Origin of the sequence: Paenarthrobacter sp. NPDC057981, assembly GCF_042886835.1 — a bacterium.
Lineage (GTDB): Bacteria > Actinomycetota > Actinomycetes > Actinomycetales > Micrococcaceae > Arthrobacter.
The window spans coordinates 112,678-170,348 of sequence record NZ_JBHVQI010000006.1 but is presented as its reverse complement, the minus strand read 5'-3'; the positions used below and the strand labels follow the sequence as shown (position 1 = coordinate 170,348).

Annotated in this window: 47 protein-coding genes, 3 tRNA genes and 1 riboswitch (2 of these 51 only partly in view); of the genes, 25 read left to right on the top strand and 25 right to left on the bottom strand. The window is 63.3% G+C overall.

The features are described 5' to 3' along the window. The 5 genes in view from ACFVSI_RS08890 to ACFVSI_RS08870 are tightly spaced (at most 48 nt apart) and all read right to left on the bottom strand, a layout consistent with a single transcriptional unit that may run on beyond the window. Positions 1-622: the 5' end (the start) of a carboxyl transferase domain-containing protein gene (locus tag ACFVSI_RS08890; RefSeq protein ID WP_387822078.1), read on the bottom strand. 875 nt of this gene lie to the left of the window's left edge; the window shows 622 of its 1,497 coding nt (coding positions 1-622); its start codon is at positions 620-622; its stop codon lies off the left edge, out of view. Then, complete coding sequence (locus ACFVSI_RS08885) at positions 619-1,845, bottom strand: CaiB/BaiF CoA transferase family protein (RefSeq protein WP_387822075.1); 1,227 nt, start codon at positions 1,843-1,845, stop codon at positions 619-621. Before ACFVSI_RS08885 ends, ACFVSI_RS08890 begins: the two co-directional genes overlap by 4 nt. Before the next feature lie 17 nt (positions 1,846-1,862). Further along, entirely contained in the window at positions 1,863-3,089 is a 1,227-nt protein-coding gene (locus ACFVSI_RS08880) for an amidohydrolase (protein ID WP_387822073.1), read from the bottom strand. A gap of 48 nt (positions 3,090-3,137) precedes the next feature. Beyond that, positions 3,138-3,866 carry a hypothetical protein gene (locus ACFVSI_RS08875; protein ID WP_387822071.1) on the bottom strand — a complete coding sequence of 243 codons (729 nt, stop codon included), beginning with the start codon at positions 3,864-3,866 and terminating at the stop codon, positions 3,138-3,140. 33 nt (positions 3,867-3,899) lie between these two features. Then, positions 3,900-4,676: a DUF5058 family protein gene (locus ACFVSI_RS08870; protein ID WP_387822069.1), complete on the bottom strand. Its 777-nt coding sequence runs from the start codon at positions 4,674-4,676 to the stop codon at positions 3,900-3,902. Between the two features lie 274 nt (positions 4,677-4,950). On the opposite strand from ACFVSI_RS08870, the gene ACFVSI_RS08865 reads away from it, so the two are divergent. Continuing rightward, on the top strand, positions 4,951-6,408 hold the full coding sequence (locus ACFVSI_RS08865; RefSeq protein WP_387822067.1) for an amidase: 1,458 nt from the start codon (positions 4,951-4,953) through the stop codon (positions 6,406-6,408). On the opposite strand, the gene ACFVSI_RS08860 is transcribed toward ACFVSI_RS08865, so the two are convergent. Together ACFVSI_RS08860 and ACFVSI_RS08855 are read right to left on the bottom strand one after the other, a co-directional pair. Beyond that, positions 6,392-7,345, bottom strand: a complete 954-nt coding sequence (locus tag ACFVSI_RS08860) for an Lrp/AsnC family transcriptional regulator (RefSeq protein WP_387822064.1) — start codon at positions 7,343-7,345, stop codon at positions 6,392-6,394. The genes ACFVSI_RS08865 and ACFVSI_RS08860 overlap by 17 nt on opposite strands. A 78-nt stretch (positions 7,346-7,423) precedes the next feature. Then, a complete protein-coding gene (locus ACFVSI_RS08855; protein WP_387822062.1) occupies positions 7,424-9,085 on the bottom strand; it encodes an alkaline phosphatase D family protein in 1,662 nt (553 codons plus the stop codon). A gap of 399 nt (positions 9,086-9,484) precedes the next feature. Between ACFVSI_RS08855 and ACFVSI_RS08850 the strand changes: the two genes are divergently transcribed. The 3 genes from ACFVSI_RS08850 to ACFVSI_RS08840 are packed head-to-tail and all read left to right on the top strand — an operon-like array spanning position 9,485 to position 12,424. Next, on the top strand, positions 9,485-10,633 hold the full coding sequence (locus ACFVSI_RS08850; RefSeq protein WP_387822060.1) for a glutathione-independent formaldehyde dehydrogenase: 1,149 nt from the start codon (positions 9,485-9,487) through the stop codon (positions 10,631-10,633). A 48-nt stretch (positions 10,634-10,681) separates the two neighbouring features. After that, positions 10,682-11,830, top strand: coding sequence for a zinc-dependent alcohol dehydrogenase (locus ACFVSI_RS08845; protein ID WP_387822057.1), 1,149 nt, complete (start codon positions 10,682-10,684; stop codon positions 11,828-11,830). 12 nt (positions 11,831-11,842) lie between these two features. Then, the gene (locus tag ACFVSI_RS08840) at positions 11,843-12,424 is read left to right on the top strand and encodes a hypothetical protein (RefSeq protein ID WP_387822054.1); all 582 of its coding nucleotides are present in this window, start codon (positions 11,843-11,845) and stop codon (positions 12,422-12,424) included. 78 nt (positions 12,425-12,502) lie between these two features. Here ACFVSI_RS08840 and ACFVSI_RS08835 read toward each other — a convergent pair whose 3' ends face one another. Both ACFVSI_RS08835 and ACFVSI_RS08830 read right to left on the bottom strand, forming a co-directional pair. After that, complete coding sequence (locus ACFVSI_RS08835) at positions 12,503-13,144, bottom strand: DUF1345 domain-containing protein (protein WP_387822052.1); 642 nt, start codon at positions 13,142-13,144, stop codon at positions 12,503-12,505. A 20-nt stretch (positions 13,145-13,164) separates the two neighbouring features. After that, positions 13,165-14,208, bottom strand: coding sequence for a LacI family DNA-binding transcriptional regulator (locus tag ACFVSI_RS08830; RefSeq protein ID WP_387822050.1), 1,044 nt, complete (start codon positions 14,206-14,208; stop codon positions 13,165-13,167). A gap of 319 nt (positions 14,209-14,527) precedes the next feature. Here ACFVSI_RS08830 and ACFVSI_RS08825 point away from each other — a divergent pair, with 319 nt between their 5' ends. From ACFVSI_RS08825 to ACFVSI_RS08795, 7 genes are all read left to right on the top strand, one after another. Beyond that, a complete protein-coding gene (locus ACFVSI_RS08825; protein ID WP_387822048.1) occupies positions 14,528-15,688 on the top strand; it encodes a substrate-binding domain-containing protein in 1,161 nt (386 codons plus the stop codon). Between the two features lie 55 nt (positions 15,689-15,743). After that, complete coding sequence (locus ACFVSI_RS08820; RefSeq protein WP_387822045.1) at positions 15,744-17,252, top strand: sugar ABC transporter ATP-binding protein; 1,509 nt, start codon at positions 15,744-15,746, stop codon at positions 17,250-17,252. 3 nt (positions 17,253-17,255) lie between these two features. After that, on the top strand, positions 17,256-18,242 hold the full coding sequence (locus tag ACFVSI_RS08815) for an ABC transporter permease (protein WP_387822043.1): 987 nt from the start codon (positions 17,256-17,258) through the stop codon (positions 18,240-18,242). A gap of 6 nt (positions 18,243-18,248) precedes the next feature. After that, complete coding sequence (locus ACFVSI_RS08810) at positions 18,249-19,403, top strand: Gfo/Idh/MocA family protein (protein WP_387822040.1); 1,155 nt, start codon at positions 18,249-18,251, stop codon at positions 19,401-19,403. Continuing rightward, the gene (locus ACFVSI_RS08805) at positions 19,400-20,215 is read left to right on the top strand and encodes a sugar phosphate isomerase/epimerase family protein (protein WP_387822037.1); all 816 of its coding nucleotides are present in this window, start codon (positions 19,400-19,402) and stop codon (positions 20,213-20,215) included. Before ACFVSI_RS08810 ends, ACFVSI_RS08805 begins: the two co-directional genes overlap by 4 nt. Before the next feature lie 30 nt (positions 20,216-20,245). Continuing rightward, positions 20,246-21,418, top strand: coding sequence for a Gfo/Idh/MocA family protein (locus tag ACFVSI_RS08800; protein WP_387822035.1), 1,173 nt, complete (start codon positions 20,246-20,248; stop codon positions 21,416-21,418). Between the two features lie 67 nt (positions 21,419-21,485). Further along, entirely contained in the window at positions 21,486-21,809 is a 324-nt protein-coding gene (locus ACFVSI_RS08795; RefSeq protein WP_387822032.1) for a putative quinol monooxygenase, read from the top strand. Between the two features lie 92 nt (positions 21,810-21,901). On the opposite strand, the gene ACFVSI_RS08790 is transcribed toward ACFVSI_RS08795, so the two are convergent. The 7 genes from ACFVSI_RS08790 to ACFVSI_RS08760 form a co-directional block, all read right to left on the bottom strand. Further along, complete coding sequence (locus ACFVSI_RS08790) at positions 21,902-22,741, bottom strand: aldo/keto reductase (RefSeq protein ID WP_144661598.1); 840 nt, start codon at positions 22,739-22,741, stop codon at positions 21,902-21,904. A 123-nt stretch (positions 22,742-22,864) separates the two neighbouring features. Further along, the gene (locus ACFVSI_RS08785) at positions 22,865-23,305 is read right to left on the bottom strand and encodes a hypothetical protein (protein WP_144661597.1); all 441 of its coding nucleotides are present in this window, start codon (positions 23,303-23,305) and stop codon (positions 22,865-22,867) included. A gap of 8 nt (positions 23,306-23,313) precedes the next feature. Beyond that, entirely contained in the window at positions 23,314-23,967 is a 654-nt protein-coding gene (locus tag ACFVSI_RS08780) for a bacterial proteasome activator family protein (protein WP_387822028.1), read from the bottom strand. 79 nt (positions 23,968-24,046) lie between these two features. Further along, positions 24,047-24,238, bottom strand: coding sequence for a YbdD/YjiX family protein (locus ACFVSI_RS08775; protein ID WP_144661595.1), 192 nt, complete (start codon positions 24,236-24,238; stop codon positions 24,047-24,049). Continuing rightward, positions 24,238-26,508 (bottom strand): carbon starvation CstA family protein, encoded by a 2,271-nt coding sequence (locus tag ACFVSI_RS08770; protein WP_387822025.1) that lies wholly within the window; start codon positions 26,506-26,508, stop codon positions 24,238-24,240. The genes ACFVSI_RS08775 and ACFVSI_RS08770 overlap by 1 nt, the downstream gene beginning before the upstream one ends. 142 nt (positions 26,509-26,650) lie before the next feature. Continuing rightward, positions 26,651-27,208, bottom strand: a complete 558-nt coding sequence (locus ACFVSI_RS08765) for a PadR family transcriptional regulator (protein ID WP_262277329.1) — start codon at positions 27,206-27,208, stop codon at positions 26,651-26,653. Between the two features lie 27 nt (positions 27,209-27,235). Next, complete coding sequence (locus tag ACFVSI_RS08760) at positions 27,236-28,219, bottom strand: NAD(P)H-quinone oxidoreductase (protein ID WP_387822023.1); 984 nt, start codon at positions 28,217-28,219, stop codon at positions 27,236-27,238. A gap of 102 nt (positions 28,220-28,321) precedes the next feature. Between ACFVSI_RS08760 and ACFVSI_RS08755 the strand changes: the two genes are divergently transcribed. The 4 genes from ACFVSI_RS08755 to ACFVSI_RS08740 all read left to right on the top strand — a co-directional run bounded on the left by ACFVSI_RS08755 (position 28,322) and on the right by ACFVSI_RS08740 (position 34,715). Continuing rightward, positions 28,322-28,412, top strand: a tRNA-Ser gene (locus ACFVSI_RS08755). A gap of 136 nt (positions 28,413-28,548) precedes the next feature. Beyond that, positions 28,549-29,334 carry a VOC family protein gene (locus ACFVSI_RS08750; protein ID WP_387822021.1) on the top strand — a complete coding sequence of 262 codons (786 nt, stop codon included), beginning with the start codon at positions 28,549-28,551 and terminating at the stop codon, positions 29,332-29,334. A 174-nt stretch (positions 29,335-29,508) separates the two neighbouring features. Further along, on the top strand, positions 29,509-30,000 hold the full coding sequence (locus ACFVSI_RS08745) for a septum formation family protein (RefSeq protein WP_387822019.1): 492 nt from the start codon (positions 29,509-29,511) through the stop codon (positions 29,998-30,000). 182 nt (positions 30,001-30,182) lie between these two features. Beyond that, a complete protein-coding gene (locus ACFVSI_RS08740; protein WP_387822016.1) occupies positions 30,183-34,715 on the top strand; it encodes an ExeM/NucH family extracellular endonuclease in 4,533 nt (1,510 codons plus the stop codon). A gap of 69 nt (positions 34,716-34,784) precedes the next feature. On the opposite strand, the gene cycA is transcribed toward ACFVSI_RS08740, so the two are convergent. Both cycA and ACFVSI_RS08730 read right to left on the bottom strand, forming a co-directional pair. Beyond that, entirely contained in the window at positions 34,785-36,245 is a 1,461-nt protein-coding gene (gene cycA / locus ACFVSI_RS08735; RefSeq protein WP_387822014.1) for a D-serine/D-alanine/glycine transporter, read from the bottom strand. 145 nt (positions 36,246-36,390) lie between these two features. Further along, positions 36,391-36,489: riboswitch (glycine riboswitch) on the bottom strand. Between the two features lie 73 nt (positions 36,490-36,562). Next, the gene (locus tag ACFVSI_RS08730; protein ID WP_387822012.1) at positions 36,563-38,500 is read right to left on the bottom strand and encodes an FAD/NAD(P)-binding protein; all 1,938 of its coding nucleotides are present in this window, start codon (positions 38,498-38,500) and stop codon (positions 36,563-36,565) included. A gap of 59 nt (positions 38,501-38,559) precedes the next feature. On the opposite strand from ACFVSI_RS08730, the gene ACFVSI_RS08725 reads away from it, so the two are divergent. Together ACFVSI_RS08725 and ACFVSI_RS08720 are read left to right on the top strand one after the other, a co-directional pair. Further along, complete coding sequence (locus ACFVSI_RS08725) at positions 38,560-40,770, top strand: prolyl oligopeptidase family protein (RefSeq protein WP_387822010.1); 2,211 nt, start codon at positions 38,560-38,562, stop codon at positions 40,768-40,770. Positions 40,771-40,860: 90 nt separating this feature from the next. After that, positions 40,861-40,949, top strand: a tRNA-Ser gene (locus tag ACFVSI_RS08720). A 103-nt stretch (positions 40,950-41,052) separates the two neighbouring features. Here ACFVSI_RS08720 and ACFVSI_RS08715 read toward each other — a convergent pair. Together ACFVSI_RS08715 and ACFVSI_RS08710 are read right to left on the bottom strand one after the other, a co-directional pair. Further along, positions 41,053-42,489: an MFS transporter gene (locus ACFVSI_RS08715; RefSeq protein ID WP_387822008.1), complete on the bottom strand. Its 1,437-nt coding sequence runs from the start codon at positions 42,487-42,489 to the stop codon at positions 41,053-41,055. Positions 42,490-42,633: 144 nt separating this feature from the next. Next, the gene (locus ACFVSI_RS08710) at positions 42,634-44,799 is read right to left on the bottom strand and encodes a RecQ family ATP-dependent DNA helicase (protein WP_387822005.1); all 2,166 of its coding nucleotides are present in this window, start codon (positions 44,797-44,799) and stop codon (positions 42,634-42,636) included. Between the two features lie 139 nt (positions 44,800-44,938). Here ACFVSI_RS08710 and ACFVSI_RS08705 point away from each other — a divergent pair, with 139 nt between their 5' ends. Genes ACFVSI_RS08705 through ACFVSI_RS08690 form a run of 4 tightly spaced genes read left to right on the top strand, consistent with a single transcriptional unit; the run spans position 44,939 to position 48,227 of the window. Beyond that, positions 44,939-46,357 (top strand): phosphomannomutase/phosphoglucomutase, encoded by a 1,419-nt coding sequence (locus ACFVSI_RS08705; RefSeq protein WP_387822002.1) that lies wholly within the window; start codon positions 44,939-44,941, stop codon positions 46,355-46,357. Between the two features lie 10 nt (positions 46,358-46,367). Beyond that, positions 46,368-47,282, top strand: coding sequence for a hypothetical protein (locus ACFVSI_RS08700; RefSeq protein ID WP_387822000.1), 915 nt, complete (start codon positions 46,368-46,370; stop codon positions 47,280-47,282). An 8-nt stretch (positions 47,283-47,290) separates the two neighbouring features. Further along, positions 47,291-47,737 (top strand): hypothetical protein, encoded by a 447-nt coding sequence (locus tag ACFVSI_RS08695; RefSeq protein WP_387821997.1) that lies wholly within the window; start codon positions 47,291-47,293, stop codon positions 47,735-47,737. A gap of 22 nt (positions 47,738-47,759) precedes the next feature. Continuing rightward, complete coding sequence (locus ACFVSI_RS08690) at positions 47,760-48,227, top strand: RrF2 family transcriptional regulator (protein WP_387821995.1); 468 nt, start codon at positions 47,760-47,762, stop codon at positions 48,225-48,227. Between the two features lie 90 nt (positions 48,228-48,317). Here the strand turns inward: ACFVSI_RS08690 and ACFVSI_RS08685 are convergent, their stop codons facing one another. After that, on the bottom strand, positions 48,318-50,144 hold the full coding sequence (locus tag ACFVSI_RS08685) for a phosphoenolpyruvate carboxykinase (GTP) (protein ID WP_387821992.1): 1,827 nt from the start codon (positions 50,142-50,144) through the stop codon (positions 48,318-48,320). Positions 50,145-50,428: 284 nt separating this feature from the next. Here ACFVSI_RS08685 and ACFVSI_RS08680 point away from each other — a divergent pair. Beyond that, positions 50,429-50,502, top strand: a tRNA-Arg gene (locus ACFVSI_RS08680). 128 nt (positions 50,503-50,630) lie between these two features. Here the strand turns inward: ACFVSI_RS08680 and ACFVSI_RS08675 are convergent. The 3 genes from ACFVSI_RS08675 to ACFVSI_RS08665 are packed head-to-tail and all read right to left on the bottom strand — an operon-like array spanning position 50,631 to position 53,597. After that, complete coding sequence (locus tag ACFVSI_RS08675) at positions 50,631-51,587, bottom strand: fumarylacetoacetate hydrolase family protein (protein WP_387821989.1); 957 nt, start codon at positions 51,585-51,587, stop codon at positions 50,631-50,633. After that, complete coding sequence (locus ACFVSI_RS08670) at positions 51,584-52,369, bottom strand: cyclase family protein (protein WP_387821986.1); 786 nt, start codon at positions 52,367-52,369, stop codon at positions 51,584-51,586. The genes ACFVSI_RS08675 and ACFVSI_RS08670 overlap by 4 nt, the downstream gene beginning before the upstream one ends. Continuing rightward, positions 52,362-53,597: an MFS transporter gene (locus ACFVSI_RS08665; RefSeq protein WP_387821983.1), complete on the bottom strand. Its 1,236-nt coding sequence runs from the start codon at positions 53,595-53,597 to the stop codon at positions 52,362-52,364. Before ACFVSI_RS08665 ends, ACFVSI_RS08670 begins: the two co-directional genes overlap by 8 nt. A gap of 143 nt (positions 53,598-53,740) precedes the next feature. Between ACFVSI_RS08665 and ACFVSI_RS08660 the strand changes: the two genes are divergently transcribed. After that, positions 53,741-54,373: a TetR/AcrR family transcriptional regulator gene (locus ACFVSI_RS08660; protein ID WP_387821981.1), complete on the top strand. Its 633-nt coding sequence runs from the start codon at positions 53,741-53,743 to the stop codon at positions 54,371-54,373. Positions 54,374-54,506: 133 nt separating this feature from the next. Here the strand turns inward: ACFVSI_RS08660 and ACFVSI_RS08655 are convergent, their stop codons facing one another. Further along, complete coding sequence (locus ACFVSI_RS08655) at positions 54,507-55,235, bottom strand: FadR/GntR family transcriptional regulator (RefSeq protein ID WP_274261623.1); 729 nt, start codon at positions 55,233-55,235, stop codon at positions 54,507-54,509. Positions 55,236-55,532: 297 nt separating this feature from the next. On the opposite strand from ACFVSI_RS08655, the gene ACFVSI_RS08650 reads away from it, so the two are divergent. Beyond that, positions 55,533-57,155: an ABC transporter substrate-binding protein gene (locus ACFVSI_RS08650; protein ID WP_387821978.1), complete on the top strand. Its 1,623-nt coding sequence runs from the start codon at positions 55,533-55,535 to the stop codon at positions 57,153-57,155. Between the two features lie 97 nt (positions 57,156-57,252). Next, on the top strand, positions 57,253-57,671 hold the 5' end (the start) of the coding sequence (locus tag ACFVSI_RS08645) for an ABC transporter permease (RefSeq protein ID WP_387821975.1). Its footprint extends 538 nt past the window's final position; the window shows 419 of its 957 coding nt (coding positions 1-419); it begins with the start codon at positions 57,253-57,255; its stop codon lies off the right edge, out of view.

The window sequence follows — 57,671 nt, the reverse complement described above, 5'->3', positions numbered from 1 at the left end:
GGTCGAAGAGGTTCTCGGCAGTCTGGACTCCGGCCGGAAACTCGTCGCCGTGGAGGGCGGAATAGACCCGGGGTCCCAGGAACCCGAGCAGGGCGCCCGGTTCGGCAACGGTCACGTGTCCCAGCGAACCCCAGGAGGCCATGACTCCCCCGGTGGTCGGGTGCCGCAGGTATACAAGGTAGGGAAGGCCCGCCGCACGGTGAGCCTGGACCGCAGCAACAATTTCCACCATGGCCAGGAACGCGCTGGTACCTTCCTGCATGCGCGTTCCACCTGAGGCTGGCATGGCGATGAGTGGCAAGCCCTGTTTGGTGGCGCGTTCGACGGCGGACACCAGACGATGTGCCGCATCCCGCCCGATCGAACCGGCCAGGAATGCGAAGTCGGAAACCACGACGGCGACCCGATGGTTCCGTATCCGGCCCTCCCCGGTGAGGACCGACTCGTCGCTGCCGGACTTTTCGGCGGCGGCAACCAGCTCGGCGGCGTACCCTTCAGGGATCGACGGGAAGCCGGCCGCCCCGCGAACGGGAGCATCCCACGAAACGAAAGTCCCGGCGTCGAGCATTGTCTCCAGCAGTTCGCGCGCGCCGAGGCGCCGCCGGGTAGCGGTGGTAGTCATCCGGTAGCCTCCCCTGTTTCGAGCCAGCCCCGGATCTCCTCGTCGTGCTGGTTAAGCACCGGAGGCGCAGAATGGGCCCGCCGGGTGGCCTCCGCCCCCGAAACGTTGTCGAAGAAGCGCAGCGGCGGTCCGGGCAGCGTGACAGCTCCGAGCACCGGATGGTCAACGTCGATCAGCAGGCCTTGGGAAGCGAGTTGAGGCCACTCGTAGACCTCTTTCAAGGAGCGCACCTTCCCGGCGGGAATTCCGGCGGCGGCAAGTTTCGCCAGCAACGGTTCGGGATCGTAGTCGGCAAACGCCGCTTCAACGACGTCGATCACATGTGCGCGGTTCCGCACCCGGTCAGCGTTGGTGGCAAGGCCGTCGGCTGCGGGATCGAGGCCAAAGGCGGAGGTGAACGCAGCCCACAGCTTCTCGCTGCCGACGCTGATCTGGACGCTCCCGCCCCGGCAACGGAAGAGCCCATACGGCGCGATGGAGGGGTGGTGGTTGCCCTGGGCTTCGGGCGACTCCCCCGCGACCGTCACCTTGGTCCCTTGGAAAGCATGGACCCCCACGAGCGAGGCCAAGAGGGAGGTCCGGACTACTTGCCCTTGGCCGGTCCGTTCGCGTTCCAACAGTGCCGCGACCACCCCGTAGGCCCCGTACATGCCGGACAGGAGGTCGGCGATGGGAACACCGACGCGCTGCGGGTCGTCCGGGCCGGAACCCGTGAGCGACATGAGCCCGGCCTCGCCCTGGAGAATCTGGTCGTAGCCGCTGCGATGGGATTCCGGGCCGTCATGGCCGAAGCCGGTGATGGACAGGATCACCAGGCGCGGGTTGATGGCATGCATGGCGTCGGTACTGAAACCAAGCCGTTCAAGAACGCCAGGCCGGAAGTTCTCCACCACCACATCGGCACGTTCCAGGAGTTGGCGCAGTACCGTCCGGCCGTCGTCGCTCTTGAGGTCCAGCGCCAGGGACTCCTTGTTGCGGTTGCAGGAGAGGAAGTAGGTGGCTTGTGGTTCGTCCTCCGGGCCGACGAAAGGCGGACCCCACCCGCGGGTGTCATCCCCCGTGCCAGGATTTTCGATCTTGATGACCCTCGCCCCGAGATCACCCATCATCATGGCAGCGTGGGGTCCTGCGAGCGCGCGGCTGAGGTCCACCACGAGCCTGCCGGAAAGCGGGCCTCCGGTGTCCTGAAGCGCGGGTGCCGGTTCGGTCAATGCTGAAGTCATGGGAGGCTCCTTGCAGCTCAGTTGCCCAGGCGGGACAGGAGGACGGCGACGGCGGCAGAGACTCCTCCGGCCAGGGAACCTTCCAACTCGGGGGCGAAGAAGGGCGAATGATTGACAGGGACTGGTCCCGGACCGTCAAACACAGCACCTGGCGTGCCGCCGAACATCCAGAACACGGACGGGACGCCGATGGCCGTACCCAAGTGTCCAAAGTCTTCGCTGCCCATCATCGGCGGGGTAACCTCGACAGACTCAGACCCCAACGCACCACGCAGCGCCTCCAGAACCGAAGGAACGGCGTCGGGGTCGTTGTAGCACTGCGGGAAGCGGTACAGCTCCTCGACCTTCGGGCTCGGTGCTCCGGAGGCAGCCGCCTCAGCCTCGATGATCCGTCGGACCGCGGCCAGGACCTGGCCGCGGACCTCTTCGTCGAACGTACGGATATTGAGGGTGAACTCCGCGGTAGCGGGGATGATGTTTTCCTTCAGCCCGGCGTGGAAGGTTCCGATCGTGACGACGGCGGACTTCCGGGGATCCAGCTCGCGGGCCACGATGGTCTGCAGCCGGGTGACCATGTGGGCTGCCATGACGATGGGATCGATGGAATCCTGGGGCTGCGAGCCGTGCGACTGCTGTCCGTGGACCGTCACGCGGAGGGAGTCGGCCATGGCTGCCACCGGACCGCTGGAAATCGATACTGTGCCGACAGGCCGCGGCATGACGTGCTGCCCGAACACCACCTCCGGGCGGGGAGCCCTGTCCCAGAGCCCGTCCTCCAGCATGGCCAGCGCCCCGGCGGCCGTTTCTTCACCGGGCTGGAAGATCAACACCAAGGTCCCGCTCCACGCGTCCAGGTTTCCGGCAAGGATCTCCGTGGCCCCCAGCAGGCTGGCCACGTGGGTATCGTGGCCGCAGCCATGCATCACCGGAACCTCGGAACCATCCAGCATTCCCGTGTCCGTGCTGGCATAGTCCAAGCCTGTGGCCTCTTCGATGGGCAGCCCATCCGTGTCTGCGCGGAACGCGACCACGGGCCCTTCACCGTTGCGCAGGATGCCGACCACCCCTGTCCCGCCGCAGCGGAAGTGGTCTACCCCGAGCCGGTCCAGCTGTTCCTCGATAAGGCCAGCCGTGGCGTGCTCCTGCATGGAAAGTTCGGGGTGTGCGTGGAGCCTGCGGTACAGCTCGTGGAGCGCCGTGGTCTGTTCTGTATCGAGCTGGAGGACAGTGGCTGTTTGGGTCATGGTCTTCTTCTTTCTGCTGCGTGCTGACGGTGTGGGCGGCGGTGGCGGCTACTCGATGTGGATGGGTGTGGCGGCCGCAACCTGCTTTCCGCGGAAGAACCACGCCAGCAGGATGGTCCCCAGCACGGCGATCGCGGTGGACACCATGGCCAGCGACGGCACCAGGGGCAGCACCACGAAGACGACGACGGCGGACACCACCAGCGCGAAAACGGTGGTCCGGGGCTGCTTCATGGAGACGATGGCCTGGACCAGCACCGCTCCGAGGACGGTGGGCAGGACGTACAGCCGGGTAACGGTCAGCACCGAGGGCGGAATGACGCTGATGAGCCAGCTGCCCAAGAGGCCGACGAAGATGGCGAGCGAAACCAGATGCACCACTGCGGCTCCGCAGATGGCAACGACGGCGGCCAGCTCGGCCCGCTTGCTTCCCGGCTTTGCGCCGATGTTGGTTTGGGCAATCAACGCCGCGGGCAGGAGCTTGTTGGAAATATTGCCGATCATGAAGGCCTGGTACATGGCTGCGGGCCCGAGGATCGGGAAGTAGGTCAGCGGCTCCACGATCCAGATGATGCCGAATGTTGCAGCGACCGCGGCAAAGGCGATCCAGAGCTGGGCCGGCGCGATGTCCAAGCCACCGGCGAAGACCAGATACAAGGGACCGGCCACTGAGATGAGGAGTCCGGCAATCATGGTGATCTGCCCCCAGCGGGACGTGGTCCGGCTGAAGTCCGCCATGGCATTCGTGGTGGCTGAAGTGGTGAGGGTGGAGGTCATGATGGTTGTTCCTTTCGTGTCCCTGACGGTCTCTCAGGCGGCCAGTCCGGGGGCGGCGGCCAGGAAAGCGGCACCGAGGCCAATGACGATCGAGAAGCCCAGGCCCCATTCGCGCAACCAGCTCTTGCCGAGCCGCTTGGCCAGCAGCAGGCAAAGCCCCATGACGGCGGCAGAGACGACGAAGGAGAGGACGTGGATGGCGGACTTGGGAAGTTCGGTCAGGCCAAGGCAGGAGAACGCACCGATCAATGCGGCTGCCGGGACAATCGCCATGGCGGCCGGGTTCACCGAACGGATCTTGGCGTCACCCTTGCGGAGGATCGGAGTGAGGATCAGGGTGGCCAGCATCCACATGGCTCCGCCGATGCTCATGGCAAAGAAGGCCACCGCGAAGACGCTTTGGGTGTAGCTGGCGTCGCCGAGTTTGGCCCCCATGGACCCGGCAGCGATGCCTGCAGCCGAGACGTCGTAAGCTGCGGAGCCGATGAGGCCGATCCTGGAGAGGACCGCAGGGGCGCCGAACAGGCCAAGGAGGGCGATGGCTACGAGGGAGACGGCGAGAGAAGGGCCGATTGCTGAAACCGCCCCGGACCGGAACGAGGTCCGGATGTCTTGGCTGCTCATCTCCACCGACGGTGCGGCGCGGCGGGCTGCCTTCATGAAGATGACGGACTGGATGATGATGACGCCGAACACGCCTGCCACACAGATCCACAGGACGGGGTTGTTGGCGATGGCGAGGATGTCAGTTGAACTGCCGGATGCGAGGGGTTGGCTTGTGAGCGGTTGAAATGCCAGGGGTTGGTGCATGGGGAAACCTCCGGGTGAAAGCCCCGCTGCATCTTCACTTCCGAACCACGTTGTGCGGTCGCGTTGCATTGGGGGCGAAACCAGCCCATCGACCGGATCGGCCAGTGGGTTAGCAACACCTTCCGCTATGAGCCGGATCACAAACAATAGTTGATGGAATCCGCCACATATCTGGCCGAAACAGTCAAACGGTGGCGCTTGGGCAGGGCACCCTTCCGGGGTCCGATGTGACCCGGCACACTTTCAGCAAGCGAATATCCAGCAAAGGAGCACCATGTCCAGCACCATTGGCGAGCTGTCCGCCGTCGAACTCACCGCCGCGATCCGCAGCAAGGAAATCTCGGCGCGCGAAGCCCTGGATGACCATCTCCAGCGGATTTCGGACGTGAACCCGGTGATCAACGCCGTGGTGACGTTGAATGCCGAAGGCGCACGAGCCCTGGCGCTCAATGCCGATCAGCTGACGGCTTCCGGGGCCGAATTGCCTCCCCTGCATGGCCTGCCCATGACCCATAAGGACACGAACAACACAGCGGGCATGCGCACTACCCAGGGCTCCCTGGCGTTGCGCGACTTCGTGCCCGACGCCGACGACCTCATCATTGCGCGGCTCAAGTCGGCGGGCGTCGTCAGCACCGGCAAGTCCAACGTTCCCGAGTTTGGAGCAGGCTCGCATACGTTCAACGAGCTCTTCGGAACCACCACCAACCCGTACGCGCCCGCCCTGAGCGCCGGGGGCAGCAGTGGCGGGGTGGCCGCCGTCGTCGCTTCCCGGATCCAGGCGATCGGCGACGGCAGCGACATGGGCGGTTCGCTCCGGATCCCGGCTTCGTTCTGCAACGTGGTGGGCTTCCGGCCGTCGACGGCGGTGATCCCCATGCCGTCCGACGTCAACGCCTATGCGTGGTTGGGAAGGACAGGGCCTATGGCCCGCAGCGTGGAAGACATCGCCTTGTTCATGTCCGTCACCGCAGGCAGCGACGCTCGGGTTCCCTATCCGGCGGCCCTGAATCCGCAGGTTTTCCGCGATTCGTTGGAAACGGACATGCGGGGTGTGCGGATCGGCTGGTCCCGGGATTTCGGGATCGGAGTACCGGTGGAACCGGAAATCCTTAAGCACCTGGAACGGCAACTGGCCGTGTTCGAAGACCTGGGGGCCGTCGTCGAGGAAGCAACGCCAGACTTCAGCGAGGCAGACCTCGTCTTCGGCAACACGCGGGCCATGGACTTCGCCGCCGGCCTGGGCCCAATCCTGGAGCGTTCCGGCGATGTCATCAAGCCCGAGGTCCATTGGAACGTCAACAAGGGCCTCGCCCTGACTGCACAAGACCTGATCGAAACCGCAGCAGCCAGGACCCGTTTGGAACGGGGCGTGCAGGAGTTCTTTGGACGTTACGACCTCTTCGCCAGCCCGTGTGCCCAAGTACTGCCTTTTGATGCAGCCCTGCGTTACCCGGCCTCCGTGGCCGGTGTGGAGTCGGAAACGTACCTCGACTGGATGCGCTCGGCCTGCCTGCTGTCCGCCACCGGGCTGCCCGTGCTCAGCGTACCCGCCGGCTTCAGCAAGGCAGGACTGCCGATTGGACTGCAGCTGGCCGGCAACCACTACTCGGATATGCAACTGCTCCGCTGGGGCCGCGCCTTCGAGCAGCAAACCGGGTACGCCGCCGTCGCCCCCTCCATCGCTTCTGTTCCCGTCCCGGAAGAAAAGCTCTCTAGCGCGTCCGCATGAACCGTCCCCCGCGCTTGTGGGCGTCCAGCAGGATGGACACATCCACACCGGAGGCGTACTGGGCCCAGTCGGAGGCCGTGATGAAGCGGTACAGGGCGGTCATGTCCCCCACCGTGACGTCCGCGACCACCTGGTAATCCCCGGCAATCGCCGCGGCATAGCGGACCATGGCCAGCTCCGCGAGGCTTTTGCCAAGTTGCTCTACCTGTTGCGGGGAGGCCCGGATCCACAGCAACGCCTCGACGGCCAGCCCGAACGACGCGGGTTCGATCACGGCCCTCAGCTGGACCTGGTTGTTCGCCAGGAGCCATTCGCTGCGGCGCCGGGCAGTGGCCTCGGAAACCCCGACCCGGCGGCCCAGGGCTTCAAAGCTCATGCGGCCATCGGCACACAGGGCCTCGACCAGTTCGGCGTCCTGCCGATTCAGCTCCCTCCGGGCCTCGAGGATGCCAGAATCGGCGGTCAGGGTCGAACGAAGCGCCTCTGCCCGGTCCGCGCTCAGCACCTCGGGCCGCCAACCCCGGATGGTGCGGAAATAGCGAAGAACCGGGTAGCTGGTGGAGTCGCGGAGGCCGATGGTGGAGGGCAGCTCGTCGCTCAGGACGTCGCTCATCCTGTCCGGCTCGGTGAGGATCTCGGCAACACAGTCCCCGGTGCCCGTGGTGGTGTAGACGAATGTCGTGTCACCCCGTTGGGCCAGTGCGTTGGCCGCGGCACGCACTGTTCCTGGCGTGCAGCGCATCTCGACCAGTATTGCTGACGGACGCGGCCTCACTCCCACGACCGCAACGGCACCTGACTCCAACAGTTGGGAACCTCGGCGGGCAACCGTACGCTCGGCTTCGCCCAGCACCGCGGCCATCTTGCGCCACGGACAGCGGGGGTCCAACTGCAGGGCGGCAACGATCTGCCGTTCCAAGGGGTCAAACAGCACCACGCGCGCTCCGTCCGCTCCGGTTCATGGGTACGGGTCAATTTGACCACGGACTCCCGGAGCGGCGGAGCGCGGCGACGGTCAGCGTTCGGGGCTGAGCACCTTCGAGAACACCGCAGCTCCATTGGCGTTGCGCAGACTCACGGTGAACGAATCATCCGAACCGAGTTCCACATGCCCGAAGAACTGGTTCTCCCCGTTGCGCGGGGACTCACCAGGGAACCGGCCTGCCTTGGAAAACACGACGTCCGGCCCGAAGGTCCCGTCCATGTCGTTCGGGCCGAAGGAGCCAGCGTTGATGGGCCCCGCAACGAACTCCCAGAACGGCTGGAAGTCCTTGAAGGAAGCCCGCTCCGGAGAATAGTGGTGGGCGGCGCAGTAGTGGACATCGGCCGTAAGCCATACCGTGTTTTTCACGCCATACTTCTTGAAGGCGCTCAGGACCCCGGCGATCTCCAGTTCCCGGCCCAGCGGCGCACCGTTGTCCCGGTTGGACAGGCTCTCCTGGTTCACGGGACCGTCAGGCACGACGATCCCCAAGGGCAGGTCCGCTGCGATGACCTTCCACGTGGCCTTGGATTGCCGGACTTCCTTGATCAGCCAATCCACCTGTTCCTGGCCCAGGATGTTGGTGGCGTAGGGCTCCTTGCCGTCCGTATTCGGCGACTTGTAGGTCCGCATGTCCAGGCAGAAGATGTCCAACTGCGGGCCGCGCGGAATCTTCCGGTAGATGCGCGCCGGCTGGTACTGGCCGGCGTCGTAGGTTCCGGGCCGCCACAGCGCAGCCGAGTCCGCGATCGGCATGTTCTCCTGCCACGCCTGCCGCCCGCGCGCGGCGAGGACGTTGACGTTGCGTTCGGTGTAGCGTGCGTCGTCCAGGATCTGGCCCGGGTACCAGTTGTTGTGGGTCTCGTGGTCATCCCACTGTGCGATGACCGGCACGTCGGCGAACAAGGACCGCATGTTGGCGTCGAGGGAGTTGTAGCGGTGCCGGCCACGGAATTCCTTCAGGGTTTCGGCTACTTTGGACACTTCCTCGGTGACGATGTTGCGCCACACCTGCCCGTCTTTCTCCGTGACACTGGCAGAGATGGGGCCGTCGGCGTAGATGGTGTCTCCGGAGTGGATGAAGAAGTCCGGGCGGACGTCATGCATGGCCTTGTAACCGCGCATGCCGCCGATCTCCTCGTTGATGCCCCAGCCTTGGCCGGCGGTATCGCCGGTCCAGACGAAGGACTGGGAGGACGACGCCGGACTGCCGCCTCCGCGGCCGCCTTGCGTGCCGCCGTCGTTGGGTTTACCGCCGGGCGCCGTGCTGAAGGTGCCTTGCACGGCTTCGCCCGTGCCGTTCCCATCCTCGAAGTTCAGCTCCAACCTGAACCTGGTGCCCGCAGGCAGTCCCTTGGCGTGGATTTTCGCGGTGAAGTCACTGGCTTCTGTGGCCAGGGGTCCACGAATGGTTCGGCTGAACCCGTAGCGTCCGCGGAGGAGCTCCCCGGCGTCGTCGATGGCGTTGAGGGTGGCGGTGAGACGTCCGGGTCCTGAGGCGCGCGACCACAGGACGGCCGAATCCGTGGTGACGTCCCCGGTGGCAATGCCCGTGGGGAGGGTGAGTCGCTTGCGGACCAGCGGGATTGCCGCGGGTGCTGCGCCCGCCGGGGTGGCGGACCCCAGGGTGAGGCCGGTCAGCGTGAGGCCGGCGAGGGAGGACTTGACGAGGGTGCGGCGTGAAAAGTCGGTCATGGCATCCACCCTTTCCGGCCGTCATGAACGGAAGGTGAGGCTGGGGTGAAGGTTCTTGCGGGCTGTTGCTTGACCAAGCATGGCCGGAGTTACGGCAACCTTTTCCGGTTACCCCTCGACATGCATGATAAGTATGCTTAGCATTGTTCGTGCAGCATCGCTTTTGCTGACGGACCGGCAGTTCGTCCCCGGACAACCTGCTGGCTGAAAGCCTCAGGCCCTCCGAGCATTCAGGCGGATCACAGGGCCCATCCTGCATTTCCAAGTTCCTTGCTGGTTCATCACCCGTGTCCAGGTGATCCCTTGCGCCACCATCACAGGTCTCCAGTCACCCGGCGTTCCCGACCCGCCGCCTGCAATACGTGGTGAATCGGCATGGGCAGAAGAAAAGAGTGGAAGATGAAGGCAGTAGTTTACAAAGGACCGAACGACGTCAGCGTCGAGGAAATCCCCGATGCCAAGATCGAACACCCGGCCGACGTACTCGTAAGAATCACCTCAGCGAATATTTGCGGCTCGGACCTCCACATGTACGAGGGCCGGACGAGCTTCGAACCGGGGCGTTCCTTCGGACACGAGAACCTCGGGGAGGTGGTGGAGGTCGGCCCCGCGGTGAGCAAAGTCAAAGTAGGCGAGCGCGTGGTCCTGCCCTTCAACGTCGCCTGCGGCTTCTGCAAGAACTGCGAGCGGGGCTTCACCAACTACTGCCTGACGATGCAGCCCGAACCAAAGCTTGCAGGCGCTGCCTACGGTTTCGCGGACATGGGCCCGTACCAGGGCGGCCAAGCCGAGTACCTCAGGGTTCCATATGGCGACTTCAACTGCCTGCGGTTGGGTGAGGACGCCGTCGAGAAGGAGCTCGACTACGTCATGCTGGCGGACATCTTCCCGACGGGTTGGCACGCTACCGAACTGGCCGGCGTCTACCCGGGCGACTCCGTGGTCATCTACGGTGGCGGCCCGGTGGGACTCATGGCCGCCTACTCCGCCGTCATCAAGGGCGCCGGCAAAGTCATGGTGGTGGACCGCCACAAGGACAGGCTGAAGCTGGCCGAACAGATCGGTGCCATTCCCGTCAATGATGCCGAAGTGGATCCCGTGGAATTCGTCAAGGACCAAACCATGGGCTTTGGCGCAGACCGCGGCTGCGAATGCGTTGGCTACCAGGCCCACGATCCCGAAGGCAACGAACACCCCAACCAAACCCTGAACCGGCTGGTGGACTCCGTCCGCTTCGTGGGTGGCATCGGCGTGGTGGGCGTTTTCCTGCCGCAGGATCCAGGTTCCCCCGACGAACTCGAGAAGCAGGGCCAGGTCGCCTTCGACTACGGAAACTACTGGTTCAAAGGCCAGACGATGGGCTCCGGCCAGTGTCCGGTCAAGAAGTACAACCGCGCCCTCCGCGACCTCGTCGCCGGCGGAAAGGCAAGCCCTTCCTTCATCGTCAGCCACGAGTTGAGCCTCGACGAGGCGCCTACGGGCTACAAGAACTTCGACAGCCGCGAAGACGGCTGGACGAAGGTCGTCCTCCACCCGGCCGGAGTTTGAGGGGGATCTTCCCATGTCACAACCAACCAGAAACAGGACGGGGTACTGATGAAGGCAATGGTTTACCGCGGCCCCTACAAAGTCAGGGTCGAAGAGAAGGACATTCCAAAAATCGAGCATCCGAACGATGCGATCGTCAAGGTCAGTGCCGGTGCCATTTGTGGCTCCGACCTGCACCTCTATCACGGCATGATGCCGGACACCCGCGTGGGCATGACCTTTGGCCACGAGTTCGTGGGCACCGTTCACGAGGTGGGCTCGTCCGTGCAAAACGTCTCGGTGGGCGACCGCGTCATGGTGCCGTTCAACGTGTACTGCGGCTCCTGCTATTTCTGCTCCCGCGGCCTCTACTCGAACTGCCACAACGTAAATCCGAACGCGACGGCGGTGGGCGGCATTTACGGCTACTCACACACCTGCGGTGGTTACGACGGCGGTCAGGCAGAATTCGTGCGGGTTCCGTTCGCGGACGTGGGGCCTTCAAAGATCCCCGACTGGCTGGAGGAAGAGGACGCGGTGCTGCTCACCGACGCCCTGCCGACCGGCTACTTCGGCGCCCAGCTTGGGGACATTGTGGAAGGCGACACCGTGGTGGTGTTCGGTGCCGGCCCTGTGGGGCTGTTTGCCGCAAAGTCGTCCTGGCTGATGGGTGCCGGTCGCGTGATCGTGATTGACCACTTGGAATACAGGCTGGAGAAGGCACGCAGCTTCGCCCACGCCGAGACGTACAACTTTGCCGAGTACGGCGACATTGTGGTCCACCTCAAGAAAGAAACCGACTTCCTGGGTGCCGACGTCGTTATTGACGCCGTCGGGGCCGAAGCTGACGGAAACTTCCTGCAGCACGTCACCAGCAGCAAGTTCAAACTGCAAGGCGGCTCGCCCATCGCACTGAACTGGGCGATCGACTCGGTGCGGAAAGGTGGGACCGTGTCCGTGGTGGGCGCCTACGGTCCGATCTTCAGCGCCGTGAAGTTTGGCGATGCGATGAACAAGGGCCTGACTTTGCGCATGAACCAGTGCCCGGTCAAGCGACAATGGCCGCGGCTCTTCGAGCACATCCGGAACGGGTACCTGAAACCAAGCGACATCGTCACCCACCGGATTCCGCTTGAACACATCGCCGAGGGCTACCACATGTTCTCCGCCAAGCTGGACAACATCATCAAACCGCTCGTTATCGCCGGCCAGTCCTGAAGGGAGCACACCTTGACTAAAACAGCCACGCCTTATGTCTCGGAAAAGACTGGCGAAAGAGAGTCCGCAGAGAGTTTGCGGGCCCGGATTCCGGGGTGGGGTGCCGATCTCGACCCGGCCGACCGCCCCTCCTACCCCCGTGAACAACCCGGGATCGAAACCGGCGCACACTGGGACTTCCCGGAGCGTCAGCCAGAGAAGTGGCCCCGGGAACGGTCGGTGGAACACGCCTTCCTGCCTCCCGTCTTTGGAACCTCCACTCCTCCGGCCGGGGTCTCGGGCGTCATCCGGAAGTACGCGTACAAGTACAGTGAGGGCCGGGCTGCCCACTGGCTGCTGCTGGTAGCAGCAGACAGAGTGGACGCCTGGGAGCACCACCTCCGTTCGTTCGCCACGCTGCATCCGGACAACCCCATCACGGAGACGGGCGTACTCAGCGAGTTCTCCCGTGGAGGTGTCCGTTCCCGGGTGGGACAAAAGCGCGTCGACCTCAGCCACCAGTGGATGGATCCGATCATCGTCGGTGGCCCGTGGGCGCTGGCGGCGGGCGGCCTCGCCGTCGTCGTCCTCCGCGGGCTGCGGAAGCGCAGGTGAGCCGGACAACTCCCCCGCGTTGACCTCCGCAAGGCCGCAAGGGACACCAGCAAGTCACTTGCTGGTGGCCCTTGCACGTCACCCTTGGCTGAGATTGGTGATCGCGTTGAGGGAAACGGCGATCAAGACTGTTCCAAAGAAATACGACAAGAGAGCGTGAAGAAGGGCTTTACGGCGGATCTCGGTGCTTCCCGTCTCGACTTCAGGCGGGGCGTAGGTCATGCCAACCGTGAAGGCGAAGTACGCGAAGTCGCTGTAAGCCGGTTGCCTGCCGTCCTTGTCGTCAAACCCGCCACCGTCACGGTCGACGTAGTACATCCGGGCGTATTTCAAGGCATAGACCGTGTTGACCAGGGCCCAGGCGACTATCGTGCCGAGCACCCCCACGATGACCAGGGCGACAGACACCGGATCACCGTTCCGGTTTCCCGACTGGATCAACGCAACGCCCACGGCGGCGATGCTCACCAGGCACGCTGTGATGATTGCGTTGTCGGTCAACCGTGAAGCTGATTCTTCGCGGGCAATGCGTTCAGTCCCGGGCGGGTCCTGCCCCCAGCAGATCCGCCATGCCCACACCAGGGCGATGAGACCGGCAATGCACCAAGCGACCAAGGGCGAAAGGGCCGGCGACACCGCAAGACCTGCCGCAGCTCCGGCCACCGCCCCAAAGCCTACGCAGATCAGGGCACGGCGGGCTGAAAGGATCCGACCGTTCACGACTGCTCCTCGGGTGGGTCCTACGAGGCTACGCGCCTGGAGCTGTCGCGCACAACAAGAGTGGGCGCGATCGGGGTCCGGTCAACTTCCCTCCCCTCCATGGCACCCAGAAGGACCTCCATGCTCATCAGCGCCAGTGCCGTGAAGTCCTGCCGCACGGTGGTCAGCGGAGGCAGGAAGTAATCCGAACCTTCAATGTCGTCGAAGCCGACCACACTGACGTCCTCCGGAACGCGGATCCCGTTTTCGGTGAACGCCCGGATGAGTCCAAGGGCTGTGTGGTCGCTCGCCGCAAAGATGGCTTGAGGGACCCTGTTTTCCCGGACGAGGTCAAGACCGGTTTCGTAGGCCCAGCGGGGACTCCAATCGCCCTCCAGGCAGAGACCCTGCGGGAGACCGGCCTCACGCAACGCGGCCTCCCACCCTCGTTTTCGTACCCGCCCGTCAAACCAGTCCATGGAGCCTGCCAGATGGGCGATATCGGTATGGCCGAGGTCTATGAGGTGCTGGGTGGCGAGCCGGGCTCCGAGCTCCTGGTCTTCCGAATAAGTGAAAACCCGGGAGGTTGATGATGCTCCGGCCGCGATCATTTCCACTGGCACCCGGCATGAGGCGTTCCAAACAGCAGAGGCCATGTCAACCAAAGGTGCAACAACGATGATCCCCCCGACGCCGGTGTCGTCCAAGGTGTCCAGCGCCGCCTGCACTGATTCCTCATAGGGTTGCTCGACACTGATGACAGTGGTGGCGTAGCCCTTCTTCCGCGCGACGGTTTCCAAGGCCATGAGCGTCCCTACCGGGCCGAACCGCGGGGAGCCGTCCGAGAGCAGCCCGATGGACGTTGACCGGTTGGTGACCAGCGCAGTCGCCGCACGGTTCCTGCGGTAGCCGATATCCTTGATGGCCTGCAGGACGCGTTCGCGCGTGGCCGCACTGACGTCCGGGGCGTTGTTCAGGACCCGCGAGACGGTGCCAAAGGAGACGCCCGCGATGTCCGCGACGTCGTTGATGGTCGGCTTCCGCCGCAACGTGGCGCCTGTTTGCCCGTTAGTCCTGCCTGACACGCTCTCTCCTGTCCCCGCACCGTTCAACCGGGCCGATGCGTACCAATACTACGTGCGCACGCCCTCTCCAGTTAGCCAAAAACCGGACTGGCGTGATGTTTGACACTCTCCACCGTAAACGTTTACGATCGGTTCCGTAAACGTTCACGGAACTGCCGTTAGCGATTACGGCCCAGCTTCACCACGGATGAAACGGGCATTCCCGCAGGCTCTTCGGCGTCCACCATCGACGGTTCGGCCGAGGAGGGCCAGCCCCTTCGCCGGTTCCAGCAGCCCTGGTTCCCGCCCCACCCCATCTATTCATAAGCACTGGAGAACAATGATGATCCGCAGGCTTCCCCTCGTGGCTTTGGCCGCTGTCCTGTCACTTTCCGTAGCCTCGTGCAGCAGCTCAGCAGCCGGCACCTCAAACGCACCTGACGCCGGTGTGTCAGAAAAGGCCGCTCAGGCCCTGGACAAAATCAAAGGGCAGGTCCTGAGCAAGGGACCCAATGGCGAAACGCCCTCACCCGCTTCGGTGGCAGAGCTGACCGCCGATGAAATCCAGAAAATCAAGGGACTCAACGCCAAGGCCGCGATCGTGATGCACTACGGCGGCAATGACTGGGCCACTGCCCAGGTCAACGGCCTCAAGAGCGAATTCGAGAAGCTCGGCATCAAGGTCATCGCCACAACGGACGCCAACTTCAAGCCGGACAAGCAGGTCTCCGACATTGAGACTGTGATGACGCAGAACCCGGATGTTGTCGTCTCCATCCCCACGGACCCCGTGGCCACGGCCTCGGCTTACAAGAAGGCCGCTGCTGCCGGCGCCAAGCTCGTCTTCATGGACAACGTCCCGCAGGGACTGACCCCGGGAACGGACTACGTTTCGGTCGTATCCGCCGACAACTATGGCAACGGCGTCGTATCCGCCCACCAGATGGCCAAGGCGCTGGGCGGCAAGGGCAAGATCGGCCTTGTCTTTCACCAGGCCGACTTCTTCGTGACCAAGCAACGCCATGAAGGATTCAAGGACACGATCACCAAGGAATACCCGGACATCCAGATCGTGGAGGAAAAGGGCATCGCAGGCCCTGACTTCGCTGGAGACGCGCAGGCTGCTGCCAACGCCATGATCAGCAAGTACCCCGACCTCGCCGGCATCTGGGCCGTGTGGGACGTTCCGGCAGAGGGCGTCATGGCGGCAGCGCGTGCGGCCGGCCGGCAGGACCTGAAAATCGCCACTGAGGACCTCGGCAAGAACGTGGCCATCGCCCTGGCCAAGGACGAACTCGTCGTCGGCCTCGGCGCCCAGGTTCCGTTCGACCAGGGCGTCACCGAGGCCCGGCTCGCCGCAGGAGCGCTTATCGGCAAGCAGGCGCCTCCCTACGTCGCGTTGAGCGCCCTGCCGGTTGACCACTCCAACGTCCTTGATGCCTGGAAGCAGGTCTACCACGAGGACGCCCCCAAGGACATCCAGGACTCCTACAAGAAGTAGCCATACCCGACGGTGCGGGGGATGTCTCCCCCGCACCGCGCCGAAAGGGCGGGAAATGAACACCGCAGACAATGTCGTCGAGATGCGCTCGATATCCAAGGCCTTCAACGGCGTGTCAGTCCTGAAGGACGTCGGGTTCGATGTCCGCAAAGGCGAGGTCCACGCGCTGGCCGGCGGCAACGGGGCCGGCAAGTCCACCCTCATGAAGATCCTGCAAGGCGTCTACCAGGCAGACGCCGGAGAAATCCTGATCGGCGGCAAACCGGCCGCCATCAACTCGATCCAGGACGCCAAGTCCGCCGGGATTGGGATGGTCTTCCAGGAATTCAGCCTGGTACCGAGCCTGACTGTTGCGCAGAATATCTTCCTGGGCACTGAGCCCCTCGGCCGGGGCGGACTCATCGATGACCGCGCCGCAGTGCGGCGGGCCAAGGAAGTCTTTGCCGAGATGGAAGTGGATGTCGACGCCGGCGCGCAAGTCTCGCGGTTGGGCACCGCCTATTGGCAACTGACAGAGATCGCCAAAGCCTTGGCGCAGAACGCCCAAGTCCTGATCATGGACGAGCCCACGGCAAGTTTGGCCCGGCATGAATCCGAATCGCTTTTCGAACTCATCGACCGGCTGAAACAGCGCGGAATTTCCATCATTTACATCTCCCACCGCATGGACGAGGTGTACAGGCTCGCAGACCGGATCACTATCCTCCGCGACGGAAGGCACCTGCTTACCGAGCCCCTGAGCGCCGTTACTCCCGAACAGATTGTCGAAGGAATCGTCGGCAAGAAGGTCGAGGGCCAGCTCTCCTATCGGGCGCGGAACGACATCCGCGACGACGACGAGCCGCTGCTGGAGGTCCGCGGGCTGAACGCCGGTCACCGGGTCCGGGACGTGTCCTTTGTCCTGCGGCCAGGCGAGATCCTCGGTTTGGCCGGACTCATGGGCAGCGGACGTACGGAGCTCGCCCGTGCACTTTTCGGCATCGACAAACTGGACAGCGGCCAGGTCCTTATCCGCGGCAGGAAGGTGGCCCTCGCATCCCCGCAACAAGCCATCACTGCAGGCATCGCCCTTGTCCCGGAGGACCGCCGGGCCCAAGGGCTCGTCCTGGAGCACTCGGTTCAGGACAACCTGCTGCTGCCGCTTCTGAAGAATATCCAACGGGGTCCCCTTCTGGACGGCGCCAAGGGCAACGAGTTGTCCACATCGCTGATCAAGAGATTCGCAGTGAAGGTCGCACACCCGCACCGCCCTGTCCGCCTGCTCTCGGGCGGCAACCAACAAAAGGTGGTCATCGCCAAATGGCTGGGGACCGATCCCGACATCCTCATCCTCGATGAGCCGACCGCCGGCGTCGACATCGGTACCAAGAGCGAAATCCTCGACATGATCCGTGAGCTGGCAAGCGATGGCAAAGCCATCATCGTCATCTCTTCCGAATACCCCGAACTACTCGCGGTCAGCGACCGCGTCCTCGTCCTCAAGGACGGCTCCATCATCCGCGACATCCCCCGCAGCGACATTGCTGACGAGGAATATCTACAACTTGCAGTCCAGGGAGTCTGAACAGTGAGCAAGACAAATACCATCGCGCCACGGGACACCGGGGCACCCCGCAACGTCAGCACCTTTCTCAAGGACCTGGACTGGCGACGCTATGTCATCTACATCGGCTTCGTCGTCGTCTTCCTGATTTTCGCGGTCCTGCTGCGCGACCAGGGATTCCTGTCGCCGAACAACCTCCTGAACATCTTCCGGCAGACAGCCACCATCACGGTCATCGCCGTGGGGATGACGTACGTCATCGCCTGTGCCGAGATCGACCTGAGCGTGGGCTCCGTGGCCGGTCTTTCCAGCGTCTGCACCGCGATGGCCCTTTCGCAATGGGGCCTGGTCCCGGGCATTCTCGCCGGTTTGGCCGTGGGCCTGGTGGTCGGATCGGTCAACGGAGCGCTGGTCAGCCTCCTTGGGATCCCTTCCTTCCTGGTGACACTCGGCATGCTCGGGATTGCCGTGGGCGTCGCGCAGTGGATCACCGCTTCAGCGCCCCAGCCCATCCTGGACGACACGTTCAACATGCTGTTCGGCTCCGGCAACTTCGGCCCCATTCCGGGCCTGGTGGTCTGGAGCGGCATCTTTGTGGCCATCGGCGCCGTCGTCTTGAACCGCACCCGGTTCGGCCGGCAGGTCCTGGCCACCGGTGGCAACCGCAACGCCTCGGAGTTCACAGGAATCAACACCAAGCGCATCAAGTTCCAGGTGTTGCTGATCTCCGGCGTGGTGGCCAGTGTCGCCGGAATGCTCTATGCCGGGCGTCTCCAGTCGGGACGGTTCCAGTGGGGCGCCGGTGATGAACTCTCGGCCATCGCTGCAGTCATTCTGGGCGGGACCAGCCTCTTCGGCGGTTTCGGTTCCATCATCGGAACGCTCTTCGGTGCCCTCCTGATCGGCCTGATCAACAACGGGCTGATCCTGGCAGGCCTCGACAGCAGCCAGCAGCAGGTGGTGCGCGGTGCGATCATCATCCTGGCGGTCGCACTCGCCCGGAAGAAGTGACCGGGCATGACGTCCACACCACGCGCAGGCATCATCGGCACGGGGTTCATGGGTGCAGTCCACTCCCACGCCGTCCGCGCAGCAGGAAGCGCCATCAGTGCCGTTGCCGGCAGCAGCCGGGCCAGTGCTGAAGCCGCCGTCACCCGACTCGGTGCACTCGCCGCGGCCGATTCCCCGGAATCACTGATCGCACGGGACGATGTGGACGTTGTCCATATCTGCACTCCCAACGCCACTCACGCGGATCTGGCACGACTGGCCATCGCGGCAGGCAAGGCCGTGGTGTGCGAGAAACCCCTGGCCACCAGCGTCGAGGACGCCAAGGAACTGACATCCCTCGCGGAACAGGCCAATGTCGTGACCGGTGTCCCCTTCGTCTACCGGTTCTATCCGGCGGTCCGTGAGGCCAGGGACCGCATCCTCAACGGGGACGCGGGCAGCCTCTGGTTGCTCCACGGGTCCTACCTGCAGGACTGGCTGGCAGGTGCGACGGCGACAAACTGGAGGGTCGATTCCACGCTCGGAGGAGCATCACGGGCGTTCGGTGACATCGGCGTTCATTGGTGCGACCTGATGGAGTTCACCACGGGACACCGCATCACCCGGATCATGGCCAACACCAGCCGCGCCCATGAGCAACGCCAAACCCACGGCCACTTCTCATCGGTGTCAACGGAGGACGGGGCCACACTGCTCTTCGAGACCGACAACGGGGCAACCGGCTCGTTGGTGGTGAGCCAGGTCAGTCCAGGGAGGAAGAACCGTCTGTGGTTCTCCTTCGATGGCACTGAAGCATCCTTCAGCTTCAACCAGGAAACACCGGACACCCTGCACATCGGGCGCGTCGATTCCACCTCACACATTGCCGTGGGCCCGCAGACGCTCACCACCCAGGGCGGCCGTCGTTACGCCAGCCTTCCCGCGGGACACCCGCAGGGGTACCAGGACAGCTTCAATGCCTTCATCGCCGACACCTACGCAGCCGTCCGAGGCAAGGCGCCCGAGGGCTTGCCCGGCTTCCGCGATGGGCTCCGGGCAGCCGTCCTGACCGAAGCGGTAGTCGCCTCTGCGGCACGGAAGTCATGGGTCGACGTTCCCACTACTGACGGCCCCTCCGAATTTCACACGTCTTACCCGGCAGCTGAAAGGCAAATGCAATGAAACTTGGTTACTGTTCCATCACCTGGGGCGGCGTGGTCGGCCACCCCCAAGGCGTGACGAGCGTCAAGGACCTCTTCTACCTCACCCACGGCTCCATGCACGACGCGGTACGTGACATTGCCGCCGTCGGATATCAGGGCGTGGAGATGTTCGACGGAAACCTGGCCGAATTCGCCGACAAGCCCGAAGAGCTCAAAGGGATCCTGAGCAGCAATGGAGTCGAGCTGACGAGCGTGTATACAGGCGCCAACTTCATCTACGCCGACATCCTTCCGGACGAGGTGCACCGGATCCACAGGGCTGCGGAATTGGCGGCAAGTTTTGGAGCGGAACGGCTGGTGGTTGGGGGCGGTGCACGGCGGGCGGCCGGCACCACCGAGCAGGACTACTACCTCCTGGGCCATGCTCTTGACCGGGTGACGGACATCGCGGAGAGCTTCGGACTGTCGGCGAGCTACCACCCTCATTTGAGCACGATCGTGGAGAGCCCGGACGAACTGGACAAGCTCATGCCGCTGACCAGGATCGGTTTCTGCCCCGACACCGCCCACCTGGCAGCAGGCGGTGCCGATCCGGCCGCAGTTATCCGCAAGTACTCCGACCGGATCCGGCACGTCCACCTCAAGGACTTCCGGGAAGACCCATTCACCTTCCTGCCGCTGGGCGAAGGTGACCTCGATTTTCCCGACATCATCGCTGCGATCCGCGAAAGCGGCTACGACAGTTGGCTCATGGTCGAGCTCGACAATTACGACGGCGACCCCGGCGAAGCAGCCAAAATCAGCAAAAAATACCTCGAGACACTCCTCTAAGAAAAGCTTCACGGAAGGACCACGATTTATATGCAAAACCTCAATGTCGGCCTCATCGGCGGCGGCTTCATGGGCAAAGCCCACTCCCTTGCCTATGCCGCCATGCCCATGTTCTTCTGGCCTGCCCCGGCGCTGCCGGTCCGCAAGGTCATCGCGGAGGCCAATCCCGAATTGGCAGCAGAAGCCGCCCGGCGCTTCGGCTTCGAAAATTCGACGTCGGACTGGCGGTCCATCATCGACGACCCCGACATCCACGTCGTCGACATCGCAACACCCAACCACCTGCACGCCGAAATCGCCATTGCCGCCGCCGAAGCGGGCAAGCACATCATCTGCGAGAAGCCACTCGCCCGCACCGGCGAAGAGTCCAAGGCCATGTATGACGCCGTCAAGGACAAGGACCTCGTCCACATGGTGGCCTTCAACTACCGGCGCACCCCCGCCGTGGCACTGGCCAAGAAGTACATCGAAGAAGGCGCAATCGGCCAAATCCTCAACTTCCGGGGAACCTATCTCCAGGATTGGAGCGCCGACCCGAACTCGCCGTTGTCATGGCGTTTCCAGAAATCCATCGCAGGCTCCGGCGCCCTGGGTGACATCGCCACGCACGTCATCGACATGGCGCGGTACCTCGTGGGTGAGTTCAGCGCCGTCAACGCGGTCCTTTCGACGTGGATCCCGGAGCGCCCGCTCCAGTCGGGTGGCGCGGATGCGCTCGGCACCGTACGCGGCGGAGAGGGTCCGCGGGGCGACGTCGATGTCGATGACGAAGTGATGACCATGATCCGCTTCGCAAACGGTGCCGTTGGATCCGTCGAAGCAACACGCAACGCGCACGGCAGGAACAACTACATCACTTTCGAAATCCACGGAACCGAAGGCAGCATCGTCTTCAATTACGAACGCCGCGACGAGCTTCAGGTCTGCTTCGCATCGGACCAGGCCGACCGACGAGGCTTCCGGACCATCTACACAGGCCCGTCGCACCCGTACGGTGACGGCCTGTGGCCCATTCCTGCCCTGGGCATCGGGTACGGAGAGACCAAGATCATTGAAGCCTACGACTTCTTCAAAGCCATCGCGGAAGGCGGCAGCGTCAACCCCAACTTCGCCGACGGCTACCAAGTCGCCCTCATCGACGACGCGATCGTCGAGTCCGCGGCCAAAGAGTCCTGGGTTGAGGTTCCCCAAATATCCGCTTGATCCTTTGCGTCGGGAGGGACGGGAAACCGGCCCTCCCGACCCACGGACCTTCGCCAAGGAAGTCAGGATGACCGACGCAATGCCCACCACCAAAAAGCCAACAGAAGTGTGGCTCATGCCGGTGTTCACGGCCAAGGCAGGCTGTGAAAGCCAACTGCGGAGCGCGCTCGGTTCGCTCCAAACCGAGAGCCGCAAGGACGCCGGATGCCTGGAGTACACCGTCTTCGCGGATGTGCAGCAGCCCGGCACCTTTGTCATGTTTGAAGGCTGGGCCCTTCAGGAGGACCTCGACGCCCACAACCAGCAACAGCATGTCAGGGACTTCGTTGAGGCAGTGAAGCCGTTGCTGGAAGTGCCTTTCCGGGTGACCACGCTGGAACCGTTGGACTGATTCAGTACGCAGGCGGCCACCCGCCGTCGGGCGTTAACCGCAGGTGCCCCGCTCCCATGATGGGAGCGGGGCACCTGGCCATAGCGGGGACTTTAGGCGAAGTCGGAGACTGCCGGGTCCGGGCCGATACGGCCTTCGGCACCGCGGTCGAGGTTGTTGATGGCCTCGATGTCGGTGTCATCCAGCGTGACGTCCAGGGCCGCGAAGTTTTCCTGGATGCGGGACTCCGTGACGGACTTGGGGATGACGACGTTGCCGATGGCCAGGTGCCATGCAATGACAACCTGCGCCGGAGTCGCACCGTGCTTGGCGGCAATTTCGGAGATCGTTGCGCTCTCGAGGAGCTCGCCACCCTGGCCCAGCGGGGACCAGGCCTGCGTGAGGATGCCCTTGGAGGCGTTGAACTCGCGCAGTTCAGCCTGGTTGAAGAACGGGTGCAGCTCCACCTGGTTGATGGCCGGAACGACGCCGGTCTCATCGATGATGTGCTGCAGGCCTTCCTTGGTGAAGTTGGAGACACCGATGGACTTGACCCGGCCGCGCTTCTTGAGCTCGATGAGGGCCTTCCAGGTGTCGACGTACTTCTCCTGCTTGGGCTGCTGCCAGTGGATCAGGTAGAGGTCCAAGGTTTCCAGGCCGAGGCGGTCGAGTGACTTCTCAAAGGCCTCGAGCGTGGATTCGTAGCCCTGGTCCGCGTTCCACAGCTTGGTGGTGATGAAGATTTCCTCGGCGGAGAGGCCGGAGGAAGCGATGGCACGGCCGACGCCGGCCTCGTTGCCGTAGATCTTGGCGGTATCGATGTGGCGGAACCCGGCATCGAAAGCCTGGCGCACCACCTTTTCGGCTACATCGTCTTCAACCTGCCATACCCCGTAGCCGAGCTGGGGGATGGTGTTGCCGTCATTGAAAGTAAGTTCTGGTGACGAAGTCATGGTTGTTATCCTGCCAGCCCTGCTGCGAAGATCCACCAGATTATGACGAAGATCAGCTATCCGCTTAACTTCTTGCATGCAGGGAATACGGGCGTGCGCCGGTAGTTGCGAACGCCTCGCATATTAGGGATTCAGCTGGCGCTCCGCGTCGGCCACTTGCTCGAAGACTGACTCGGCCCTGCGCCGCACTGACAGGGCACCGACAGGCACGGGACCAACTGCCAGCCGCAACATGGCCGCAGCTTCAGCCGTGGTCGCGAGCGAGTTGCCTGCTTTGGACAAGGCCCGGTGCACCCCGGCGAGAGCTCCGGGCACGTCCAGGCCGTCGCTGGGCGAGCGCCGCTGCGCCTCTACACAAATGCTCCGCACCCGGGGCGACAACTCCGCCAGCTCATTGGCGATCTGCACCAGCTCGTTGTAGAGCTGTTCGTCGTCCACACCCTCCAAGACCTGGTGGTAGCGGTCCAGGCCGCGATGAAACCGGTCGTGTGCACGGCGCCACAGGCCCTTGCCGAGCTCAAGATCATCTTTCCGCCCTTGCCGGACGGCCCCAAAGAAACCCACCAGCAAACTCAGAGGTATTGGCCCGGACCGTGGTCGGGATCTTCCGGGCGACCATTGGCAGCGGCGCCGGGAGCGCCAGGCGCAGCAGCCCGCTGCGGTTGCCCGTTTTCACCAATGACAATGCCCGGAGCGATGACCGTTCCCGGAGGCAGTTGGCGGAGCTGCATCTGCGCGGCAGCGTGTTCCTTCGCCGCCTGTTGCGCTGCAATCGCTGCCTGGATGCCGTGGAACAGCCCTTCAAGCCACCCGACCAACTGGGCCTGGGCGATCCGAAGCTCGGCATCCGAAGGAGCCTGGTCTTCGGGGAAGGGCAGGCTGATGCGTTCCAACTCTTCGATCAGCTCAGGCGCCAGCCCATCTTCGAGTTCCTTGATGGACCGCTCGTGGATCTCGGCAAGGCGGTTCCTGGCAGCGTCATCGAGAGGGGCACTCTTAACCTCTTCCAAAAGCTGCCGGATCATGGTGCCGATCCGCATCACCTTGGCTGGTTCGTCCACCAGTTCCTGAAGGTTGCCGCCCTTGGGCTTGGCATCCTTCGCTGCCTGTCCCCCGGGGGCTTGACGGCCGTTGGGCGCGGCTGCGTCGCCGTCCAGCGTGGTTCCTTCCACGGGGGTGTCGTCCGAAGCCTCATCCGTGGGCTGAATGTCGTTCAGATCGCTCATCCGTTCATACTCTCATGTGGTTCCCGTGAACCTTCGGCCACAACCGGAATTTGGACTTCGTTCGTAGCGAAACTACATCTCAGCAGCAGCGGCCTTGCGGGTTGCTGTCCTGCCGGTCCATCCGGTCCCGCCAGAACTCGCGTTCTGTCATGGCGGGACCGGAATGGCCCGAGGTGGTGAAGTGCTCAAGGTACTTCGAATACGCGTCGGCACCCATGATCGATCCCAGGTAGGCCGCGAAACTCCGGAAGCCCTTGGTGACGGCGTTCATCAGTGATGCCCGGCCTTTTGGACCCTCTTTACCGCCGGAAGAGCGTTCCATTCTGCGAGCAGTTCCTTCTCCGCCGGCGTCGGGATCAGCCCGGCAGGAGCAAAGACCTTGGAGGCCACGGCAGGGTCTTCGTGATCCTGTCCACCACCGGCGCGGATGGCTTTGATCGTGGCGATCAGGGCCGTGAGGATCACGATGATGCTCAGGGTCACGAAGATCACCGAGAGGACACCCTGGATCATGGTGTTACGTACCACGGCTTCCATGGCTGCGACGGTCTTGGCGGTGCCGAACTCCGTCTTGCCATCCGCCAGCGCCTTGGAGAAGGCCGCGTTGTTGGCGAAATAGCCGACCGCGGGAACCGGCGAGAAGATCTTGTGGAAGCTCGCCGTGATGGTGACGACGGCGGCGAACGCCAGCGGGACCGCGACGATCCACAAGTACCGGAACACTCCCCTCTTTGCCGCGATGGCCATGCACACGGCCAAAGCAATGGCGGCGAGAAGCTGGTTGGCGATGCCGAACAGCGGGAACAGTGTGTTGATGCCGCCGAGTGGATCCGTCACACCCATCAGGAGCACGGCACCCCAGGCAGCGACCATGATGGCCGTGCACAACCATGCGCCTGGGCGCCATGAGGCTTCCTTGAACTTGGGAACGAAGTTGCCAATGGAATCCTGCAGCATGAACCGGGCTACGCGCGTGCCGGCGTCCACTGCGGTGAGGATGAACAGGGCCTCGAACATGATGGCGAAGTGGTACCAGAAGGCCATCATGGCAGGGCCGCCGATGAACTGCTGCATGATGTGCGCCAGGCCGACGGCCAGCGTGGGGGCACCACCGGAACGGGAAATGATGCTTTCCTCGCCGACGTCCTTGGCGGTCTGCGCAAGGACGTCAGGGGTGATGTTCACATTGGCCAGCCCCAGGCTGTTCACCCACTGGGCAGCGGTTTCCACGGTGCCGCCCGTCAGGGCCACAGGAGCGTTCATGGCGAAGTAGATTCCGCGGTCGATCGAGATCGCAGCCACCAGGGCCATGATCGCCACGAAAGATTCCATCAGCATGCCGCCGTACCCGATGAAGCGGGTCTGGCGTTCCTTCTCGATCAGTTTGGGCGTGGTTCCCGAAGAGATGAGGGCGTGGAAACCGGACAGGGCACCACAGGCAATGGTCACGAAGAGGAAGGGGAACAGCGCACCGGAGAAGACCGGCCCGTTTTCCCGGCTGGCAAACTCACTGAATGCAGGGACAGTGATTTCCGGGCGCACCACGATGATGGCGACAGCCAGCATCACGATCACGCCGATCTTCATGAATGTGGACAAATAGTCACGTGGTGCAAGGAGCAGCCACACGGGCAGGATGGCGGCGATGAAACCGTAGATGATGATGCCCCAGGCGATGGTCACCTTGTCCAGGTGGAAGAACGCTGCGCCCCACTCGGTCCCGGCCACGGCGCCGCCGCCGATAATGGCCGCCATCAGCAGCACGAAACCAATGATCGACACTTCCATGACCTTGCCGGGCCGGAGGTAGCGCAGGTAGACGCCCATGAACAGGGCAATCGGGATGGTCATGCCAACAGAGAAGACACCCCAAGGGCTCTCGCCCAGGGCGTTGACAACCACCAGGGCCAGGATGGCCACGATGATGATCATGATCAGCAAGGTGGCGATCAGCGCGGCGGTACCGCCAATGACGCCAAGTTCCTCGCGGGCCATCTGGCCCAGCGAGCGGCCACCGCGGCGCATCGAGAAGAACATCACCAGATAGTCCTGCACGGCACCGGCGAATACGACGCCGATGATGATCCAGATGGTGCCAGGGAGGTAGCCCATCTGGGCCGCGATAACGGGTCCCACCAACGGACCCGCGCCTGCGATGGCCGCAAAATGGTGGCCGAACAGGACGTTGCGGTCGGTGCGGACGTAATCCTTGCCGTCGGCCTTGTACTCGGCCGGGGTGGCGCGGCGGTCGTTTGGCTTAAGCAAGTACCGCTCGATGACCCTGGAGTAGAACCTGTACCCGATCAGGTAGGTACACACGGCGGCGAAAACGAACCAGATGGCGTTCACCGTTTCGCCGCGGACCAACGCGAGCATGAACCACGCCACTGCTCCCAGGAGCGAAATCGCCACCCAAAGACCGATCTTCGCGGGGGTCCACGTGCGTTCCTCGGCTTCGCGGACCGAATCGTCAACTGCGGGCGCGGGCAGCGTGGGATCAAGTCCCTCCATGAGTCCGGTCTGGTCGGGATTCTTACCCATATCTCCTCCTTGAGAACTGCTTTGCTGCCCTGGCTCGGACGTGCGTCACGGGCAAACTAGCAAGCATGTACCCCACTAACCGGGGGAACCCACGGCGCGATCCGGCAGTTGCGTTGAGCGGTATCCCCGCTGCGGTGAGCGGTCAGTTCGCCCCGGCGCTGCTTGATCCGCCCTTCCCCAGGCTCTGCACCATCCTCGCTTCGCAGAGGTCCAGCCACCGGACCTCGGCCTCTGCTTGGAAGACCAGGGAATCGAGCACCAGCAGAAAGGCAGTGTCCGAAGCACGCTGGTTGGCCGAGACTGCCTTACGCGCCTGGGTGTGCTCCTGGAGCGCCTTGACGGACACCTCGCGCTGGGACTGGATGACGGCGGCGGCATCCACTCCGGGCATGGTCACTGCGAGCGCCAGCTTGATGGCGATCTCGTTCCGGGGCGGATTCCCCCGGTCGACAGCGCCGGCAAACCAGGCCCCGACTTCCTCAACCCCGGCGTCAGTGATGCTGTAGATGACGTGGCCACCGCCGTCGTCGCCGTCTTTGCTGACCAGGCCGTCGCGCTCCAGCCGATCGAGCGTGGTGTACACCTGGCCGATGTTCAACGGCCAGGCGGCACCTGTCCGGTCCTCGAATTCCACGCGCAACTCATAGCCGTACCTGGGCTGGTCCTGGAGCAGGGCCAGCAGACTGTGCCGGATGGACATGAGGCTCCTTGCTGCGCGTCGGTAATGTCAGAGGAGCAGCAGGACCTTGCCCACGTGCTCCCCCGAGTCGAAGTACTCGTGGGCCTCCCGGACCTGGTCCAGGGGAAACGACTTGGCAACCAGTGGCGTGATCCGGCCGTCAGTGACCATGGGCCACACGGACTCGCGCACCGCCGTCATGATGATGCCCTTCTCGGCAACCGACCGCGGCCGGAGGGCGGTTCCGATCACGGCAGCACGTTTGCTGAGGAGCTGGCCGAGGTTGATTTCCGCTGTGGTGCCGCCCTGCAGGCCGATGATGATCAGCCGGCCATACTCTGCGAGCGCATCGACGTTCTGTTGCAGGTACTTTGCACCCACGACGTCGAGGATGACATCGGCGCCTTTGCCTCCGTTTTGTGCCTTGAGGCTTTCAACGAAGTTTTCCTCGGCGTAGTTGATGGCGATGTCGGCGCCCAGGAACGCTTTGGCCGTGCCGACTTTCTCGTCGGTCCCGGCCGTCGCCGCCACTGTTGCACCATAAGCCTTGGCCAGCTGGATGGCCATGGTTCCGATGCCGCCCGTGGCGCCATGGATGAGCACCGTCTCCCCGGGCTGCAGTTGGGCCGTCATGATCAGGTTCGAGTAGACGGTGGCGGCCACTTCGGGGAGGGCCGCGGCGGTGATCAGATCCACGCCCTCGGGGACGCGCAGTACCTGTTCAGCGGGTACGGCCACCTGCTGGGCGTAGCCGCCGCCCGAGAGAAGTGCCACTACCTTGTCGCCCACGGAGAAGGCCTTGGTGACACCGGGGCCGAAGGCCGCGATGCGGCCCGACACTTCAAGCCCCGGAATGTCCGAAGCTCCCGGCGGTGGCGGGTAGAAGCCTCGGCGCTGCTGGACGTCCGCGCGGTTCAGGCCCGCAGCGACGACGTCTATCAGCACCTCGCCGTCGCCCGGCACCGGGGAGGGGACCTCGCGGACCTCGAGGACTTCGGGCCCGCCCGGCTCTGAGATGTAGACGGCTTTCATGACGAACTCCCGGTTTCTTGCTTGTCATCCGGCACCCGGGGCAGGGGCTGGAGGACGTGATGTTTTGGAACAGCCAACTCCCTATGAAACACTACTAGGCGAGGAAGGTTGTCCGAGCGGCCTAAGGAGCTGGTCTTGAAAACCAGTGTGCGGTAACCCCGTACCAAGGGTTCAAATCCCTTACCTTCCGCCAATGAATGCCCCGGGTTGTTGAACCCGGGGCATTTTCATTGAAAATTGTCGGAGCCCCCGCATAGTGTTCTTCCTGTCTCCACCACTAAACCATCAGCCGCGGAATGTGCCGCGGCCTGACAACAGGAGCTGCACACATGCCTACGCCCGATATCACTGCCGGTTCGCCGTGTTGGATCGACCTGATGACCTCCGATACCGAGAGGGCGAAGTCCTTCTACAACGCACTGTTTGGCTGGACTTATGAGACCGGAGACGAAGAGAAGTACGGCGGCTACATCACCGCGTCCAAGGACGGAAAGCTTGTAGCCGGGATCATGCAGAAACAGGCCGACATGGGTGCCATGCCGGATCTGTGGTCCACCTACCTGCGCACCGACGACATCAAGGCAACCACCGAAGCCGCAGCGGCCAATGGGGGCCAGGTGTACATGGAACCGATGGAGGTTCCTGAGCAGGGCAGCATGGCGATGTACGGCGACTCTTCCGGTGCCTCGATCGGGGCGTGGCAGTTCGGGGAGATGAAGGGCTTCGAGGTCGCCGCCGAACCGGGTTCGCCTGCGTGGCACGAGCTTCTGTCCAAGAACTACGACTCCGCCGTGGCGTTCTACCAGAAGGTGTTCGGCTGGGAAACGGACGTCATGAGCGACACCCCGGAGTTCAGGTACACCACCTTGGGATCCGGGGACAACGCCAAGGCAGGCATCATGGACGCCTCCGGCTTCCTGCCCGAAGAGGTTCCCTCCATGTGGAGCGTGTACTTCGCCGTTGCGGACACCGACGCCACCGTGGAGCAGGCAACAGCCCTCGGCGCCACCGTTATGCAGCCTGCGGAGGACACCCCCTTCGGCAGGTTGGCTACGTTGTCCGATCCCACGGGTGCCGTTTTCAAGGTGATCCAGGATCAGGGCCAGACGGCCTAGACTATGAAAATTCGGGTCCGGCCGGCTGCCCCCTACCCAAGGGCGGCCGGCCGGAGCCTCTCATCGTCGGCCTTGGGGGATCGACCGGGATGGGAATATCTTGTTGGGTCCCTCATCGATGACCACAGGCCCGTTTCATGCGAATCCTGTGTTCCTCCTGGAATGAGGACCAGAATGCTCCATCTTTCAAAGACCCTCAGGGCCGCTGCCGTGCTGATCATGGCATCGCTGGCGCTGGCGGGATGCTCGCTCATCAGCAGTGGGGACGCCAAGCGGGATGAATCCGGCAAACCCACGGAATCGTCCAAAGCTGACGCCTTCAAAGTGAAACTGGGTGACTGCATCGCCAACCCTGATACCGAGGAAGTTGTGGACGTCACCATCATTCCGTGCGATCAGAGCCACGACCTTGAGGCTTACGCCGTTACCAAGCTCGACACTTCCACGTTCCCAGGGACCACCGAGGTGGGAACCAAAGCAGAAGAGTTCTGTGGCGCACAGTTCGCCTCGTTCGTCGGAGTGCCCTTCGAAGAGTCCGCCCTGGACGTGACTTTCCTCCACCCCACCAGCGATTCCTGGAAGACCGGCGATCGTGAGATTGTCTGCCTGATCGGCGCCGCTGCGGGGGCCGCAACCACCGGCACCCTCAAGGGCGCCGCCAAGTAGGACCCGTTGTGGCCGGCACTCCAACCGGCCACCCGGGGGCCACTTCCCATTCATCCGTTCGTGTTCAGCTATGCCCGAGGCAGCTTTACCCCGGAGTAACTTCCGGGCATATCGCCCACTTCACAAGACGGTGGGCGTCGTCCACAGGGCCCCACAGGGCTCCCTCATGAAAGTTAGAGCGGATGCACCAAAACCATTGGAAAACAGCGGCGGGAACAGTCCTGTCAGTCGGGTTGCTTGCGGCCCCGCTGACGGCGGCACCCGCCTTCGCGACGGACGATCCGGCCGCACCCAGCGGCACCTCGCCGGTGGTGATCAACGAGGCCTATCTCAGCGGCGGCAGCAGCGGGGCAGCGTTCAAGAACAAGTTCGTGGAGCTCTACAACTCCTCTGACGCAGCAGTCAGCCTGGCCGGTTGGTCACTGCAGTACCGTTCAGCCACCAGTGCCGCAGCCCCTACCGGCATCACTCCCCTGACCGGCAGCATCCCGGCCAAGGGCTACTACCTGATCCAGGGCGCCACGAACAGCGGCACCTCCACGGCCCCTGCGCTTCCCACTGCGGATGTCCAGGCCACCGGCACGCTGAACCCCAGCGGCACGGCAGGAACACTCATCCTCGCCAAGCAGGCCACCGCGGTCTCAGCTCTGCCTGCCGGCTCCGTCACCGGCAACGCGGCCGTCGCGGACCTCCTGGGCTATGGCAGTTCCAACACCTTTGAGACGGCGGCTGCAACAGGACCGTCCAGCAACACGGATGTCCGCAGCCTCAACCGCACCAACGGCGTGGACACAGACTCCAACGCAGCTGACTTCAGCCTCAACGCTTCCATCACGCCGACGGCGTCGGGCGGATCCGGGACACCCCCGGATCCACAACCTGAGCCTGGCACCAAGTCCATCGCCGAGATCCAGGGCACCGGCGCAGCCAGTCCTTTCGTTGGCAGCACTGTGACGACGCGCGGCAAGGTGACCGCCGTCTACGCCACCGGCGGATTCAACGGCTACTACGTCCAAACCCCGGGAACCGGTGGCGACAACGGCGGGGCGGCCAGGACGGCGTCGGACGCTTTGTTTGTCTACTCACCCACGACGACGGCGACGGTCCAGCCGGGCGACTACGTTGAACTGACCGGCGTGGTCAGTGAGTTTGCCAACCAGACCCAGCTCACGGTCGAGGCTGCGGGCCTCAAGAAGCTCACGGAGGCCGCACCCGAGGTCAAATCCACGCCGTTCACGCTCCCGGCCAATGAAGCAGCCCGCGAAAGCCTGGAAGGCATGCTGGTTGCGCCGCAGGGCAACTTCACCGTCACGGACAACTATTCGCTGAACCAGTATGGCGAAATCGGCCTCGCCGCGGGCACCTCGCCTTTGGTGCAGCCGACGGCGGTAGCCAGCTACGGCTCGCCGGAGTACGCGGCGGTGGTGGCTGACAATGCGCTCCGGGCCATCAAGCTCGACGACGGTGCCTCCACGAACTTCCTCAAGGACGCCACCACCAAGGCCCAGCAGCTCCCGTACCTGACAACCACCGATCCTGTCCGTGTTGGTTCACCCGCCACGTTCAAGACCGATGTGATTCTGGGCTACGGCAACAACTCCTGGAAATTCCAACCCCTGGCCGCACTCACCCCGGCCAACGCCGATTCCGTCCAGCCCGCGACCTTTACCGCGTCGCGGCCCGAGGGTCCGGCAGACGTTGGGGGAAGCCTCAAGCTGGCCTCCTTCAACGTGCTCAACTACTTCCCCACCACCGGCGACCAGCTGAGCGGTTGCGTATTCTACACCGACCGGGACGGCAATCCGATCACCGTCAAGGAAGGCTGCAACGCCCGCGGTGCCGCCAACGCGGAGAACTTCGAACGCCAGCAGGCCAAAATCGTAGCGGCCATCACCAAGTCCGGCGCTGACGTCGTGTCCCTCGAAGAGATCGAGAACTCGGCACAGTTCGGCAAGAACCGTGATGACGCACTGTCCAAGCTGGTGGACGCCCTCAACGTCAAGACCCCGGGCGTCTGGGACTACGTCCGCACTCCTGCGAACGCTCCCCCGTTGACCGACGAGGACATGATCCGCACGGCATTCATCTTCAAGAAGGCCACTGCAGAACCGGTGGGCGAATCCATCATCCACAACGACACCGTGGCATTCGCCAGTGCACGCAAGCCGCTGGCACAGGTGTTCAAGCCAGTCGGCGGAGCTGATGATAAGAAGTTCATCGCGATCGTGAACCACTTCAAGTCCAAGGGCTCAGCAGCCACCCCGGACGATACCGACAAGGGCCAGGGCGCTTCCAATATTGCCCGGACCAAGCAGGCGCAGTCCCTGCTGGCCTTCTCGCAGGATCTGCAGGCCTCCAAGGGAACCGACAAGGTGTTCCTGATCGGCGACTTCAACGCCTACGGCAAGGAAGATCCCATCAACGTCCTGACCGGCGCCGGCTACACCGACCTTGAGGTTGGCACCGGCAAGCACTCCTACCTGTTCGGTGGAATGGTCGGTTCCTTGGACCACATCCTGGCCTCCCCCTCGGCGGCCCAAAAAGTCACCGGAACCGACATCTGGAACATCAACTCCGTGGAGTCCGTGGCACTGGAGTACAGCCGGTATAACAACAACGTGACCAACTACTACGCTGCGGACGAATTCCGGGCCAGCGACCACGACCCCGTGGTGGTCGGCCTGAACCTCGCCCCCGATGCACCGGACTCAGTCGACCTGCAGTTCCTGGGCATCAACGATTTCCACGGGCGCATCGACAACAACACGGTGCTCTTCGCAGGAACCGTGGAAAAGCTCCGTGCGGCGGCCGCTCCCGGCGCCACGGCGTTCATCTCGGCCGGCGACAACATCGGCGCTTCCCTCTTCGCGTCTTCGGTAGCGAAGGACCAGCCCACCATTGACGTCCTGAATGCCCTGGAACTGCAGGCTTCCGCAGTTGGCAACCACGAGTTCGACGGCGGCTGGCAGGACCTGCGCGACCGCGTCATTGCCGGAGGTGCCAACGCCAAATTCGCCTACCTGGGCGCCAACGTCTACCAGAAGGGCACCACCACCCCGGTCCTGCCGGAGTACAAAGTCCTGGACATGAACGGCATGCGGGTCGCCGTCATCGGTACGGTCACACAGGAAGTGCCAACCCTGGTGACCCCGGCAGGTATCGCCGATCTGGAATTCGGGGACGCCGTGGAAGCCATCAACCGCGTCGCCGCCAAGATCAAGGCCGACAACGCAGCTGACCTGATCATCGTGGAGAACCACGACGGCGCGGCATCCGGAACACCGGAGGGCGCAACGCTGGAGCAGGAAGTGGCGGCAGGCGGCCCGTTCGCCAAGCTGGTCAACGAAACCACCCCGGATGTCGCCGCGATCTTCACGGGCCACACCCACAAGGAGTACGCCTGGGATGCACCCGTCCTGGACTCAAACGGCCAGCCCACAGGCAAAACCCGACCCATCGTGCAGACCGGCAACTACGGCGAGAACGTGGGCAGTGTGACGCTCACGGTGGACACTGCCTCCAAGTCCGTGACGGCCTACAAAGCAGCGGTCGTGGACCGCACTACGGACACTGCCGCAAGCCTGGTGGCCGCCTACCCGCGCGTTGCCACAGTCAAAACGATCGTGGACAAGGCCCTGGCCAATGCCGCAGAAATCGGAAACCAGCCGGTCGGTGCGGTAACAGCCGATATCACCACCGCCTTCACTCCGGACCCGGCAGGCGGAGCCCCCAAGCGTGACGATCGCGCGAGCGAATCGACGCTGGGCAACCTTGTGGCGGACTCCCTGGTGGATACGCTCAAGGCGCCGGAACTGGGCGCGGCGGAGATCGGCGTCGTGAATCCTGGTGGCCTGCGCAACGAGCTCTACTACGCGCCGGACGGCACCATCACCTACGCAGAAGCCAACGCCGTACTGCCGTTCGTGAACAATCTGTGGACCACGTCGCTGACAGGTACGCAGTTCAAGACTCTCTTGGAGCAGCAATGGCAGACCAACCCGGACGGAACGGTGCCCAGCCGTCCGTACCAGCAGCTCGGCCTGTCCAAGAACGTCAACTACACCTACGACGCCGCCCGCCCAGCAGGCGATCGCGTTACCGGGATTTGGGTAAATGGCGCGGTCATTGATCCGGCCAAGCAGTACAGGATCGGCACCTTCAGCTTCCTGGCCACCGGTGGTGACAACTTCCGGGTCTTCAAGGAAGGCAGCAACACGAAGGACACCGGCCTGGTGGACAGGGATGCCTGGATCAAGTACCTGCAGGGACACAACCCGGTGTCGCCTGACTTTGCCCGCCGCTCCGTCGCTGTCGCCAACACCACCGCCGCCGAGGTCAAAGCAGGCGACCCGATAACCCTGGCAGTGTCCAAACTGGACCTGACATCGATCGGCAGCCCGGCCAACAAGACGCTGAAGGCAGTCTTTACCGATGCCAAGGGCGCCTCTCTGGTGCTCGGCGACGTGCCCGTTGCAGCCGGCTCCGCCACAGTGAACCTCAAGGTTCCCGCAGCGGCCGCCGCAGGAACCGGCACCGTGGTGCTGACCGCCGTCGAAAGTGGAACCACGGTCAAGGCGCAGGTCTTGGTGGCTTCAAGCGGGCCCCAGCCACCGCAGTGCACCGAGCCAACCAAGCCGTCCAAGTGGTACGACATCGTGGGCTGGCTCCGTTATGCCTTCGCATGGCTGGAGTACCAGAAGTGCCTGAGGGGCTAAACCTCCCCTGAAAACCAAAGAGCCAGGCTCCTCAATCATCGAGGAGCCTGGCTCTTTGCTTTGACGTGCCTAGTTGCGGACGGATTCGGGTTCGTTCACCCGCTCAGCGTCCTTCTGCAGCTCAGCCTTGAAGTGCTCGTAACGGGCCAGGCGGGTGGGCCGTTTGCGAAGGACAGCCCAGGCCACGCCAAGGGCGAGGAACCACACCGGAGTGACCAGCAGCGCCATGAGCGTGTCCGGCTGGGTGGTCAGCGCCCAGAGGATGAATGCGAAGAAGGCGAACACCACCCACACCATCACCACCCCGCCCGGCATCTTGAAAGCCGAGGAATCGTGCAGGTGGGGACGGCGCTTCCTGAAGGCCAGGTAGCTGGCCAGGATGATCGACCACACGAACACGAAACAGACAGCCGAAACGGTGGTGACCATATCGAATGCCTTGCCGACGTCCTGTCCGGCGTACATGAGGACGACGCCGGACAGCAGCAGGACGCAGGAAAGGAACAGGGCGTTGCGGGGTACTTTGCGTCCGGACAACGCACTGAAGACGGCTGGCGCGTCGCCCTCCTGGGCGAGGCCGAACACCATGCGGGAGGTGGAGTAGATGCCGGAGTTGGCCGAGGACATGGCGGAGGTCAACACCACCAGATTCACGATCGTGGCGGCGGCGCCGAGGCCTGCCAGGGAGAACATGGCAATGAAGGGGCTGTGGCCCGCGGCGAACTGGGTCCACGGGGTGACGGACATGAGGATGATGAGCGCACCTACGTAGAAAAGCAGCACGCGGATGGGGATGGAGTTGATGGCCTTGGGCAGGTTCTTCTCCGGGTCCTTGGCCTCAGCCGCAGTGGTACCCACCAGCTCGATGCCCACGAACGCGAACACCGCGATCTGGAAACCGGCAACGAAGCCCATGAACTCGTTGGGGAAGAAACCGCCGTGGCTCCACAGGTTGGTGAAACTGGCCGGTCCGGCGTCGGACTGGAAGCCGCTGAGGATCATGAACAGTCCCACAATGATGAGGGCGGCGATGGCGACGATCTTGATGAGCGCGAACCAGAATTCGGTCTCGCCGAAGGCCTTCACGGTTGCCAGGTTCAGGAGCAGCAGGATGCCGATGGTGATCAGGCCTGGGATCCACAACGGCAATCCGGGCCACAACTCCTCCGAGTACCCGGCAATTGCAATGACATCGGCGATACCCGTGATGACCCAGCAGAACCAGTAGGTCCAACCGGTGAAGAAGCCGGCCCAGGGACCCAGGAGGTCGGCGGCGAAGTCGCTGAAGGACTTGTAATTCAGGTTGCTCAGGAGCAGTTCGCCCATGGCGCGCATGACGAAGAACAGCATGAAGCCGATGATCATGTACACGAAAATTACGGAGGGGCCAGCTGCGGAAATGGTCTTGCCCGAGCCCATGAAGAGGCCGGTTCCAATGGCACCGCCGATGGCGATGAGCTGGATGTGGCGGTTGCTGAGTTGGCGTTCGAGATGCGGTGAGTCGTTGCCGGTGGTGGGATGAATCGTCAAAGGAACTCCGTCGTTCAGGCGGCACTGTGGTGCCGCATTGATTCGGGTTCCTCCCCGCTCTGTAGGTAGACCTGAGAGTTTCCGCAGGCATGGGCCTGCTTGCACCTTCGGTGAGTCCGGTGGCCGGACTGCTTTCCAGAGTTGCCTCGCCGCGGCGGTACATGGGCCTGAGAGATTCCTGGGGAGGGTTTGCTCCTACGGCGCCTGACGAAATGTACCGGCAGGGCTCTCCCGCCGCAGATCAAAAGCGCGCACACCCAACGGGTGATGCAGCTCACACAGTAGCGAAGGCTGGCTGGCGGCGCAACCCGGGGGCTCTAGAGTCCCAGAATGCTGCGGGCGATCTCATCGGCGTCGCGCAGGGTCCGTTGCCCGCTGGCATAGGCGGGGCCGGTGCGGGGACGGGCCTCCGCGGCGATGGCATTGCCCCACTGCGACGCAGACAACTGCAGCCCAAGCACGTACATGTTTTCCGTAACAGATCCGTTGGCCGCGAGGGGGCGGTAGGGGTGCGGTTCAACGTCAAGGCCGGTGGTCTGCATGGGTGTGCCCTCGACGCTCATCATGATCTTGGTCCGCACCAAGCCATCAGCCATGAGTTGCTCCAGCAGCGGGGAGATATTGATGCCGACCCTGTTCGCCGGCGACATCGCCTCAATGAGGGTCTCCGCCTCCACGGGCCCGTCGTGAACCCACGGCGAAGCCGCCCTGAACACCTTGGCGCTGCGATCGACACTGAACTTGGGGTCAGGTCCAACAAAACTTACGACGCCGGCACGCGCCAAGGCGGCGAGCTGCTCCGAGCGGAGCGCGGGCGGCCCGCTGGCCAGTCCTTCGACAAACGATTCGAACCAGCCGCGCAGACCGGCCAACCAGGACTCGTCCGTGATGCCGCCGTCGGCCACAACAGTCTTGAGGATCGCCCGGCCGGTGTGGAGTGCGCCGATGGCCATTTTTACGGGGTCCGCTTCGCCCAGCGAAGAGCGTCGGGCGTCGTCGTCCAAGTAGGCGGTGATCGCGGCGTCCAGGTCACGCCGTGAGGTGAACGTCCGTCCCGCCAACGGCGCCGCGAGACCACGAAGATTCAAACGTCTGGAAGCAATCACGTGCTTCTCAACGAGGTTCTCCACGTCGCTTTCCCAGTGCGCCGTGGTGTGTGCATGCGGTCGCAGCGCGTCCTGCAGATCGGCCAGAAACTGTGCCGGATCCTTGATCGCGGCGGGCTGGGACCGGGCCAGCGTTGAGTAGTAGGCCCACAAGGCATCCCGGTGCAGCAAAGGCCAGAGATCGTGGTCGAAACCAGGCTGGATGCCTGCTGCCCGGAATCGGTCAACCGCGTCTTCCGTCAGGTACCGCATGGTGATGCTGCGTGGGTAGTAGCCATCCAGCCCTGCCTTGGCCCGGTACGGCGTACCCCGGCGGGAGGCAGCGAAAATCCTGGGTTCACGGCCCGATGGCCGGTACTCCAGGACACCGGCTCCGGGCACGCCTGCCTCGACAAACTTGCCTCCGCGGCCCTCCGTCAGTTGGCCCATCACGTCGAAGAAGTTCAAGCCCATGCCTCGGACAAGAACGGGTTGGCTGTCCGGAACCGCCTGCCAATCCACATCCGCGGGCGGTGCCGGCGGGAAATACGCCAAGCCCAACTCGTCGGCCGCACGCTTGAATGACCTCTGCTCCGGGTTGAGCCGCGACTCGATGTGCCCCAACGCCAAGACCACCGAACCGACGGTGAGCGTCGTGCCGTCGGCAAGTTCGACGTCGAACTTCCCGTCAACCGGACGCGCAGCAACGGCGAGCGTTTCATGGAAGGTGACCTCGACGCCGTCGGGCAGCCGGTCCAGCAGCCCCTCCAGGGTCTGGCGCAGATAGCGCCCGTACAGGGCGCGGCTGGGGAAGTCGTGGGATTCCAGGGTGGCCAGCTCGGCTTTTTCGGCGTCGTCCAGTCCCGCACCATCACGACGTCGGGCCTCTCGCCACTGGTCGAAGGATCCACCCGTCAGCGGGGTTGCGAGCTGGGGATCCTCGGGGATCAAGGTGGGATAGAACGCTTGCGTATTCATCAAGTACAGGCGGGACTGGCCGGGCTGCCACACGTGCCCGGAACCGGCAGGAAACGGATCCACGACATGTATGTGGAGGGTGGCTCCCTGCGTGTCCCCGGCAGCCCAGTTCGCGAGCAACCGCTCAAGGACACTGGTGCCCCGAGGGCCGGCCCCCAGTAGGGCAACACGGTTGGTTTGCGATTTAGCCACGCTCAAGCCTAACTCTGCGTGACTTGCCTACCCTCGAACTGTGTTGCTTGGATGGGGCGATGACCACCACAGCAGCTGATTCCTCGCCATTGTCAGAGAATGGCGCCGCGCCCGCGCCTGAACCCACGGATGAGAACGCCTGGCTGGAGGACATCCACGGCGAAGAGCAGCTCGCGTGGGTCCGGGAGCAGAACGCCCGCACCGAAGAACTGCTGGAAGACGCCGATTATGCGGTGCTCCAGTCCGGCATTTTGGAAGTCATGGACTCCACAGACCGGATCGCCATGGTCAACAAACGCGGCGATTTCTACTACAACTTTTGGAAGGACAAGGAGCACCCCAAGGGACTGTGGCGCCGCACCACCTGGGAAAGCTACCTCAGTGATGAACCTGAGTGGGATGTGCTGCTCGACGTCGACGCCTTGGCGTCCGCGGAAGGGGTCGAATGGGTCTTCCACGGGGCCGGTTTCCTTCGCCCTGCCGACGGATCCCAGTACCGCCTTGCCATGGTTTCGCTCTCCCCCGACGGCGGCGACGCCGACCGGCACCGGGAGTTCGACGTCGAATCCCGCACCTTTGTGGACCCCGCGGCAGGCGGCTTCGACATCCCCACCGCGAAGGGGAATGTCAGCTGGCTGGATGCCGACACGCTCCTGGTGTCCAGCACCGCGGAAGGCCTGCCCGCGACGTCCTCCTCTTATGCACGCACCGGCGTCAAGCTTCGCCGCGGTCAATCGCTTGCGGACGCTGAACGCCTCTTCGAAATCCCCGAAAACCACATGCTGGCCATGGTGGCGCACGACTCCACTCCCGGCTACGAGCGGACCTTCGCAGTCGACCACATCGACTTCTACAACCGCAGCACATGGTTGCTCCGGGACGACTCATGGGTGCCCATCGACGTTCCCACCGATGTGAACCTTAGCGCCCACCGCGATTGGCTGCTCTTCCGGCCCCAGGGTGACTGGGAGGTGGATGGCGTGGTGTACCCGGCGGGCTCCCTGCTGGCCGCCGACTTCGAAAGCTACCTTGCCGGTTCGCGCGCCCTGCTGGTTCTGTTCACCCCGGATGCGCACACGTCCCTGCAGTCCTGGAGCTGGACCAAGGACTACCTGCTGCTGAACCTGCTCCGGGATGTCTCCTCGGAGATCCGCGTGCTGGACCCATCGTCTGTGGACAGCGACGGGAGGTGGGCTTCCACCATCCTGGATGCCTGCCCTCCCCTGCATGATGTCAACGCCTACGCCGTGGACGATGAAGACACCTCTGACTCCGGCGCCGGGAATGACTTCTGGTTGGTGGCCACCGGTTTCACGACGCCCACCACCCTCACCCGGGGCACGCTTGGCGCTTCACCATCCGCGGGGGATGCCGGCTCCGTGGCGAGTGAGCACGCGGTGGTGAAGCGGTCGCCGTCGTTCTTCAACGAAGCCGACTACGAAGTCCAGCAGCACTTCGCCACCTCCTTGGATGGGACCAAGGTCCCGTATTTCCAAGTGGCTTCCAAGGACCTGGTGCTCGACGGCGAGAACCCCACCCAGCTCTCCGGCTACGGCGGCTTCGAGGTTTCCCGGACTCCGGCGTACAGCGGAACCATCGGACGGGCCTGGCTGGAGCGCCGCACAACGTCCGACGTCGGGGCTGCCGCCCACTCCCGCGGCGGCGTCTACGTGGTGGCCAACATCCGCGGCGGCGGCGAGTACGGTCCTTCATGGCACCGCGCCGCGCTTCAGGAGAACCGGCACCGCGCCTACGAGGACTTCGCCGCCGTAGCGAAGGACCTGATCTCCCGCGGCGTCACCAGCCGGCGCCGGCTAGGCTGCGTGGGCGGTTCCAACGGAGGCCTCCTGGTGGGCAACATGCTGACCCAATACCCGGAACTTTTTGGCGCGGTCTCCTGCGGCGTACCCCTCCTGGACATGCGCCGCTACACCAAGCTTTCGGCCGGCTACTCCTGGATCGCCGAATACGGTGACCCGGATGTCCCGGAGCAATGGGAATTCATCCGGACCTTCTCGCCCTACCACCTATTGCACGATGGCATCGAGTACCCGGAGACCTTCATCTGGACCGCGACCTCCGACGACCGGGTAGGTCCTGTCCAAGCCCGGAAAATGGCGGCCCGGATGCATGCCATGGGCATCCCGAACGTGTGGTTCCACGAGGCGTTGGAAGGTGGGCACGCCGGAGCTTCCGACAACAGGCAGGCTGCAGCGCTCCAAGCCCGGAGCAACCACTTCCTGTGGCTCGCACTGGCCGGGAGCAAGTGACCCCTTCCAGGACGCTGACACTGGATTGCACGGCTGTTTTGCACTGGACGACACCTTCTGCGTATCCTTGGTGGGCTAGCAATAGCGGATGGAGACGTGCCAGAGCGGCCGAATGGACTTCACTGCTAATGAAGGGTCGGGGTTAAACTCGACCGGGGGTTCAAATCCCCCCGTCTCCGCGAATTGGTCCCGGTTTTCGAACCGGGACCTTTTGCGTTTGAGCGGCTTGGGCCTTCGGCGTCCGGGGGCTCGGGTGTTCAGCGCCCCCGGCTCGCGTGTGCTTTAGGTTCGGGTCCCGGCCGCTAGTCCGCTGACTTCCGCTCCCGCGTGACGGTGCAATGTCAGGCTGTCCACGGTGCTGATCAGCATCAGGACAGCCATGGCGATGAACGCCCCTTTGTAAGCCCCTGCGTGGTCAGCGCCGAACAGGTGTGTCGTGTCGAACAGGCGCAGGAACAAGGCCCCGACGGCGATTCCGGCCGCGGCTGCAAGCTGAACGAGCGTGGCCGAGATCGCATTGGCGGAAGGCAGCTGTCGCGGAACGATATCTGCATACTGCACTGACGCGTACGCGGAGAATCCGATGGAGCGGAAAGCGCCGCTGAACAGCAGCAAGGCAAAGATCAGGGGTTCGGGCGTTTGTGGGCTGAGGAAAGCACACAGAGCGAACGTCACAGCTGACGCGAAGGAAGCGAACACCAGGACTGCTTTGAAACCAAAGCGTCTGATAAGCGGCGTGGTGGCGGGCTTGATGCCGATGTTGCCCACGAACACTGCTGCGACCATGACGCCGGCTTTGAGGGGATCCCATCCGAAGCCGTCCTGGAACATCAGGGGCAGCAGGAATGGCACGGAACTGATGGTCAGCCGATAGATAAACCCGCCGGTGGAGGTGGCCCGGAAGGTCTTGGTGCCAAAGACGCTGAAATTGAACAGCGGCACTTTGGCTTTCCTCATCCAGAAAACTGCCCCGGCCAGTGAGAGCACACCGGCTACGACCACCAGGACGGCCAGAAGGTTGGAGGCGTGGCCGCCCAGGGTTTCGAGACCAACCACCAACGCTCCCACGCCCAACGTGGTCAGCAGGAGGCCAAACCAGTCGAGGCGGCGCTTGCCGTCAAACTGTGTCCGCGGAACCAGCCTGAGGGCCGCGATGAATGCCGCCAGGCCCAGGGGGACGTTGATGATGAAGATCCAGTGCCACGAGAGGAAGGTGGTGAGGGCACCTCCAACCATCGGAGCCAACACCGGGGCGAGCAGGCCCGGCCACACCAGATAGGCAGTGGCACGGAGGAGCTCGGACTTGGGTGTACCGCGAAGGACCACCAGGGTTCCCACGGGGACCATCATGGCCCCACCCATCCCCTGGGCCACCCGGCTCAGGGTGAGCATGGTCAGGTCGGTGCTTACTGCGCAGAGCAGGGACGCGATGGTGAACACCGAAATAGCCAGGCAGAAGATCCTCCGGGCGCCGAAACGCTCAGCCAGCCAACTGCTCAGCGGGATTCCCATCGCGACCGTGACCAAGTATGCCGTCATGGTGATGTTGATGTCCGCCGGAGCAACACGGAAGTCGGAGGCGATGCTTGGGATGGCCGTGGTCAGGATGGTCCCGTCCAGGAACTCCATGAAGAATGTTGCTGCCACCAGCAGGGCCAAGCGCGGCCGCCAGCTGGTTGGGCTGGCCTCGGTGACGTCGGCACTGGGTCTTGTGGTCATGGCTCCGGTCCAGGTTCGGGCTGCGCTCACCGGCTGGGGTCAGCGACTGGGCAGCAGGGTGTTTCCTCGATCCTATAGACCTGATGTGGGAGCGATCACAAAATGACGCTTTCCTACCTTGTCCATCCCGCTTGGGGCAGCGGTCTACCCCGCCTGAGCCAGCGCGAGAGGGAGTACCGCTGCAACACCTGCCTGCCGCAGCGCCCGCGCGGACACCGTCATGGTCCAGCGGCTATCGACCAGATCATCCACCAACAGCACAGGCTGGCTCCCAATCCCCGACAATGCCTGGGCAAGATCCGGCCCAACAACCAGCCGTTCCCACACCCCGGCGAGCCTGTAGGCGCTGTTGCCTCCTCGCGACCCGGTGGGTCCTCCGTGAGCCACCTGGAGCTGGCCCAAGTACGGCATCCTGCCAATCCCGGCAATTCCCTGAGCCAACGAGTCAACCAATTGAGGTTTGCTGCGCGAGGGAATACTGATGACAGCGGCAGGCCTGCCTGCTCCGCTCCAGGGGGTTCCGCCCTCGGCCCCGGACCACTCCCGCAGTACCTGGACGCAGGCTTGCATCATCGCCGGATCGACCACGCGGTCCGGTGCGCCTGCTGCGAACAGTTCACGCAAGGCACCACCCCAGCCCAGGTCTGTCAGCCTGGCGAGCACGCGTCCTTCCGCGATGCTTTCGTCCGGCTTGATCTTTCCCTTCACTGCAACGCCAAGCCGGTCCATTCCACTGGGCCATTGGAGCCGCGGTTCCACTGCGATGCCTGCCCGGCGGAGCGTCTGCCCCGCTGCATCCGCAGCCGATTCCGCTACGTCTACGGGGAACCATCGGCCCGCACAGTTGTCGCAGCGTCCGCAAGGGGCAGCGGTCTCATCATCGAGGACAGACGTGATGTACTCCATCCGGCATCCCGCGGTGTCTTGGTAGACCACCATGGAATCCTGCTCGTCCACTCGGGCTTCGGCAATGCGGGCGTAGCGTTCGGCATCGTAGTGCCACGGCCGCCCGGTTGACCTCCAGCCTCCGCCTACGCGTTCGACGGCTCCGTCCACAGCCAAAACCTTCAGGAGCAATTCCAAAGGCGTGCGGCGCAGGTCCACGCGGGCCTCCAGCGCCACAGTGGACATGGCCGAGTCAGCATCACCGAGAACGCCAAGTACGGCTGCTGCCTTTTCCTGGGAGGGCATGGATGCAGTGGCAAAGTATTGCCAGATCTCGCGGTCCTCCGAGCCGGGAAGCAGGAGGACATCTGCATTGGCCGCGCCACGTCCGGCACGGCCAACTTGTTGGTAGTAAGCCACGGGCGACGACGGTGCGCCGAGGTGAATCACGAAACCCAGGTCCGGTTTGTCGAATCCCATACCCAGGGCAGAGGTGGCCACAAGGGCTTTCACCTGGTTGTCCTTAAGCAGTTGCTCTGCCCGCTCCCGGTCCGCGGGGTCCGTCCTCCCTGTGTAGGACAGGACATTGTGTCCGGCCTCGGCAAGGAGCCGAGCGGTGTCTTCGGCCGCAGAGACCGTAAGCGTGTAGATGATGCCGCTCCCTGGCAGGCCGGTCAAGTGGGTCAGCAGCCAGCCGAGGCGGTCCCTGGAGTCGGAAAGGTTGAGCACACCAAGGCGCAGGGACTCCCTCCCCAAGCCCCCGCGGATGGTCAGCACACCGGAGCCAAGCTGCTCCTCAATATCGTGGACCACCCGGGAGTTGGCCGTTGCCGTCGTCGCCAGGACGGGTACAGTCTCCGGCAACTGCGCTATGAGGTCCGAGATACGGCGGTAGTCGGGGCGGAAGTCGTGCCCCCAGTCGGAAATACAGTGGGCTTCATCAATCACCAGCAGCCCTGTCCGCCGGATGAGTTCGGGCAGCTGGTTCTCCCTGAACGAAGGGTTTGTCAGCCGCTCCGGCGACACGAGGAGGACATCGACATCGTCCGCGGCCAGCTGAGCCAGGACGGTGTCCCATTCGAGGGCGTTCGCGGAGTTGATGGCCACGGCCCGGACGCCTGCACGTGCCGCTGCGGCGACTTGGTCACGCATGAGGGCCAGCAACGGCGAAACAATCAGCGTGGGCCCGGCTCCCCTGCGGCGCAGGAGCAATGATGAAACGAAGTAGACGGCTGATTTTCCCCAGCCGGTGCGTTGGACAACGAGCGCCCTGCGGCCCGCATCCACCAGCGCTTCGATCGCCTCAAACTGGCCGTCGTGGAACTGGGCTTCCGGGTGGCCAACGAGTTCACGAAGGCATGCCAGGGCTTCCTGCTGGGTTGCTGATTGCACGGGAGCGGCAGTGTTTGGGGAGTTGTTGGCCATGACCCCAGTATTCCAGCCACCCCTGACAGCAATAACGGGAAGACTCCGTTATGTGGATAACAGCGTGCCGATAACAACTATCCACATAGCGCATCCGCGGGTTCATGCCCTGATGGGTAGCCACAGTAGGATTGACCCCGTGACTAGCGAGCAGAACAAGACATTCGACCTCTCGGCATCCTTCAAGGCGTACGACGTCCGGGGCATCGTCGGTGAGTCCATCACGGCTGAAATCGTCGAGGCCGTCGGCGCAGCCTTCATCGACGTCCTTGGTCTTGAGGGAGAAACTGTCCTCGTGGGCGGCGATATGCGCCCTTCGTCACCTGAGTTCAGCCAGGCCTTCGCCAACGGTGCGGCAACCCGTGGTGCCAACGTTCAGCTCCTTGACCTGATCTCCACCGACGAGCTCTACTACGCTTGTGGCGCCCTGAACGCCGCCGGTGCCACGTTCACCGCGAGCCACAATCCAGCCGAATACAACGGCATCAAGATGGCCAAAGCGGGCGCCCAGCCGATCTCGTCCGAAAGCGGCCTCAAGGAAATCCAGGCACTTGCAGAGCAGTACCTGAACGACGGCTCCATTCCGTCCACGGCAACCCGCGGCGAAATCGGGGTCCACGATGTGTTGAAGGACTACTCCGAGTACCTGCGCAAACTGGTGGACCTCTCCGGTTCCCGACCGCTGAAGATCGTGGTTGACGCCGGCAACGGCATGGCCGGCCTGACTACTCCGGCCGTCCTGGGCGACAAGTTGCTCCCTGCGCTGCCCTTCGAAATCATCCCGCTCTACTTTGAGCTGGACGGCTCCTTCCCGAACCACCCGGCAAACCCGCTGGAACCGGAAAACCTTCGCGACTTGCAGGCAGCTGTAGTCAAGCATGGCGCGGATATCGGCCTCGCCTTCGACGGCGACGCGGACCGCTGCTTCGTCATTGACGAAAAGGGCCAGCCTGTCTCCCCGTCGGCCATTACGGGCATGGTTGCCCGACGTGAGATCGCCCGGGCCCGGCAGTCCGGCGAAGAAACCCCCGTCATCATCCACAACCTCCTGACTTCCAAAGCGGTCCCGGAACTTGTGGCCAACGACGGCGGCCGAGCCGTCCGCACGCGCGTGGGACACTCGTTCATCAAGGCAGTCATGGCTGAGGAGGGCGCAGTCTTCGGCGGAGAGCACTCCGCACACTTCTACTTCCGGGACTTCTGGAACGCTGACACCGGAATGCTGGCAGCCATGCATGTCCTTGCCGCCCTCGGTGAGCAGGACGGCCCGCTCTCGGAACTCGGCCGCCAGTATGAACCGTACGTCTCCTCCGGTGAGATCAACTCCGAAATCGAGGACAAAGCGGGCGCCGTGGAGCGCGTGCGCGTGGACTTTGAAACCGAGGACATCGATATCGACCACATGGATGGCAGCACTTTCACGGCAAAGGACGGCAGCTGGTGGTTTAACCTGCGGCCTTCCAACACCGAGCCCTTCCTGCGGTTGAACGCCGAGGCCAAGGATCAGCCCACCATGGAAAAGATCCGCGACCGCGTTCTGGCTCTCGTACGGGGTTAGGCTTACACCCATGACGCAGCTTCCGCTCGAGGCACGGACCTCCCCCGAATCCGAACTGGCAGCTGTCGTGGCGGAGGCCCTTAAATTGGCTGACGCCCAGTTGGTCCTTAACAAGAGCTTCACTCCGTTCGTTTTCATGCTCGACTCGGAAGGCGCCATCCACCGCGGCGAGGTCCCCCGGGAAATCCAGGGGACCCTGCCCCCGGACCCTGTCTTGGCCGTGAAGCTGACCATCGATCTCTTCTCCGGCCATGCCGAAAACCTCATCGCGATGGTGGCTGTTTTTGATCCGCAATCCGGCAAGACCGAGGACACGCTCCACCTGTGGGCGGAGCACCGGAGTGGGATCAGCCAGCTCATCCGTGTGGACTTCACCAGGAAGAAGTTCCTGAAGCACCCCACCTTCGGTGAACCCCGGACCGAGGATCAGGAAGCCCATGTATGGACTGGCGGCGCCCCCGCCCCGGGGGAGGAATGGTGGCACGAAGGCCTCTCCGAGCAGGCAATCCAGGACGTCTTCAAGCTCGTGGGAGCGGCTGTTCCTTTTGCCCAGGATCAGCTGGGCAGGAACGGCGTTTTGGCCCCGTACGGCATCACCACGGATCTTGCTGGCGAACTGGGGCATCACATGGCCTACCAAGAGGCCAACGAGGACGGCGAAATCGACTCTGCGGAATCCGTCCAGATGATGACCGAAGGCTTCCGTAAGGACCGGGAGGCACTGCGCGGAACCTGCATCCTGGCCGACGTTCGCCTCCGGACTGAAAACGGCGGTGCTGTGGACGCGGTCAGGTTGCACATTGAACATGCCGAAGGGCTTTCGATGCACATCCTGAAGCCCTACGAAATTGACGGGCAATCCAACGCCGTCGTCTTCGGAGATTCGGCAGTACTTCCCACTGAAGCACGCGTGTGGTCAGCATGAGTGATCAAATGTCCAGCGCCAGCGCCGTCCCGGAAGAGTCTGCTGAGGATCGCGAACTGCGGGAGACTCTGGGCACAGGTCTTGGAACCGCGCAGGAGCATCTTCAGCAGAACGGTGGCTTCTTTCCCTTCGGCATCACGCTGGCCAACGATGGCGAACTACGGATTGTCATGGTCACGCCGGGTGAACCTGACGAGGATGGGCAGGTGGACGCCGGACAAATGCTGTCCGACCTCCACGAGCTGCTTCGCCAGGGCCGCGACGAATACCGGGCGATAGCCATCGTCAGCGATGTCAGCTTGCCGGAACACGGCTCCGACGGCATTCATGGCGCGGCCGAACACCGTGAAGGGGCTGTCCTGGCCGCCATCATCCCCTATGTGCCCGGCACAGACGGATTCGACTTCGCCCCCATGGAACCGGATACCCACGAGCCATCCATCTGGGTGGACTAGACCGAGCACCTGGACTGATGCCATGAAAATCAACGCCTTCGCAGATGTGAGCCTTCGATCCCTCATGGTGTTGGCCGCGGCTCCTGAGGGTGCGTTGCTGACCACGCAGGCGGTGGCAGATGCCGTGGGAACTCCCTACAACCACGTCAGCAAGGCAATGGTCCGCCTGCGCGCGTTGGGACTTATAAACGTCGAACGGGGTCGGCTCGGCGGATCCCGACTGAACGACGCAGGACGGGAAGCCACGGTCGGACAGGTCTTGCGTCACCTGGACAGTCGCCAAGACCCGGCCGAGTGCCAGTCGCCCGCCAAGGTCTGCCCCCTGATCACCGAGTGCGCACTCCGTCACGCCATGACCCGCGCCAGGGAGGCCTTCTACCGCGAGCTGGACGGCATCGTGATCTCATCACTCCCCCACGCCCGGCAAATGGACCCGGTGTTCGAATCAATCGGGCTTCGGCCCGAGATCCGGATGAGCGTCGCGCCCTAGCGCTCCAGGACGACGGCGGCCCGTCACCTTCGAAGCGAAAGGTGACGGGCCGCCGTCGTGCACTTAAGAACGCCGTTGTTCCTAAGGGGTTCAGCCCAGACGGGTCTTCAGACCGTCCAGTTCGGACTGCAGCGCAGCCGGGAGTGATCCACCGAAGTTGGCGAACCATTCCTCGATCGAGGCCAGTTCAGTGGCCCACTCGTCGGCGTCGACGCGAACAGCGGACTCAACCTCGGCCGGGGTCATGTCCAGGCCTTCGAGATCGATCGACTCACCGGTCGGGACGAAACCGATCGGAGTCTCCACTGCGTCTGCCTTGCCTTCAAGGCGCTCGATGGCCCACTTGAGCACACGGGCGTTGTCACCGAATCCAGGCCAGGCGAAGCCACCCTCGGCGGTGCGGCGGAACCAGTTGACCAGGAAGATCTTCGGCAGGCGCTCCGGATTTCCCTTGGCAGACAGGTTGACCCAGTGGTTCAGGTAATCACCTGCGTCGTAGCCGATGAACGGCAGCATGGCCATCGGGTCGCGGCGGACAACGCCGACAGCGCCGGCAGCCGCAGCCGTGGTTTCCGAGGACAGCGTGGAACCCATGAAAATGCCGTTGGACCAGCTGCGGGCTTCGGTGACCAGCGGAATGGTGGTCTTGCGGCGGCCGCCGAACAGGATTGCGGACAGCTCCACACCCTCGGGGCTGAAGTATTCCTCGGCCAGCATGTCGATCTGGTCGATCGGTGTGCAGAAGCGGGAGTTCGGGTGGGCTGCAGGCGTATCGGAGTCCGAAGTCCAGGACTCGCCGCGCCAGTCGGTCAGGTGCGCCGGAGTTTCCTCCGTCATGCCTTCCCACCAGACGCCACCGTCGTCGGTCAGTGCCACGTTAGTGAAGATGCTGTTGCCCTTGGCGATGGCACGCATGGCGTTGGGGTTGGTGCCCCAGCCCGTACCAGGTGCGACGCCGAACAGGCCGGCCTCGGGGTTGACGGCACGAAGCTCGCCCTCCTTGCCGAAGCGCATCCAGGTGATGTCGTCGCCAAGAGTCTCGACCTTCCAGCCCTTGATGGTGGGGTCGAGCAGGGCCAGGTTGGTCTTGCCGCAGGCGGACGGGAACGCAGCCGAGACGTAGTAGGTCTTCTGCTCCGGGGAGGTCAGCTTCAGGATGAGCATGTGCTCGGCGAGCCAGCCCTCATCACGCGCCATGACGGAGGCGATGCGCAGCGCGTAGCACTTCTTGCCCAGCAGGGCGTTGCCGCCGTAGCCGGATCCGAAGGACCAGATGGAGCGCTCTTCCGGGAAGTGGACGATCCACTTGTCCGGGTTGCAAGGCCATGCGACGTCGGCCTGGCCGGCTTCCAGCGGCGCGCCCAGCGAGTGGAGGGCGGGAACGAAGAAGGCATCGGTCTGGGTGATGCGGTCCAGGACGTCCGTGCCGATGCGGGCCATGATGCGCATGGAGGCTACGACATAGGCGGAGTCGGTGATCTCAACGCCGAACTTGGGGTCTTCTGCATCGAGGTGGCCCATGACGAACGGGATGACGTACATGGTGCGGCCACGCATGGAACCGGCGAAGAGTCCGCGCAGCTTCTGCTTCATCTCGGCCGGAGCCATCCAGTTGTTGGTGAAGCCTGCATCGCGTTCGTTCTCGGAGCAGATGAAGGTCTGCTCTTCCACACGGGCGACGTCAGCGGGGTCGGAGAATGCCGCGAAGGAATTGGGGAAGGTTTCCGGGTTCAGTCGCTTCAGCGTTCCGGCCTCGACGAGTTCGTCGGTGAGCTTCGTGTTTTCTGCTTCGCTGCCATCAACCCAGTGGATGCGGTCCGGCTGAGTCAGCTCGGCAACTTCCTCAACCCAGGCCAGCAGGCGTGCATGCGTAGTAGGTGCCTTCTCAAGCAGCGGCAGTCGCGCCAGATCGCCCATTGCGGTTCCCTTCCTCGGGTTCAGTGGTGTGTCCTAAACGATAGGGGTCGCGGACCAGACCATTCCGCTGTCAGACATCGGACATCCAGCAGCTCGAAACGCAAAAACCCCTAGAATTCAAGGTTCGCGTTTTCCGAGTGGCGAATTTAAGTGACTAAGGTCACGTAGACCGGTCTAGTTGCGCAGATTACAGCTTTTCGATTTGGAACTTCACATGAACTTCTGTAAAGTTTATTGAGGTTCGAGGGGGTCAGAGAAACAGACCGCCGAGAATCACACGAAATGCGCCCATAGCTCAGCTGGATAGAGCGTCTGTCTACGGAACAGAAGGTCAGGGGTTCGAATCCCTTTGGGCGCACAGATCAAGACCCGCACCGGTTCGCCGGTGCGGGTCTTTTGTTTCCCCCAAACCAACCAGGGGACAGAACAGGGTCCTATGAGCGCTCAGTAGGACAGGTGCTGTCCCCTAGTTGGGTGGGAGTGGGGTTAAATGCCCGGGGCGAACGGAATCGGCGGGACGTAGGAACGTCTCCGGGCTCTTGGAATTTCGTGCACCGGGGCAGCGCCGCCCACAAGGTTGGTCAGCGTTCCGAGCCGTTCCACCGTCAGGCTCACAACGTCGTCGCGCTCCAGCGCCGGCGGAGCCTCGGCTCCATACCAACCCCAGAACTCGGCAAGGCACCCCCCGCCGCTGGTTCCGGACCCCAGGATGTCCCCGCGCCGAACCCAGGTTCCCCTGCTGGCATAGGACACCAGCTCGGCAAAATTCCATGCCATGTTGACGAGTGAATCCGTGGCTAGGACCTTGCCGTTCACAGAGACGCTCATGGACAGATCCAGGAACCCGTCCGAGGTTACGTCCTCCAGCTCGTCTTTGGTCACGAACAATGGCCCTAAAGATGTCGCCGTGTCCTTACCTTTGGCTGGTCCCAAGCCAACGGTCATTTCTCCACGCTGCAGATCCCGGGCCGACCAGTCATTGAGGATCATGTAGCCGGCGATATGGTCCCCCGCCTCCCCCACAGAGAGGTTGAACCCATCAGCACCTATGACTGCCGCAACTTCCAACTCAAAGTCGAATTGCCGGGAGCCCGGCGCCATGGGAACAGTCGCGTTATGGCCTATCGCCGCGTGCGGATTGGTGAAATAGAACGACGGCGCCTGGTACCAGGCGTCCGGGACACCCTTCTCCGGAGCTACTGAGCGCAAGGCGCCCTCCGTGTGCTGCTCGAAAGTGATGAAGTCACGGATGGTGGCCACGTCAATGGGCGGCAGCAGCTCGGCTCCGGCAAAGTCCACACAGTCACCATCGGCTGCGATCCCCGGATGGGAAATCACCTCGAACGCATCCACCCCTTCCGGATAAAGCCGGCCAGAGAGCAAATCCGCGCTGGCCAGCCCAAGGCGGGGAACGCCGTCGAGCATTAACCGGAAGAATTTCATTCACCCGCCCCCTCATCCAGAATCGCCACCGCACGGGTCCACCCGGCGGAGGCTCCATGGATTTTCACAGGGAAACACGAGATCCGGAACCCCGTGGCCGGCAACGCCTCAAGGTTGTGCAGTTTCTCGATGTGGCAGTAACCGATCTCCCTTCCGGCTTTATGGCCTTCCCAGATCAGCGAGCTGTCGCCGGTTTCCACGTAGCGCTTGGCCGTGTGGATGAAGGGGGCGTCCCAACTCCAGGCGTCGGTGCCGGTGACGCGGACGCCGCGGCTGGTGAGGTAGAGGGTAGCTTCGCGTCCCATCCCGCAGCCTTTGCTGAGATAGTCGTCGAAGCCGTACCGGGTTCCGGCCGCGGTGTTGACCACCACAATGTCTCCCGGCTCGAGCTGGTGCCCCACGCGCGACAATTCAGCCTCAACGTCGGCGGCGGTGGCAACGTAGCCGTCCTCGAAGTGGCGGAAGTCCAGTTTCACTCCGCGCCCAAAGCACCATTCCAGCGGAACTTCGTCAATGGTGATGGCGCGCGCTCCACCGTCCATGGTGGAGGCATAGTGATACGGAGCATCCAGATGTGTACCGGTATGGGTGGTGGCATTGATGCGCTCAATGGCCCAGCCCTCCTCTCCTGGCAGATCCCCTTCAGTCATACCGGGAAAATAGGACACCAGGTCTTTGGCAGTTTCCCTATGGGTGAAGTATTCGATCTCCGGCGTCATACCCGGCGGATCCGAGGCTATTCCCCCGCGGAGGCTGACGGACAGGTCTATAAGGTCAGGCATTGTTGATGGATTCTTTCTGAAGGTTGGGCTCGATTGCCGGATTGTCCGCGGAGGAGCCGCGGTGGGTGTGGGGCAGGAAGAGCATGAGGGCGCCGCCTGCAAGGAAAACTGCGCCGGAGAGGATGAGCCCGGATGAGAATCCCCAGGAGGCGGCGATTCCGCCCATGGCCAGGGGCGCGAAAGCCGCAACGCCCCGGCCGATGTTGAAGCAAAAACCCGCCCCGGTTGTGCGGATTCTGGTGGGGTACAGTTCCCCGAGGTAGGAGCCGAACAGGCCGGCGAACGTCATGAAGAAGGCGTACAACGGCCCCATCCACAACAAGACTGCATGGTTGGTGACCAGCCCATACAGCGGGATCAACAAACCGGTGCCGGCCAAGGAGAGCATGATGGCGTTGCGGCGGCCGATCCTGTCTGCGATCCAGCCAAACACGATGTACCCGGCGAACATGCCGAGGTTGAGGATAGTCATGAAGAGGCTGACCTGCCGGGGATCAAGGCCTCGCTCACTAGCGAGGTAGCTGGGCATCCAGGTTGAAGCCCCATAAAAACCAACGAAGGCGCAGACTGCGACCAGCGTGGCGACGATCGTGCGACGGCGGTAGCTGCCGGTGAACAGCTCCCTTACGGTGACAGTCGGCGTCTGCTGCCCCGCGCGCTCTTCCAGCCATGCCTTGGATTCCGGGAAGAAGAACACCACCATGAGCAGAGGCACGAGCGCGGACAAGCCCGTGACCAGGAAGAGCATCCGCCAGTCAGGCATGAAGACGCCGGCGATAAGGGCTGCGCCCGCACCACCCAGCGGGTACGCGGCAAGCACGAAAGCGACGGCCCGCCCGCGCTGCTGTGCCGGCCAGGTTTCGACGATGTAGGTGGACAGGACCGACCAGACTCCCCCAAGGCCAATGCCCGCCAGGAAGCGGAGGGCCACGAAAATGCCATAGTTCGGCACGATAAACAGGGCGGAGGTCAGGACGACGAACACCACCATGGACACGATGAGCGCGATCCGTCGCCCGCGGTTATCGGCCAGCCATCCCGTGATCACACTGGAGCAGCCCATGCCCAGCAGCGTCGCGGTGGCCAGCAACCCACCTGCCAGCGGTGTGAGCGCCAAGTCCTTGCTGATGGCTGGGAGCGCGAAGGACAGCACAGCGATTTCGAGGGCATCGAAGAGGTAGATGACGAATGACCCAATGAGGATGAACCACTTGGTTCCACGTTTCATGTGGAAATCCCTTCTGAAGCGGGCGACGTTGCCCGGAACGAAACAGAACTTTGACACCTGTTCAATTTCTTGTGGGATAGAATTTATACACCCATTCAGTTTGTGTCAACGGTTGCCGCTCAAGGAGCTATAGGCTGGGACCCATGTCCACAGAAGTGCAGGGGAATACGGCAGGAACGCGCCGTCGGGAGCAGATCCTTGATGTCGCGGTGAAGATGTTCGCGGACCGGGGCTTTGACGCCACCACCATGCGGGCGGTAGCCGAGGAAACCGGGACCACCGCACCACTGGTCATCTACCACTTCGCTACCAAGCTTGAGCTCTACAGGGCGGTCTTCGCCCGATACCAACACCTCAACGAAGAACGCCGCCGTCAAGTCCTGGCCGTCGAGACCTCGGCGAGTGACGCCGTCGAACGCATTGTGGACGCTTTCCTCATGCCGACCCTGAAGGCCCAGGAGACTGAAGACGGGAAGCTGTTCGCCCGGCTCGTTCTCCGCGAGGCCTCCGATCCCGGCGCCCATGAACGCGGGATCCTGGCCGAATACTTCGACCCCATGGCGAGGGACTTCATCCAGGTGATGCGCAAGGCCCTTCCCAACAAGCCCCAAGGGTTCCATGAATGGGCCTACATGTTCGGCGTTGGCGCACTGACCGGCACGGCGCTTCCCCAGAGGATCGCGGCCCTCTCGGACGTCGGCAACATCAACGATTTCCGGTACGACTACCTGCGCTCGGTGCTCGTGGCGGGCTGGCGCGGCGCCGCACCCAAGTAGGGGACAGATAACGCTGTTCTGAGCGCTCAGTGGAACCGGTACTGTCCCCTAGTTGGGTGACGGGGGCAGAAACCGCAAGGGCCGCCGTCGTACTTTTCGTTAAAGTACGACGGCGGCCCTTGCGTTGGGTGCGCTACTCGCCGACGGCCTCGCTGATCCGGCGGCGGATGCCATCGAAGTGGCGGTTGAGCAGTTCGGCGGCAGCGGCCTTGTCGCCAGCGGCTACGGCTGCGTAGATGTCGCGGTGCATCGCTGCGGTCTTCACCAGATCCTCGTTGCCGGGGCCGATCTCGACATGGATCTTCCGGTACACCTTCCAGAAAACGCCCATCAGATTAATGAGGAGCTCGTTGTTGAGGGGTTCGAAAAGCCGGCGGTGGAACTCGGCATCGGCGGCCACGAAGTTCTCACCGGCTGCTGCCAGCTCCTCCATCTGCTTGACCGATTCTTCGATGGATGACAACTGCTCCGGTGTCATGACGTCGATGGAGGAGCCGATCAGTCCGGACTCAAGGGCTTGGCGCACGTCAACCAGTTGCAGCGCTTCGAGGCCTTGGTGGCGGAGCGACAACCGGCCGCGGAAGGTGAGGCCGTCAGCGAGTGCATCGAAGTTGCTGGGGGCGACGAACATGCCGAACCCGTGGCGGATTTCGATAACGCCCAGGGCCTGGAGCACCTTCAAGGACTCGCGGAGCGTATTGCGTCCAACTCCGAGAGCTACTGACAGCTCACTCTCCGTAGGCAAGGGATCGCCGGCCTCGAGTTCCCGTTCAAGGATCAGTTCCATAATGTCCGATTGCAACGCACGCAGCCGGGCCTGTGCACTGAACCGCGCCTGCGGAACCACACCGGAAGTTGTCATGGCTATCTCCTTGCCGTGCACCGCTCCCGGAATTGGGAGCGGCGCAGTGTTAATGTTGAGGCGAGCTTAGCGCCCGCTGCAGAACGAGTAGCTCGCAACATACAATATCGGATGTCCCACCTCCTTCATAGCCATATGCGTAATTTCCCGGCAGGCGGCATCCTCTCCCGGAGCCACGCACGGCCCGGCGCTCCATTTCTCACTTGACGTTCCGTTGTGACCGCCCTTACAGTTTCACTACGAGCATCGGACGTCCTACATCCGATAACCCACGAAACTCGATTGGTGAGGCACCCTATGAGCAAGACGATCCAAAGCCTGCCGCTGGTCAACGATGCCAGCCGCCGGAACTTCCTGAAGCTAAGCGGCGCAGTTGGTGCAGCAGCCGCCTTCACGGCAACTCTTTCTGCGTGCGGCGGCGCTGCCAGCACCACAACCGGAAACGCAACGAATACGGCGGCGGTGAACAAGGACCTCACCATCGAGGCAGGTATTTCCTACGCGCTCTCCACGGGATTCGATCCGCTGAGCTCCTCCGGCGCCACCCCGATGGCGGCCAACCTGCACATCTTCGAAGGCCTCATCGAACTGCACCCGGCCACCCGCGAGCCTTACAACGCACTGGCTGCCTCGGACCCCAAGAAGGTCAACGACACCACGTACCAGGTGACCATCCGCGACGGCGCCAAGTTCCACGACGGCACCCCGGTCACCACCGAAGACGTGGCATTCTCCTTCACCCGCGTCATGGACCCGGCCAACAAGTCGCTGTTCTCGCAGTTCATCCCATTCATCCAGGACGTCAAGCCTGTTGATGCCAAGACAGTCGAGTTCACCCTTAAGTACGCCTTCCCCGGCTTCGGTCCGCGCATCTCCGTAGTGAAGATCGTCCCCAAGGCTCTCGCCACCGACCTCAAGGCCTTCGACGCCAAGCCCGTTGGCTCCGGCCCCTACAAGTTGGTCTCCGCCGTCAAGGACGACAAGATCGTCTTCGAGGCGTTCGCCGACTACAACGGTCCCAAGCCTCCCCTGGCCAAGGGCATGACCTGGCTGCTCCTTTCAGACGCCGCAGCCCGCGTCACCGCCGTCCAGTCCGGCCGTGTCCAGGCCATCGAGGACGTTCCCTACCTTGATGTCGACGGACTGAAGTCCAAGGTCAAGGTTGAGTCCGTCCAGTCCTTCGGTCTGCTGTTCCTGATGTTCAACTGCGCCAAGGCCCCGTTCGACAACAAGCTGGTTCGGCAGGCCCTGCACTACGGCCTGGACAAGGAAGCCATCATCAAGAAGGCCCTGTTCGGCAATGCCAAGGCCGCCAGCTCCTACTTCCAGGAAGGCCACCCGGACTACGTCAAGGCCAAGAATGTCTACGGCTTCGATACCTCCAAGGCCGAAGACCTGCTGAAGCAGGCCGGCGTGACCAACCTCGAATTCGAACTCCTGACCACGGACACGGCATGGGTCAAGGACGTTGCGCCGCTGATCCTCGAATCCTGGAACAAGATTCCCGGCGTCAAGGTCACCGTCAAGAGCCTCCAGTCCGGCGCCTTGTACAGCGACCGCGTGGGCAAGGGCGACTACTCGGTTGTCGCCGCCCCAGGGGACCCTTCCGTGTTCGGCAACGACGCGGACCTGCTCCTGAGCTGGTTCTACTCGGGCTCCACTTGGATGGAAAAGCGTGCCTTCTGGACAGCTCCGGAGCGCTCCAAGCTGCAGGACCTCATGAACAAGGGGTCGCAGGCTTCCGGGGAGGCAGCAAAGAAAACTGTCGCTGAAATCGTGGACCTTGTCTCCGAAGAAGTCCCGCTGTACCCCGTCTTCCACCGCCAGCTGCCCAGCGCCTGGGATGAGAAGAAGCTCAACGGCTTCAAGCCGCTGCCGACCACCGGCCTGTCGTTCATCGACGTCGGACGCACCGCCTAGGCGGTCCCCCACCCGTTGCGGGGCCTGCTTTGCGTCCTAAAGCCCCCACTTGGCGCGCAGAGCAGGCCCCGCAACCAACTATCAACCGGAGAACACATTGGTCACGATATTGCGTCTGCTCGGCCGCAGACTTGCAGCATTGCCATTAATGATCCTGGGCATCACGTTGCTCGTCTTCCTCGTCCTGCAGGCCGCTCCCGGCGACCAGGCCAGCTCGGCCCTCGGTGACGGTGCCAGCGAAGAAGCAAAACAGCAGTACCGCCAGGACAACGGCCTCAACGATGCCCTGGTCCTGCAGTACTTCCGATTCCTCGGCAAACTCCTGCAGTTCGACCTCGGGGTCACTACTCCCCCGGCAAAGTCCGTCGCTTCCATGATCGGCTCGGCCTTTCCGCTCACTCTTCAGCTGACATTCCTGGGTGTGCTGATCGCGATCGTCGTCTCCTTGGCATTCGGCATCATCGGCGCCCTGTATCGCGACAAGTGGCAGGACCAGCTGGTCCGGGTCTTCTCGAT

Bases quoted from the DNA above. Each gene is read 5' to 3' on its own strand.
- ACFVSI_RS08885 (WP_387822075.1), bottom strand. From the start codon at position 1,845: ATGACTTCAGCATTGACCGAACCGGCACCCGCGCTTCAGGACACCGGA.
- ACFVSI_RS08880 (WP_387822073.1), bottom strand. From the start codon at position 3,089: ATGACCCAAACAGCCACTGTCCTCCAGCTCGATACAGAACAGACCACG.
- ACFVSI_RS08875 (WP_387822071.1), bottom strand. From the start codon at position 3,866: ATGACCTCCACCCTCACCACTTCAGCCACCACGAATGCCATGGCGGAC.
- ACFVSI_RS08870 (WP_387822069.1), bottom strand. From the start codon at position 4,676: ATGCACCAACCCCTGGCATTTCAACCGCTCACAAGCCAACCCCTCGCA.
- ACFVSI_RS08865 (WP_387822067.1), top strand. From the start codon at position 4,951: ATGTCCAGCACCATTGGCGAGCTGTCCGCCGTCGAACTCACCGCCGCG.
- ACFVSI_RS08855 (WP_387822062.1), bottom strand. From the start codon at position 9,085: ATGACCGACTTTTCACGCCGCACCCTCGTCAAGTCCTCCCTCGCCGGC.
- ACFVSI_RS08850 (WP_387822060.1), top strand. From the start codon at position 9,485: ATGAAGGCAGTAGTTTACAAAGGACCGAACGACGTCAGCGTCGAGGAA.
- ACFVSI_RS08845 (WP_387822057.1), top strand. From the start codon at position 10,682: ATGAAGGCAATGGTTTACCGCGGCCCCTACAAAGTCAGGGTCGAAGAG.
- ACFVSI_RS08825 (WP_387822048.1), top strand. From the start codon at position 14,528: ATGATGATCCGCAGGCTTCCCCTCGTGGCTTTGGCCGCTGTCCTGTCA.
- ACFVSI_RS08820 (WP_387822045.1), top strand. From the start codon at position 15,744: ATGAACACCGCAGACAATGTCGTCGAGATGCGCTCGATATCCAAGGCC.
- ACFVSI_RS08810 (WP_387822040.1), top strand. From the start codon at position 18,249: ATGACGTCCACACCACGCGCAGGCATCATCGGCACGGGGTTCATGGGT.
- ACFVSI_RS08805 (WP_387822037.1), top strand. From the start codon at position 19,400: ATGAAACTTGGTTACTGTTCCATCACCTGGGGCGGCGTGGTCGGCCAC.
- ACFVSI_RS08800 (WP_387822035.1), top strand. From the start codon at position 20,246: ATGCAAAACCTCAATGTCGGCCTCATCGGCGGCGGCTTCATGGGCAAA.
- ACFVSI_RS08795 (WP_387822032.1), top strand. From the start codon at position 21,486: ATGACCGACGCAATGCCCACCACCAAAAAGCCAACAGAAGTGTGGCTC.
- ACFVSI_RS08790 (WP_144661598.1), bottom strand. From the start codon at position 22,741: ATGACTTCGTCACCAGAACTTACTTTCAATGACGGCAACACCATCCCC.
- ACFVSI_RS08780 (WP_387822028.1), bottom strand. From the start codon at position 23,967: ATGAGCGATCTGAACGACATTCAGCCCACGGATGAGGCTTCGGACGAC.
- ACFVSI_RS08775 (WP_144661595.1), bottom strand. From the start codon at position 24,238: ATGAACGCCGTCACCAAGGGCTTCCGGAGTTTCGCGGCCTACCTGGGA.
- ACFVSI_RS08770 (WP_387822025.1), bottom strand. From the start codon at position 26,508: ATGGGTAAGAATCCCGACCAGACCGGACTCATGGAGGGACTTGATCCC.
- ACFVSI_RS08765 (WP_262277329.1), bottom strand. From the start codon at position 27,208: ATGTCCATCCGGCACAGTCTGCTGGCCCTGCTCCAGGACCAGCCCAGG.
- ACFVSI_RS08760 (WP_387822023.1), bottom strand. From the start codon at position 28,219: ATGAAAGCCGTCTACATCTCAGAGCCGGGCGGGCCCGAAGTCCTCGAG.
- ACFVSI_RS08750 (WP_387822021.1), top strand. From the start codon at position 28,549: ATGCCTACGCCCGATATCACTGCCGGTTCGCCGTGTTGGATCGACCTG.
- ACFVSI_RS08745 (WP_387822019.1), top strand. From the start codon at position 29,509: ATGCTCCATCTTTCAAAGACCCTCAGGGCCGCTGCCGTGCTGATCATG.
- ACFVSI_RS08740 (WP_387822016.1), top strand. From the start codon at position 30,183: ATGCACCAAAACCATTGGAAAACAGCGGCGGGAACAGTCCTGTCAGTC.
- ACFVSI_RS08725 (WP_387822010.1), top strand. From the start codon at position 38,560: ATGACCACCACAGCAGCTGATTCCTCGCCATTGTCAGAGAATGGCGCC.
- ACFVSI_RS08715 (WP_387822008.1), bottom strand. From the start codon at position 42,489: ATGACCACAAGACCCAGTGCCGACGTCACCGAGGCCAGCCCAACCAGC.
- ACFVSI_RS08710 (WP_387822005.1), bottom strand. From the start codon at position 44,799: ATGGCCAACAACTCCCCAAACACTGCCGCTCCCGTGCAATCAGCAACC.
- ACFVSI_RS08700 (WP_387822000.1), top strand. From the start codon at position 46,368: ATGACGCAGCTTCCGCTCGAGGCACGGACCTCCCCCGAATCCGAACTG.
- ACFVSI_RS08695 (WP_387821997.1), top strand. From the start codon at position 47,291: ATGTCCAGCGCCAGCGCCGTCCCGGAAGAGTCTGCTGAGGATCGCGAA.
- ACFVSI_RS08690 (WP_387821995.1), top strand. From the start codon at position 47,760: ATGAAAATCAACGCCTTCGCAGATGTGAGCCTTCGATCCCTCATGGTG.
- ACFVSI_RS08685 (WP_387821992.1), bottom strand. From the start codon at position 50,144: ATGGGCGATCTGGCGCGACTGCCGCTGCTTGAGAAGGCACCTACTACG.
- ACFVSI_RS08675 (WP_387821989.1), bottom strand. From the start codon at position 51,587: ATGAAATTCTTCCGGTTAATGCTCGACGGCGTTCCCCGCCTTGGGCTG.
- ACFVSI_RS08670 (WP_387821986.1), bottom strand. From the start codon at position 52,369: ATGCCTGACCTTATAGACCTGTCCGTCAGCCTCCGCGGGGGAATAGCC.
- ACFVSI_RS08665 (WP_387821983.1), bottom strand. From the start codon at position 53,597: ATGAAACGTGGAACCAAGTGGTTCATCCTCATTGGGTCATTCGTCATC.
- ACFVSI_RS08660 (WP_387821981.1), top strand. From the start codon at position 53,741: ATGTCCACAGAAGTGCAGGGGAATACGGCAGGAACGCGCCGTCGGGAG.
- ACFVSI_RS08655 (WP_274261623.1), bottom strand. From the start codon at position 55,235: ATGACAACTTCCGGTGTGGTTCCGCAGGCGCGGTTCAGTGCACAGGCC.
- ACFVSI_RS08650 (WP_387821978.1), top strand. From the start codon at position 55,533: ATGAGCAAGACGATCCAAAGCCTGCCGCTGGTCAACGATGCCAGCCGC.